Source organism: Streptomyces sp. NBC_01255 (assembly GCF_036226445.1).
Lineage (GTDB): Bacteria > Actinomycetota > Actinomycetes > Streptomycetales > Streptomycetaceae > Streptomyces.
Map to the genome: position 1 here is coordinate 5,751,420 of NZ_CP108474.1, position 57,671 is coordinate 5,809,090.

A 57,671-nucleotide genomic window follows, 5' to 3' on the forward strand; every position below is an offset into this window, starting at 1 on the left:
GCATGGTAGCCGGTCAGAGGACCTTCGTGCACACCCCTTAAAACAGGGGGCGCCGCAGTGTCCCCGTCCATGTACCCTACGTGTCGCACCGACGGGGTGTGGCGCAGCTTGGTAGCGCGTCCGCTTTGGGAGCGGAAGGCCGTGGGTTCAAATCCCGCCACCCCGACCATGACGATCACAGGTCCGATGGACCTCGTTCTTGATCGCGTTGTGGCTGCCTCCCCGCTTGCGGTTACTATGCAAGCTGCGTGCCCGTGTGTCTTTCTGACCGGGCCGACCCGCCGGAACCGCTTTCACGCGGAGACGGTGGATTCCAGGAATCAGCCACAAGGAGACCTAACCGTGAAGAGCGCCGTGGAGACCCTGAACCCGACCCGGGTTCGGCTCACTGTCGAGGTGCCCTTCGAGGAGCTCAAGGACAGCCTCGACGCGGCGTACAAGAAGATCAACCAGCAGGTCACGGTCAAGGGCTTCCGTAAGGGCAAGATCCCGGCTCGCGTGATCGACCAGCGGTTCGGCCGCGGCGCCGTGCTGGAAGAGGCCGTCAACGACGCGCTCCCGAAGTTCTACACCGAGGCCGTCAACGAGGCCGAGGTCAACCCGCTGGGCCAGCCCGAGGTCGACATCACGGAGCTGAAGGACGGCGAACTGCTGGCCTTCACCGCCGAGGTCGACATCCGCCCGGCGATCGAGATCCCGGACTACTCCGGCATCGAGGTCACCGTCGACGCGGTCGAGGTCACCGACGAGGACATCGAGAAGTCGGTGGAGCAGCTCCGCGAGCGCTTCGCCTCGACCTCCACGGTCGAGCGGGCCGCCCAGGACGGCGACGTCGTCACCATCGACCTCGAGGCCAAGGTCGACGGCGAGGTCCTTCCCGACGGTGTCGCCGACGGTGTCTCGTACACCATCGGTTCGGGCGAGCTGCTCGAGGGCATCGACGAGGCCGTCAAGGGCCTGGAGGCCGGTGGCGAGGCCACCTTCACCTCGCAGCTGAAGGGCGGCTCCGCCGAGGGCAAGGACGCGGAGGTCACCGTCAAGGTCACCACCGTCGCCGCCCGTGAGCTCCCCGAGCTGGACGACGAGTTCGCGCAGATGGCGTCGGAGTTCGACACCCTCGACGAGCTCAAGGCCGACAGCCGCAAGCGCCTCGAGAACATGAAGCAGTTCGACCAGGCCACCCAGGCCCAGGAGCGCGTCCTCGACGAGCTCCTCAAGCTGGTCGAGGTCCCGATGCCCGAGAAGCTTCTCGAGGACGAGATCAACACCCGCAAGCACAACCTGGAGCACCACCAGCTCGGCCAGATGGGCATCGACCTCGCGAAGTACCTGGAGCTCCAGGGCAAGACCGAGGAAGAGTTCCTGGCGGAGACCCAGGAGCAGGCCGAGAAGGGCATCAAGACGCAGTTCATCCTCGATGAGCTCGTCAACAAGGAGAAGCTCGACGTCTCCCGCGAGGAGCTCACCGAGCACCTCTTCCGTCGCGCCGCCTCCTCCGGCATGAGCCCCGACCAGTTCGCCCAGGCCGTGGCCCAGGGCGGCCAGGTGCCGATGCTCGTCGGCGAGGTCGCCCGCGGCAAGGCCCTCGCGGTCGTCGTCGAGGCCGCCAAGGTCGTCGACACCAAGGGTGAGGTCGTCGACCTCTCCGACGACGAGGACGAGGTCGAGACCGCCGCCGAGGCCGTCGAGGCCGTCACCGGCGAGGCCGAGGTCTCCGAGGACAAGTAAGCGGCTCCGCGCCCCGGCGCGGAACCCCGCTCCACGGGCCCGTACGCACTGCTGTGCGTGCGGGCCCGTGGGCATCCCGGACCCCCTCATGCGCCGCCCCGTACCTTGCGCTCCCAGCGAACAGTTCGGGAACCGGGATGGCGTTGTCCTACCTGCGCGTTAGGGTCCATGAATACGAGGGCACTGCCCTCAGAACGAGACGCTGAGACGGCCTTGGCCGTCGGAGACGAGCAGGTGGATACGTGACGAATCTGAAGCCTTACGCCGCGGGTGAGCCGTCCATCGGTGGCGGCCTCGGCGACCATGTCTACAACCGGCTGCTCGGCGAGCGGATCATCTTCCTCGGCCAGCAGGTCGACGACGAGATCGCCAACAAGATCACCGCTCAGATGCTTCTCCTGGCCGCCGACCCGGAGAAGGACATCTTCCTGTACATCAACAGCCCCGGTGGCTCGGTGACGGCCGGCATGGCCGTCTACGACACCATGCAGTACATCCCCAACGACATCGTGACCATCGGAATGGGCATGGCGGCCTCCATGGGCCAGTTCCTGCTCACCGGCGGCACCCCCGGCAAGCGCTTCGCCCTGCCGAACACCGACATCCTGATGCACCAGGGCTCCGCCGGCATCGGCGGCACGGCCTCCGACATCAAGATCCAGGCCGAGTACCTCCTCCGCACGAAGAGGCGCATGGCCGAGATCACCGCGCACCACTCCGGCCAGACCGTCGAGGCGATCATCCGCGACGGCGACCGCGACCGCTGGTTCACCGCGGACGAGGCCAAGAGCTACGGCCTCATCGACGACATCATCACGCACGCCGCGGGTGTTCCCGGCGGCGGCGGCACGGGCGCCTGAGCCCCGGCAGTCCGCTCAAGAGCCCCAGCCCACCGAACGCCACCAGGACGGTGAACACCCAGATGCAGAACAACCTCTCCGCGAGCGGCCTTTACACCGGCGCGCCGATGGACAATCGCTACGTCGTTCCGCGCTTCGTCGAGCGCACCTCGCAGGGCGTCCGCGAGTACGACCCGTACGCGAAGCTCTTCGAGGAGCGCGTGATCTTCCTCGGCGTGCAGATCGACGACGCCTCCGCCAACGACGTCATGGCGCAGCTCCTGTGCCTGGAGTCGATGGACCCGGACCGCGACATCTCGATCTACATCAACAGCCCCGGTGGCTCCTTCACCGCGCTGACGGCGATCTACGACACGATGCAGTTCGTGAAGCCGGACATCCAGACGGTCTGCATGGGCCAGGCGGCCTCCGCCGCGGCCGTGCTGCTCGCCGCCGGCACCCCCGGCAAGCGGATGGCCCTGCCGAACGCCCGCGTGCTGATCCACCAGCCCTCCGGCGGCACCGGCCGTGAGCAGCTCTCCGACCTGGAGATCGCGGCCCGCGAGATCCTGCGGATGCGCAGCCAGCTGGAAGAGATGCTGGCCAAGCACTCCTCGACGCCGATCGAGAAGATCCGCGAGGACATCGAGCGTGACAAGATCCTGACCGCCGAGGACGCCCTCGCGTACGGCCTGGTCGACCAGATCGTCTCGACCCGCAAGAGCACGGCCTCCGCGGAGCGCTGACGCCCGACCTTCCCTCGGCACGGGGCACAGGACGCATTCCCGTCCATGTGAACCGTGCCAAGGGGGGCCCGAACGGGGGGCCCGGCAAGGTACCGTCGAATATGAGGCACCAGGAGTCGCTGAACCAAGCACTCCCAGGCGAAGGGGAAGCACCTCGTGGCACGCATCGGTGATGGCGGCGACCTGCTCAAGTGCTCGTTCTGCGGAAAGAGCCAGAAGCAGGTGAAGAAGCTCATCGCAGGACCCGGTGTGTACATCTGCGACGAGTGCATCGACCTCTGTAACGAGATCATCGAGGAAGAGCTCGCGGAGACGAGCGAGGTGCGCTGGGAGGAACTCCCCAAGCCCCGCGAGATCTACGAGTTCCTCGAGGGATACGTCGTCGGGCAGGAGCCCGCGAAGAAGGCCCTCTCGGTCGCGGTGTACAACCACTACAAGCGCGTCCAGGCCGGCGAGAACGGCGGCGGGGCGGGGCGGGACGACGCCATCGAACTGGCGAAGTCCAACATTCTGCTGCTGGGCCCCACGGGCTCCGGCAAGACGCTCCTGGCCCAGACGCTGGCGCGCATGCTCAACGTCCCGTTCGCCATCGCCGACGCGACGGCGCTGACGGAGGCCGGCTATGTCGGCGAGGACGTCGAGAACATCCTGCTCAAGCTGATCCAGGCGGCCGACTACGACGTCAAGAAGGCCGAGACCGGGATCATCTACATCGACGAGATCGACAAGGTCGCCCGTAAGAGCGAAAACCCGTCGATCACGCGTGACGTGAGCGGTGAGGGCGTCCAGCAGGCCCTCCTCAAGATCCTGGAAGGCACGACGGCCTCGGTCCCGCCCCAGGGCGGCCGGAAGCACCCGCACCAGGAGTTCATCCAGATCGACACGACGAACGTGCTCTTCATCGTGGGCGGCGCCTTCGCCGGCCTGGAGAAGATCATCGAGTCGAGGGCGGGCGCCAAGGGCATCGGCTTCGGGGCGACCATCCGCTCGAAGCGCGAGATCGAGGCGAGCGACCAGTTCCAGGAGGTCATGCCGGAGGACCTGGTGAAGTTCGGGATGATCCCGGAGTTCATCGGCCGTCTCCCCGTCCTCACCTCGGTCCACAACCTGGACCGCGAGGCGCTCCTCCAGATCCTCGTCGAGCCGCGCAACGCGCTGGTGAAGCAGTACCAGCGCCTCTTCGAACTCGACGGCGTGGAGCTGGACTTCGACCGCCCGGCCCTGGAGGCCATCGCCGACCAGGCGATCCTGCGCGGAACCGGCGCGCGCGGCCTGCGCGCCATCATGGAGGAGGTCCTCCAGTCGGTGATGTACGAGGTCCCGTCCCGCAAGGACGTGGCCCGGGTCGTCATCACGGCGGACGTCGTCCGGAACAACGTCAACCCGACGCTGGTCCCCCGGATCGTGAAGAACGACGGCAGGCACGAGAAGTCGGCCTGACGGTAAGCAATGAGTGAGGGGGTCCCGCCTTCGTGGCGGGACCCCCTCACTCATGTCCGGTCGGTGACTCCGAGGTTCAGAGCTTGACGCGGACTTCCTTGCGCAGCTTGGCGGCGATGGAGGCGGCGTCCTCCATCGAGCCTTCCTTGCCCGCGAGCATGTCGGCCATGTTCATCGGAACGACGAAGCCGACCGTGCTGTGGTCCGCCCACACGCAGACGGTCATGGCGAACGCCGGGGTGGACTTGGCCGGGTCGGCCTCGGACTTGGCCTGCTGGCACTTGAGGATGGCGCCGTCCAGCTCCGCGGGCGTGAACTCCTGCGGGCTGCCGACCAGATTCATCTCCGGCTCCCCGGGCTTGCTCTGGCCCTTCTCCTTCTCGGACTTCGCCTTGATGCCCGTGAACACGTCGTCGACGACCTTCTCGGGGTCGTCGATCTCGCCGTAGAGGCCACTGAAGGAGAGCATCTTGCCGCCGAGCGGGTTGGCGGCGTCCTTCACCTCATAGCTGGCGCCGACGTTCGTGGCGTTCTTGACGCCGTTCTGCTGGGCCTCCTTGAGGGAGTCCTTGTCGCCGCCCTCGCTGCCGGGCTTCTTCTTGTACTCGGTGAGCACCGTGTCCGGGGTGGTCAGCTTGTGCGGGCCGTCGTCCGCGACCGAGGCGCCTGCGCCGCCCCCGAACACGAAGTACGCGCCCACGCCGAGCGCCGCCACGACCGCGACCGCGCCGATGATCCAGCCGGCCTTGGACTTCTTCGGGGCCGGCGGGTGCGGGACGTAGCCGCCGGGGCCCTGGGGGGCGCCGTACTGCGGCTGCTGGCCGTAGGGGCCCGGCTGCTGAGGCTGCGGGTAGCCGTAAGGGGGCTGCTGCGGAGGGACGCCCTGCGGGGCCTGCTGCGGGTATCCGTAACCCGGCTGCGGCGCCTGCGGCTGGCCGTACGGGCCCGGCTGCTGAGGCTGCTGGCCGTACGGGCCCGGCTGGCCGTAGGGGCCGGGCTGCTGGGGCGGCTGGCCGCCGTACGGGCCGGGCTGGTTGTAGCTCATCGACAGGTTCCCCTCACAGGATGTTTATGGCTACCGAACATCCTGGCGGAACCGCCGAGGCGGAAGTGCGGCGGGGGCCACACCGTTACCGAACCAAAGCGTTTCAGGACGGGGCGGGGACACCCCTAAACTGGCCCCGTGACCGAGAACACTCAGCAGCAGACAGCGCCCACCACCGAACTGCCGACCCAGTACGCGCCGGCCGAGGTAGAGGGGCCGCTGTACGAGCGCTGGGTAGACCGGGGGTACTTCGAGGCGGACGCGAAGAGCGAGAAGCCCGCGTACACGATCGTCATCCCGCCGCCGAACGTCACCGGGTCGCTGCACCTGGGCCACGCCTTCGAGCACACGCTGATCGACGCCCTCACCCGCCGTAAGCGGATGCAGGGCTTCGAGACGCTGTGGCAGCCGGGCATGGACCACGCGGGCATCGCCACCCAGAACGTCGTCGAGCGCGAGCTCGCCAAGGAGGGCAAGTCCCGCCACGACCTGGGCCGCGAGGCCTTCGTCGAGCGCGTCTGGGAGTGGAAGGCCGAGTCCGGCGGTCAGATCGCCGGTCAGATGCGCCGCCTCGGTGAGGGCCTGGCGTGGAGCCGGGACCGCTTCACCATGGACGAGGGGCTGTCCCGCGCCGTCCAGACGGTCTTCAAGAAGATGTTCGACGACGGCCTGATCTACCGCGCCGAGCGCATCATCAACTGGTGCCCGCGCTGTCTGACGGCCATCTCCGACATCGAGGTCGACTACCAGGACGACGACGGCGAGCTCGTCTCCATGAAGTACGGCGAGGGTGACGACACCATCGTCGTCGCGACCACCCGCGCGGAGACGATGCTCGGTGACACCGCCGTCGCCGTCCACCCCGACGACGAGCGCTACGCCCACCTGATCGGCAAGCGGATCAGGCTGCCGCTGACCGACCGTACGATCCCGGTCGTCGCGGACACCCACGTCGACCCGGAGTTCGGCACGGGCGCGGTCAAGGTGACCCCGGCGCACGACCCGAACGACTTCGCGATCGGCCAGCGCCACGGCCTCGAGTCCATCGAGGTCCTCGACGAGCGCGGCGTCATCACCGTCCACGGCCCCTTCCAGGGCCTGGACCGCTTCGAGGCGCGCTCCGCGATCGTCGCCGCCCTGCGCGCCGACGGCCGGATCGTCGCCGAGAAGCGTCCGTACGTCCACTCCGTCGGGCACTGCTCGCGCTGCAAGACCACGCTGGAGCCGCGCCTGTCGCTCCAGTGGTGGGTCAAGGTCGAGACGCTGGCCAAGGCCGCCGGCGACGCGGTCCGCGACGGTCAGGTGAACATCCACCCGGCCGACATGTCGCAGCGCTACTTCGACTGGGTCGACAACCTCAACGACTGGTGCATCTCGCGCCAGCTGTGGTGGGGCCACCGCATCCCGGTCTGGCACGGCCCGAACGGCGAACTGGTCTGCGTCGGCCCCGACGAGCAGCCGCCGACGGGCGAGGGCTGGACGCAGGACACCGACGTCCTCGACACGTGGTTCTCGTCCGGCCTGTGGCCGTTCTCGACGATGGGCTGGCCGGAGCAGACGCCCGACCTGGAGAAGTTCTACCCGAACTCCGTCCTGGTCACCGGCTACGACCTCATGTTCTTCTGGGTCGCCCGCATGATGATGTTCGGCCTGTACGCGATGGACGGTCAGCCGCCGTTCCGCACGATCGCGTTCCACGGCATGGTCCGTGACGAGTTCGGCAAGAAGATGTCGAAGTCGTTCGGGAACACGGTCAACCCGCTGGACTGGATGGACAAGTACGGCTCCGACGCCCTGCGCTTCACCCTGGCCAAGGGTGCCAACCCGGGTGTGGACGTCCCGATCGGCGAGGACTGGGTCCAGGCGTCCCGGAACTTCGCCAACAAGATCTGGAACGCGACCCGCTTCGCCATGATGAACGGCGCCACGGTCGAGGGCCCGCTGCCGGACGTCGCGGACATGTCGGCGACCGACCGCTGGATCCTCTCGCGACTGAACAAGGTCGTCTCCGAGGCGGACGCCTTCTACGACGACTACCAGTTCGCGAAGCTCGCCGACGCCCTCTACCACTTCGCGTGGGACGAGGTCTTCGACTGGTACGTCGAGCTGTCGAAGACGACCTTCTTCGACGGTGGCGAGCAGGCCAAGGTCTCGGCCCGGGTCCTCGGTGAGGTCCTCGACGTCACCCTGCGTCTGCTGCACCCGATCGTCCCCTTCGTCACCGACACCCTGTGGACCACCCTCACCGGCGGCGAGTCCCTCGTCATCGCGGACTGGCCCAAGGACAGCGGCTTCCGCGACGAGGCCGCCGAGAAGGAGATCGAGCTGGTCCAGCAGGTCGTCACGGAGGTCCGCCGCTTCCGTTCCGACCAGGGACTCCAGCCCGGTCAGAAGGTTCCGGCACGGCTCGACGTGACCGGTACCGCGCTGGCCCCGCACGAGGCGGCCATCCGTCAGCTGCTGCGTCTCCAGCCGGAGGGCGAGGGCTTCTCCGCCACCGCCTCCCTGCCGGTCGCCGGGGCGACGGTCGCGCTCGACCTGTCGGGCACGATCGACGTGGCCGCGGAGCGCAAGCGCCTCGCGAAGGACCTCGCGGCCGCCGAGAAGGAGAAGGCCCAGGCGAACGGGAAGCTCGGCAACGAGGCCTTCCTCGCCAAGGCCCCGGACAACGTGGTCGACAAGATCCGCACCCGCCTCGCCAAGGCGGACGAGGACATCGCCCGTATCCAGACCCAGCTGGCGAACCTGCCGCAGGCCTAGTACGGCACAGGGAGGGGCCCGGAACCGGTTACTCGGTTCCGGGCCCCTTTCGCGTTGTCCGTCAGGACTCCGTGGCCACCGGGCCGACGCCCGCCGTCTCGGAGTTGCGGCGGGTCTTGGCCCAGCCGGTGCGGCCGCGGACTAGGCGGACGAAGCCGCGCGCCGAGACGATGAACAGGTGGTACGCGTACAGCCAGAGCGCGAAGCCCCACAGCAGGCCCTTGATCCGGGAGCGGTCAGGGGCGAACTCGCGGCGGTAGACCGGGCCCCAGAGGAGGAACGGGACGATCGAGACGACCGCCAGGGCGAGGGCGAGGGGCCAGGCGGCCAGCAGGACTCCGCCCCCGAGTATCAGCACGGCGAGCATGACGGCGGTCAGGAGCAGCGTCGCGAGGTGGGCTATGGGCTGGAAGAAGGTGTAGAGCGATTCCAGGACGCCGCGCGCCTTGTAGTGGCGGGAGCCGATGATCCGGCTGCTGTAGCGGACGCAGGTGATGTTGCCCTGGGCCCAGCGGGTGCGCTGCGTGAGGAAGCGGCGGGTGTACGGGAGTGCTTCCTGCGTGACCCAGGTGTCGTGGACGTGGGTGACCTGGTAGCCGGCGAGGCGCATGTGGAGGCCGAGCTCGTAGTCCTCCAGGAGGGCGTCCCGCTGCCACGGGCGGCGCTCGGCGGCGGCGATCCGGTCGAGGGCGGTGAGGCGGGTGAACTGGCCGTTGCCGCCGAGGCCGACGGAGCCGGTACGGCGGCGCAGGAGCTGCATGCCGGTGTTGGAGACGGCGAACTCGACGTCCTGCATGCGGATGAGGAGGCGGGCGTAGGCGTTGGCGAGCCTGCCCCGGTGTTCCAGGGGGCGTTCGTCGTCGATGTTGCGCATCCGTACGCCGATCTGGACGCCGCCCGTCTCGGGGTCGCCGAAGGCGTCCGGGCCGCTGACGTGCGCGAGGGCGTCGGGAGAGACCTGGCCGTCGGCGTCGACGACGCAGACGATCACACGGTCGCGGTCGACGGCGTCGCCGAGGTGGGTGTTCAGAGCCGTGTAGGCCGAGTTGAGCGCTGCGCCCTTGCCGACGCGCGCGTCGGGGCGGGTCCGGGAGACCAGGTGGATGTGGCGGTCCCGGCCCGCGAGGGAGGTGACGATCGGGGCGGTCAGGTCGTCGCTCGCGTCGTCGATGACCCAGACGTGGGCGGCGGGGAAGTCCGTACGCAGCCGGGTGACCGTCGTCGCGATTACGGCCTCCTCGTCGCGGCAGGGGACGAAGAAGTGCCAGTCGTACGCGGTGGGGTCGCCGAGCTCGGAGGGGCGGCGGCGGGCGTAGGCGTGGCGGGCGCCCGCCCAGTAGACGAGGAAGCCGCCGAGGAGGAGGAACGGGAAGACGTACAGCAGGAGGTGGAGGCTCATGGGGGTCTCCAATGGGGGGAGGGGAGCGGTGGGCTCAGGCGGCGGCGGTGGCGGCGGCATGGGCCGGGGCCGGGCGCGCGGCCGGGACGGCCGGGGCCGTGCCGCGTTCGGTGATCAGGGCCCTGAGCAGTCCGGCGATCCGGTCGGACGCGGTGCCGTCGCCGTACGGGCTGGGGAGCGTGGCCAGGCGTCGCAGGCCGAGTCCGCCCTCCGCGAGCCGGCGGCGGGCCGCCTCGCCGATTCCGGGGCCCGGCTCGACGAGGTCGGCGAAGTCGGCGAGGGACTCGGGGCGTTCGGTGGAGCGGCGGACGACCACGAGCGGGCGGCCGAGGACCGTCGTCTCCTCCTGGATGCCGCCGGAGTCGGAGACGATCAGCGCCGCGTGCCGGGCGAGCGCGAGGAACGTGCCGTACCCGGCCGGGGGCAGCACCGTCAGCCCTTCGAGGAGCGACAGCAGGCCCGCCGCCTCGACGCGGGCGTGGGTGCGGGGGTGGAGGGGGAGGACGACCGGCAGCTCGCGGGCGAGGGCGGCGAGCTCCTCCAGGACGGCGGCGAGCGCGGCGGGGTCGTCGGTGTTCTCCGGCCGGTGGACGGTGGCGAGGACGTAGCCGTCGGGCGCGAGACCGCTGACGGCGAGCAGGCGCGCCCGCTCCTCCGCCGGGGGGAGGTGGTCCTGGACGGCTTCGACGACGGTATTGCCGGTGACGGCGATCCGTTCCTCGGGCACGCCCTCGGCGAGGAGCAACTCGCGGTTGTCGGGGGTGGCCGCGCACAGGACGTCGGCGAGCCGGTCGATGAGGACCCGGTTGTGCTCCTCGGGCATGGCCCGGTCGTGGCTGCGGAGGCCCGCCTCGACATGGACGAGGGGGAGGCCGCGGGCGTTGGCGGCGAGGGCGCCGGAGAGTGCGGCGTTGGTGTCGCCCTGGACGACGACGGCGAGTGGGGGATCGGCCGCGAAACGCTCGTCGAGGCCGGTGAGCGCGGCGGCGACCTGCACGGCCCGGGGCTGCCCGCCGACACCGGTGAGGTACTCGGGCTCGGGCAGCCCCAGCTCGTCGAGGAAGCTGCCGGAGAGCGCGTCGTCGTAGTGCTGGCCGGTGTGGACGACCCGGGCGGCGGGGCCGAGGGACCGGATGAGCTCGGCGAGCTTCACGAGCTCGGGGCGGGTGCCGAGGACGACGGCGACGCTGCGGGCGGGGAGAGTCTTCATGCTGTCGAAGGTGACCGGCCTCGGTCGCGCGCTCCGGTGGCCGACGGTTGCGGAACGGTTGCCATGTGGCCGGGCGGGGGAGGTCGGGACGTCCGCCCGGGCCTTACGTCCCTGATCGGGGGTGGTACGCGTCACCCCGGGTCGGGCGGGGCGGCGGGGTCCCGTACCCCGGCTAGCCGCCCGCGCTTCCACCGATCCGTGCCGGGCGGTCCGCGCTCTCGTAGCGGTAGCCCAGGCCTCGTACCGCCTCCAGCGGGTCGCGGGAGTGGGGGCCGCCGGCGGTGCGGAGTTTGCGGCGGAGGCGGAGCACGGCGAACTTCACCCGGTCACGGCCGATGGCCAGCGCGTCGTCCCAGACCTGGTCGAGGAGCTGCTCGGTGGTCACGACCCGGCCCCGGTTGCGGACGAGGACCTGGAGCAGCCGGTACTCGATGTCACTGAGCCGGATCTCGCTGCCCTGCCAGAGCGCGGCGCGCCGCTCCGGTACGAGCCTCAGGTCCTCCTCGACGGGTTCGCCCGCCCATTTCCGGGGCCCCGACCTGCGGAGCAGGGCCTCGATACGGGCCAGCAGCTCCGTGTGGGCGAAGGGTTTGACCAGGTAGTCGTCGGCTCCCGAGCGCAGCCCGCGGACCCGGTCGTCGACATCGCCGAGGCCGGAGAGGACGAGGACCGGCAGATCGCTCATGTCCCGGGTGCGGTCGAGGACCTCCCAGCCGTCGAGTTCGGGCAGGAGGAGGTCCAGGACCATCAGGGACGGGCGTTCCGCGAAGAGGAGCCGGAGGCCCTCGCGGCCGTCGCCGGCCACCGAGACCTCGTATCCGCGTCGGGTCAGGAGGACCCGCAGGGCCAGGGCGAGGTCCGGGTCGTCCTCCACGATCAGCAGCCGGGTCACCGCCGGGCCGCCGCCCCTGCGGTGCGGCGGCCGGTGAGCGGCAGCCGTACGGTGAAGACGGCGCCCGGCCGGCCCTCGCGGTCGCGGACCGTGATGGTCCCGCCGTGCAGCCGCACGGCGTCCAGCGCGCCCGCCAGGCCGAGCCCGGTGCCGGGGAAGCCGTCGCGGCGGGCGTTGGGCGCGCGGACGAACGGCGTGAAGATCTCCTCGTGGTACTCCAGGGGGACCCCGATGCCGGTGTCCTTCACCTGGATCGTCCAGTGGCCGTCGGCGGCGCGGCCGACGACCTCGACCCGGCCGTCCTCCGGGGTGAAGCGCAGCGCGTTGCCGAGGAGCTCCTCCAGGGCGCCCGTCAGCATCCCGGCGTCGGCGACGAGCGGCGGGCCGCCGGGCGGGCAGTCGGCCGCGATGTACGGGCCGTCGCCCTCGGCCCGCTGGAGCGCTTCGAGGACCACGCGCTCGATCAGCTCGTCGACGAGGACCTCGCCGAGCCTCGGCTCCGCGCGGGGCGCGCCGACGGCCGCCCTCGGCAGGTCCTCGGCCACCGACCGCATCCGCTGCGCGTTGCGCCGGATGGCGTCCACGAACGAGGTCTGCTCCGGGTTCAGCGGTCCGGAGGCCGGGTCGAGGAGCAGTTCGGCGAAGCTCAGGACGGTGGCGAGCGGGGTCCGCAGCTCGTGGAGGGCCCGGCCGGCGAAGGCGGCCCGATCGTCGGCGAGCGTCACCAGATTCCGTACCTGCTCGTACAGGCCGTCCTCCGCCTCGCGCTGCCGCGTCACGTCCTCGACGAGCCACAGGTGCCCGAGCGGCCGGTCGCCGTCCCCGACCGGGGCCCGGCGGCGGCGCAGCACCCGGCCGTCCCGCAGGTGGTAGTCGGTGGTGCGGGTGACGGGCCCGTACGTCTCGCTCTCCTCCAGGAGCCGGTCCCGCTCCTCCGGCCGGTCCAGCATGCCCGCCAGATGGCCGACGATCCGCTCCCGCGGCGTACCGGGGGAGAGGTCCAGTCCCACGGGCAGCCGCAGGAGGGTGCTGAGGCGGCGGTTCACGCGGACGACCTGCAGGTCGTGGTCGAGGAAGAGGGCCGCCTGGGGGAGGGCGTCGAGGAGAGCGGCGGCGAAGGAGAGCTGCTCCTGGGATGCTTCGTGCACATTTCTGAGTCAAACAGCAATGTGGGCGAAGTGCCCGATCTCACACCAGAAGGGACTTCGGGTCCACGGCTTCGGGACGAAAGACCTTGGATGATGGACGGCATGTCCCGCCTCCCCACCGTCCCCGCGCTGCGCCGTTGCGTGGACCGGTGGGCCGTCTCGCCCCGCGCCCTCGACGTCGTCGCCGCGCTGAGCGCCTTCGGCCTGATGGTCCTCGACGTGCCCGGGCTCGCCCGCGCCGACAACTCGCTCACCGGGGTCACCGCGACCCTGGTCCTGGCGGCCGGTGCGGCCACGCTGGTGCTCAGGCGCCGGCTTCCGTGGGTCCCGTACCTCGTGGCGCTCGGGCTGATGGGGTGGCTCCACGAGCTCACCATGATCCAGTTCGCGCTGTACTCGATCGGCCGGTTCCGGGGGCGGCGGGCCGCCGTCGCCGCCACCGTGTTCTACATCGGCCTGTCGTGCCTCTTCTTCCAGCTGCCGGGCTGGCCCGCCCGGCACGGCGCCACCCTGAGCGACTTCCTGAGCATCGTCGTCCCGATCGGGGTCCTCGCGGCGGGCGTCGGCATCGCCGCGTACCGGCAGGACCTCGTGCGCGCCCTGGAGGTCCAGCGCCGCGAGGCCGCCGCCCGGCAGGCCGTGCAGGAGGAGCGGATCTCCGTCGGCCGGGACGTCCACGACCTGGTCGGCCGGGAGCTCACCGTCCTCGCGGTGCGGGCCGAGGTCCTCTCCGTACGGGCCCGGGACGGGGCGCACCAGAAGGACTTCGAGGAGCTCGCGGACACCGCCCGCCGCGCCCACCTCATGCTCAACGAGACGATCGTGCGCCGAGCCGACCGGGACGCGGCCACCCCCGGCCTCGAAGGGCTCGCCGCGCTCGCCGAGGAGAGCGAGCGGATGGGCAGCCCCGTCGACCTGACGGTCGCGGACGCGGCCAAGGCGCTGTCGCCGCTGCGTCAGGCGGCCGTCCACCGGGTCGTCCAGGAGTGCCTGACGAACACCGCCAAGCACGCGCCGGGCCTGCCGGTGACGGTCGCGATCACCGTGGCGGGACCCGATCTGCGGATCGAGGTGCGCAACCCGCTGCCGAAGACGCCGCCGGACCCGGCACCCGTCTCCACGGGCACCGGGCTGTTCTCGATGGAGGAACGGGTCGTCAGCATGGGCGGGACGCTCACGGCACGTGCGGAGGACGGGGCGTACGTGGTGACGGCGCTGCTCCCGACGGGCCTGGGGCGCTGATCGGCTAGCGGACCCGCTCGGCCTTCCCCATCACCCGCTGGAGGCTGTCGAAGTCCTCCACGCACCGCCCCGAGCCCAGTGCCACGCAGTCCAGCGGCCGGTCGGCGACGAAGACCGGGATCTCCGTCGCCGAGGCCAGCCGCAGGTCGAGCCCCGGCAGCAGTGCCCCGCCGCCGGTCAGGACGATGCCGTGCTCCATCACGTCGCCGGACAGCTCCGGCGGGCACTCCTCCAGGGTCGCCCGCACCGCAGCGATGATCGCCTCCACCGGCTCGTCGAGCGCCTCCCGCACCTCCGGCACCGTCAGCTCCACCGTCCGGGGCAGCCCGCTGACCTTCTCCCGCCCCCGGACGGTGAAGGTCGCCCGCTCCCGCTCCTCCTCGCCCGGCACCGGCCACGCCGAACCGATCGCGACCTTCACGTCCTCGGCCGTGCGCTCGCCGATGAGGAGCGAGTGCTCCTTGCGGACGAAGTCGGTGATGGCCGCGTCGAGGCGGTCGCCGCCCACCCGCAGAGACTGGGCGGTGACGATCCCGCCGAGCGAGATGACCGCCACCTCGGTCGTGCCGCCGCCGATGTCGACGACCATCGAGCCGCGCGGGTCGGAGACCGGCAGCCCGGCGCCGATCGCCGCCGCCATGGGCTCCTCGATGAGGTGCACCGCCCGCGCGCCCGCCGACAGCGAAGCGTGCACGATCGCCCGCCGCTCGACGGGAGTCACCCCGCTCGGCACGCAGACCACCATCCGGGTGCGGGGCCGGCGGCGGCCCGGGACGGCCTTGCGGACGAAGTGCCGGATCATCTCCTCGGCCGCCTCGTAATCGCTGATCACGCCGTCCTTCAGGGGGCGGATCGCGCTGATCGAGCCGGGCGTCCGGCCGATCGTCTCCTTCGCCTCGGTGCCGACCGCGAGCGCCTGCCGCGAGCCCTCCTGGACCGCCACCACGGACGGCTCGTTGAGCACGATGCCCTGGCCCCGGGCGTAGAGGAGCGTGTTGGCCGTGCCGAGGTCGATCCCTATGTCCATGATCGCCAAGTTTGCCCGGCGACTCCGGCGGACGGGGGACCGAAAGTCCCGAAAGGGGTGGGTCCATGGTCCTGTCGGTGCCCCTCCGTAGACTGGGCCCGTGAGCGAGCCGAGCGACCCGAGTGACCAGAGCGACCAGTTCGACGACATCGTCGACAACGAGACAACGCGCGACCCCGACCTGGCGGTGATCGAGGCCGGCAGCCGCACCCTGCGCGCGCAGGCCGGCCCGGTCCAGGGCGACCCCGTGCCCGGCCGTCCCGAGGACCCGGAGCTCGACAAGGCGCTGCGCGAGGTCGAGACCGAGCTGTCCAGCCGCTGGGGCGAGACCAAGCTGGAGCCCTCGGTCACGCGGATCGCGGCCCTGATGGACGTACTCGGCGAGCCGCAGCGCGCGTACCCCTCGATCCACATCACCGGCACCAACGGCAAGACGTCGACGGCCCGCATGATCGAGGCGCTGCTCGGCGCCTTCGAGCTGCGCACCGGGCGGTACACCTCGCCGCACGTGCAGACGATCACCGAGCGGATCAGCCTGGACGGCGCCCCGATCTCCGCCGAGCGGTTCGTCGAGACGTACGCGGACATCAAGCCGTACGTGGAGCTGGTCGACGCCCGCGAGGAGTACCGCCTCTCCTTCTTCGAGGTCCTCACCGGAATGGCGTACGCGGCCTTCGCCGACGCCCCGGTCGACGTGGCCGTCGTCGAGGTCGGCATGGGCGGCACCTGGGACGCGACGAACGTCATCGACGCCTCCGTCGCCGTCGTCACCCCGATCGACCTCGACCACACCGACCGGCTCGGCGGGACCACCGGCGAGATCGCCGGCGAGAAGTCCGGGATCATCAAGCAGGGCGCGACCGTCATCCTGGCCCAGCAGCCGGTGGACGCGGCCCAGGTCCTGTTGAAGAAGGCCGTCGAGGCGGACGCCACCGTCGCCCGCGAGGGCATGGAGTTCGGCATCGTCTCCCGCGAGGTCGCGGTCGGCGGCCAGCTCCTCACCCTGCGGGGTCTCGGCGGCGAGTACGACGGTGTCTTCCTGCCGCTGCACGGCGCGTACCAGGCGCGTAACGCGGCCGTGGCGCTCGCGGCGGTCGAGGCGTTCTTCGGGGTCGGCGCGGACCACGCGAGGACCCTGGACGCGGACACGGTCCGCCGGGCCTTCGCCCAGGTCGCCTCGCCCGGCCGTCTGGAGATCGTCCGCTCGTCCCCGACGGTGATCCTGGACGCCGCGCACAACCCGCACGGCGCACGCGCCACGGCGGAGGGCGTCACTGAGTCCTTCGGTTTCTCGCGGCTCGTCGGCGTGGTCTCCACGAGCGCCGACAAGGACGCCCGGGGTCTCCTGGAGGCCTTCGAGCCGATCTTCGCGGAGGTCGTCGTCACGGCGAACTCCAACCCGCGGGCCACGGACGTCGACGCGCTCGCCGCGATCGCGGTCGAGGTCTTCGGCGAGGACCGGGTGGTCGTCGAGCCGCGGCTGCCCGACGCGCTCGAAGCGGCCATCACCCTCGCGGAGGAAGAGGCCGAGTACGGCGGCGCGGGAGTCCTCGTGACCGGTTCGATCTTCACGGTCGGCGACGCCCGGCTGCTGCTGCGAAGGGGCTGACACCGATGCGCATGCTCTGTTCCTCGACGCTCATCGGCGAGTTCTTCGTCATCGGCTTCGCCGGTCTCGTCGCCATGAAGGACGACAGCCTGGCGATGTCGACCGTCTGGTGGGTCTGCGGCGTCGCGATGGTCCTCTCGGTGCTGCTGTGCGGGATGGTCACCCGTCCCGGCGGCGTGCAGCTGGGCTGGGCCCTCCAGATCGGCCTGATCGCCAGCGGTTTCTTCGTGCCGGTCATGTTCGTCCTCGGCGCGGCCTTCGCCGTCCTGTGGTGGGCCTCGGTGCACTACGGACGCAAGGTCGACGACATCAAGGCCCGTTGGGCCGAGTCGCAGGCGGGACAGGCCGGGCAGGCCACGGCAGGGCCTGACGCTGCGTAATCGAGGGGCGTGCGGGCCCTGTAGCCTCGGAGGCCCGCACACCGCTTTTCCGAAGGAGTTCCCCCGTGAGCCAGCGCACGCTCGTCCTGCTCAAGCCCGACGCCGTCCGCCGTGGCCTGATCGGCGAGATCATCGGTCGTATCGAGCGCAAGGCCGGCTGGACCCTCGCGGCCCTGGAGCTGCGCGAGCTGGACCAGGACACGCTGGAGCAGCACTACGGCGAGCACAAGGGCAAGCCCTTCTACGAGCCGCTGATGGGCTTCATGTCCTCCGGTCCGGTCGTCGCGCTCGTCGTCGAGGGTGAGCGGGTCATCGAGGGTGTCCGCCAGCTCGCGGGCCCCACCGACCCGATCGCCGCCGCGCCCGGTTCCATCCGCGGTGACTTCGGCACCATCGTCCGCGAGAACCTGATCCACGCCTCGGACTCCGAGGAGTCGGCGCTCCGCGAGCTCAAGATCTTCTTCCCGGGTCTCGTCTGATCCGATGTCGATTCGGTGCCGATCCGGTGCCGATCGAGTGCTGACCCGGCGTCAGCCGATCAGCACAACCCTGTGGGGCGACCGAAGGAATTTCGGTCGCCCCCAGGCATATGAACGGCAATCCCGGGAACGGATCGCCGCGTCCTGCCGTCACCAGTGTTGAGGTGGACCAACGCGCGGCATCCGCGCGGGCGGCACTACGATGGAAAAACTCCACGCCGCACCACTCTCAGCCATGGGAAATCAAGGGGAACTCAATGTCGTTCATCGGCCGTGACATGGCTGTCGACCTCGGGACCGCCAACACGCTGGTGTACGTCAGGGGCCGAGGCATCGTTCTGAACGAGCCGTCCGTCGTCGCGATCAACACCAACACCGGCGGCATCCTGGCGGTCGGTGCGGAGGCGAAGAAGATGATCGGCCGGACGCCCGGCAACATCGTCGCCGTCCGCCCGCTCAAGGACGGCGTGATCGCCGACTTCGAGATCACGGAGCGGATGCTCCGCTACTTCATCCTCAAGATCCACAAGCGCCGCTACCTGGCCCGCCCCCGGGTCGTCGTCTGCGTGCCCTCCGGCATCACCGGTGTGGAGCGACGCGCCGTCATCGAGGCCTCGACGCAGGCCGGTGCGCGCCAGGTGCACATCATCGAGGAGCCCATGGCGGCGGCCATCGGCTCGGGCCTCCCCGTCCACGAGGCCACCGGGAACATGGTCGTCGACATCGGTGGCGGCACCACCGAGGTCGCCGTCATCTCCCTCGGCGGAATCGTCACGGCACAGTCGATCCGCGTCGCCGGCGACGAGCTGGACAACGCGATCATCCAGCACATCAAGAAGGAGTACTCGCTCCTCCTCGGTGAGCGGACCGCCGAGCAGATCAAGATCACCATCGGCTCGGCCTACGACCTCGACAAGGACGAACACACCGAGATCCGGGGCCGCGACCTCGTCTCCGGCCTTCCCAAGACGGTGGTCATCTCCGCCGCCGAGGTCCGCAAGGCGATCGAGGAGCCGGTCAACGCGATCGTCGACGCCGTGAAGACGACCCTCGACAAGTGCCCGCCGGAGCTCTCCGGTGACGTCATGGACCGCGGCATCGTTCTCACCGGTGGAGGCGCCCTGCTGCGGGGCCTCGACGAGCGGCTCCGCCGCGAGACCGGCATGCCGATCCACATCGCCGAGGACCCGCTGGACTCGGTCGCGCTCGGCGCCGGCAAGTGCGTGGAGGAGTTCGAGGCCCTCCAGCAGGTCCTGGACGCCCAGCCGCGCCGCTAGAGCCGTACGAGCACCACACGGGCAACACCCCACAAGAGAACACGCACAGCCGAAGAACGAACCACGAGGAAAGGCACGGCCGCCGCACGTGAGGGACACACGAGAGAGCCGGCTGCTCCTGGTGCTGCTGATCGCCATCGCGTTCGCACTGATCACGGTGGACATCCGCGGTGGCCAGGAGTCACCCGTCGACGGTGCCCGGCAGGCCGCCGCCGCGGTCTTCGGACCCGTCGAGAACGGTGTGGCGGCGGCCGTCGACCCCATCGGGAACGCCATAGGCGCGGTCCGCGACTCCGGTGAGCGGCACACCCGGATCGCCGCCCTGGAGAAGGAGAACGCCGAGCTGAAGGCCGAGCTCGGCAGCGACGACCGCAACCGCAACCGGCTGCGCGAGCTCGACGCCATGCTCAAGACCGCAGGCGCCGGGCAGTACGGCATCAAGGGCGCCCAGGTCATCGCCATAGGAGCGGCCCAGGGCTTCTCCTGGACGGTCACCGTCGACGTCGGTGCCCGCGACGGCATCAAGCGGGACATGACCGTGCTCAACGGCTCCGGACTCGTCGGCCGCGTCACCACCGTCGGCCCGTCCACCTCCACGGTCCTCCTCGCCAACGACCCCGACTTCACCGTCGGCACGCGCATGGAGAAGAGCGACGAACTCGGCTTCGCCACCGGCCAGGGCGACGGCCCCCTGCTCGTCCAGCTCCTCAACGGCAAGGCCAAGGTGAAGACGGGAGACCGGCTCGTCACCTTCGGCTCCAGCGGCGACAAGCCCTTCGTGCCCGGCGTCCCGGTCGGCGAGATCGTCCGCATCGACCCCGCGGGCGGCGGCCTGACCCGCAACGTCTACGTCCGTCCGTACGTCGGCTTCACCAAGCTCGACATCGTCGGCGTCGTCGTCCAGGCACCCCAGTCCAACCCCCGCGACATGGTCCTGCCGCCGAAGCCCAAGCCCGCGCCGACCGTCACGGTCACCATCACACCGCCGCCACCGGACGGACAGCAGGCGAACGAGAACCAGCAGGGCGGGAACCAGCAAGGCCAGAACCAGCAAGGCCAGGACCGGCAGGGCCAGGACCAGGGGGACGCGACACCGTGAAGTTCAACCGCATCCTTCTCTCCGCGACCCTGATCGTGGTCGCCCTGGTCGTCCAGGTCTCCGTCCTCGCCCGCCTCCAACTCCCCGGCGCCGTCCCCGACCTGGTGCTCCTCACCGTGGTCGCCCTCGCCCTGGCCTACGGACCCGTCAGCGGCTCCCTGATCGGCTTCACCGCCGGTCTCCTCGCCGACCTCGCCCCGCCCGCCGACCACGCCGCCGGCCGCTACGCCCTCGTGCTCTGCGTCATCGGCTACCTGGTCGGCCTCGCCAAGCCCGAGAACGGCCGGCTGACCTCCGCGACCGGCCCCATGGCCGTCGTCGTCGTCGCGGCCGTCGGCTCCACACTCCTCTACGCGGGCGTGGGCGCCCTCGTCGGGGACACCGCCGCCCGCCATGTGGGCCTCGGCTTCCTGCTGTTCACCGCGGCGGTCTACGACCTGCTCCTCGCGCCCTTCACCGTGCCGCTCATCATGGCGCTGGCCCGGCGCGCCGAGAACGATCCGCTCGCCGACTCCGGCGGGGCGAACGGCACCGACGTGGCCTCCGGCTGGCTCTCCTCCGGCACGGGCCTGCGGATCGGCAACCAGCGCGGCGGCCTGCGCGTGAAGTCCGCCCGGAGCCGCGCCGCACGGGCCGGCCGCATCAAGGGCGTCAAGCGACTGTGACCGAGGGGGTCCCGGCAGTATGAGCAACATCCCCGAGACCGGGCGGACCCCGCGGGTCCAGATCCGGCTCGTCGTCATCCAGATCCTGGTCTTCTCGCTGCTCCTGACCCTGGGGGGCCGCCTCTGGTACCTCCAGATCCGCAACGGCAAGGAGTACACGGACGAGGCGAAGAACAACCACGTCCAGCAGGTCGTCCAGCCCGCCGTCCGCGGCTCCATCCTGGACGCCCGCGGCGTCCCGCTCGCCGACAACGAGACCCGCCTGGTCGTCTCCGCGTCCCGTACCGAGCTGATGAAGATAAAGGACAAGGGCAAGGCCGTCCTGACCCGGCTCGCGGACGTTCTCGAGATGAAGCCCGAGGACGTCATCAACAAGATCAGGCTCTGCGACTCCCAGACACCCAAGCCCTGCTGGAACGGTTCCCCGTACCAGCCGATCCCGGTCACCGACGAGGCCACCACCCAGCAGGCGCTGACGATCCGCGAGAGCACCGAGGACTTCCCCGGCATCACCGCCGAGCCCGCCGCCGTACGCCGCTACCCCGCGCCCGGCAAGGCCCGCACCTCGCAGGTGCTCGGCTACCTCTCGCCCGTCACCGACTCCGAGATCGAGAAGGCGAAGGACGGCGACTCGCCGTTCCTCCGCTCCGACCAGGTCGGCCGCTCCGGCATCGAGCGCACCTACGACAAGGAGCTGCGCGGCAAGGCGGGCGTGACCCGCTACGAGGTCGACAACCTCGGCCGGGTCATGGGCCAGACCGAGTCCGACCCCGGCGTCGCGGGCTCCACGCTCGTCACCAGCATCGACGCCCGCGTCCAGGCCGTCGCCGAGTACGAGCTCAACGCGGCCATGAAGCTCGTCCGCGGCGAGACCGACAAGATCACCAACCGCAAGTACGAGGCCGACGCGGGCGCCGTCGTCGTCATGGAGTCGAGGACCGGCCGCGTCGTCGCGATGGCCTCCCAGCCGGACTACGACCCCAACGCCTGGGTCGGCGGCATCTCGGCCAAGGACTACGCCGCTCTCACCAGCAAGAAGTCCAACTACCCGCTGCTCAACCGGGCCATCCAGGGCCAGGCCGCCGCAGGCTCCATCTTCAAGGTGGTGTCGGCGAGCGCCGCCGTACGGGCCGGCCACGACTTCAACGACAAGTACAACTGCAGCAGCTCCTACAGCCTCGGCAGCCGCAGCTTCGCCAACTTCGAGTCCCAGGGACACGGCCCCATCACCCTGGGCGAGGCCCTCAAGTTCTCCTGCAACACCGTCTTCTACGCCCTGGGCCACCAGGAGTGGCAGCGTGACGGCGGGATAAAGCCCAAGCAGGGCGCCAACGACTGGTTCTACAAGACCGCCCGGGACTTCGGACTCGGCTCCGAGACCGGCATCGACCTGCCCAACGAGGTCAAGGGCCGCATCCCCGACCGCCAGTGGAAGCAGAGCTTCTGGGAGGCGAACAAGGACGCGTGGTGCAAGCAGGGCAAGAAGGGCGGCACCTACGTCCAGCAGATCGCCTACGAGAGCTGCCTCGAAGGCAACCAGCTCAAGGCCTACGACAGCATCAACTTCGCCATCGGCCAGGGTGACGTCCTCGTCACCCCCATCCAGATGGCCACCGCCTACGCGGCCATCAGCAACGGCGGCACCCTCTACGACCCCACCGTCGGCAAGGCCGTGATCAGCCCCGACGGCAAGCAGGTCCGCGAGATCAAGCCGACGGCCCACGGCAAGCTGCCGGTCGGCGCCGAGACGATCCGCGACCTCGACAAGGGACTGCGGTCCGTCGTCGAGCCCGGCGGAACCGCGGCCTGGCGCTTCGGCGGCTGGCCCCAGGACAAGATCCCGCTGCGGGCCAAGACCGGCACCGCCCAGGTCTACGGCAAGCAGACCACCTCGTGGCTCGCGACCTACACCGACGACTTCACCATCATCATGACGATCTCTCAGGGCGGCACCGGCTCCGGCGCGTCCGGCCCCGCCGTGCGCAACATCTACGACGCCCTCTACGGCCTGGACGACGCGGGCAACCAGGACCTCAAGCGGGCCCTGCTCCCCGGGCCGCAGAGGGCCCTGCCGAAGGTCAACGCCGACGGCACCATCGACGCCCCCGACATCAAGGCGTACGACCCGAAGTCGCAGCTGGTCGCTCCCGTCGAGAACGCCGGTGCGCCGCCGCTCGCGGGCCCGCCCCCCGGAAGGCGGGACTGACCCGATGACGACACGTACCAGCTTCTCCGTCTCCCGGTACGCACCCGAGCGCGGGCCGGTCGCGAGGCTCACCGCCCGCGACTCGATGCTCCGCCGCCTCGACTGGCCGATGCTGCTCTCGGCGCTGGCGCTCTCCTTCATCGGGGCGCTGCTCGTCTGGTCCGCCACGCGGAACCGCACCGAGCTGAACCAGGGCGACCCGTACTACTTCCTCTTCCGGCACGCGCTCAACACCGGCATCGGGGTCGCCCTGATGATCGGCACGATCTGGCTCGGCCACCGCACCCTGCGCGGCGCGGTCCCGATCCTCTACACCCTCTCGATCGTGCTGATCCTCGCCGTCCTCACCCCGCTCGGCGCCACGATCAACGGCGCCCACGCGTGGATCGTCGTCGGCGGCGGCTTCTCCCTCCAGCCCAGCGAGTTCGTGAAGATCACGATCATCCTGGTCATGGCGATGCTGCTGGCGGCCAAGGTCGACGCGGGCGACCAGCTCCACCCCGACCACCGCACCGTCGCCAAGGCCCTCACCCTTGCCGCCCTCCCCATGGGCATCGTCATGCTGATGCCCGACCTCGGCTCGGTCATGGTCATGGCCGTCATCGTGCTCGGCGTGCTGCTCGCCTCCGGCGCCTCCAACCGCTGGGTCCTCGGCCTGATCGGCGCGGGCATCGGGGGCGCGGTCCTCGTCACGACGCTCGGCATGCTGGACGAGTACCAGATCAACCGCTTCGCGGCCTTCGCCAACCCCGACCTCGACCCCGCGGGCGTCGGCTACAACACCAACCAGGCCCGCATCGCGATCGGCTCCGGCGGCCTCCTCGGCGCGGGCCTCTTCAAGGGCTCGCAGACGACGGGCCAGTTCGTCCCGGAGCAGCAGACCGACTTCGTCTTCACGGTGGCGGGGGAGGAGCTGGGTTTCGTCGGCGCCGGTCTGATCCTCGTCCTCCTCGGGATCGTGCTCTGGCGGGCCTGCCGGATCGCCCGCGAGACCACCGAGCTCTACGGCACGGTCGTCGCGGCCGGGATCATCGCCTGGTTCGCCTTCCAGTCCTTCGAGAACATCGGCATGACGCTCGGCATCATGCCGGTCGCGGGCCTGCCGCTGCCGTTCGTGTCGTACGGCGGTTCGTCGATGTTCGCGGTGTGGGTGGCGATCGGGCTGCTGCAGTCCATCAGGGTGCAGCGCCCGATGACCGCATAGGTCTAGATTCGTCTCATGGCGGAGACGAAGCGCGAGATCGAGCGGAAGTACGAGGCCACGAGCGGGACCCGGGTTCCGGACCTCACCCGGGTCCCCGGGGTCGCGGCCGTCGTGGACCGGGGCGTCATGGAACTCGACGCGGTCTACTACGACACCCCCGACCTGCGGCTCGCCGCCGACGCCATCACCCTGCGGCGGCGCACGGGCGGGGACGACGAGGGCTGGCACCTCAAGTTCCCGGTCGCCTCCGGTATCCGCGACGAGATCAGGGCCCCGCTGGCCGACACCCTCCCGGGTGAGCTGGCGGGGCTTCTGCGTTCCCGGGTCCGCGGCGGCGAGGTCGTCCCCGTCGTCCGCCTCCGCTCCGCGCGGGACGTCCGCCACCTGACCGACGCGTCGGGCACGCTCCTCGCCGAGCTGTCCGTCGACACGGTCCGCGCCGAGCGGCTGCCCGGGGGAGCGGAGGCCACCTGGAAGGAGATCGAGGTCGAACTCGCCGACGACGACGCCGACGAGGCGATCCTCGACGCGGTCGAGAAACGCCTCGCGAAGGCCGGCATCCGCGCCTCGGAGTCCGCCTCCAAACTGGCGAGGGCCCTGACGGAGACAGAGACGGAGACGGAGACGGCACCGAGCGCCGAGGCCCCGGCCGCGGACAAGGCCCCCGCCCCCGGCACCGCCGGGCACGCCGTCCTCGGCTACGCGCGCGAGCAGGTCGACGCGATCGTCGCGCTCGACCCCGCCGTCCGGCGCGACCTGCCCGACGCCGTGCACCAGCTGCGGGTCGCCTGCCGCCGCCTGCGCAGCGCCTTCACGTCGTACCGGAAGGTCCTCGACCGGGACGTCACCGACCCCCTCGGCGCCGAGCTGAAGTGGCTCGCGGCCGAGCTCGGGATCGCCCGGGACCAGGAGGTGCTGGCCGAGCGGCTGCGCGGCCGGATCGGCGACCTGCCCCGGAGCCTGCGGCTCGGACCGGTCCGCGGCCGGCTGCGGACCTGGGCCGCGGCCCGCGCCCGGGGCGGCCGGCGCCGTACCCTCGCCGCGCTGGACTCGGCCCGCTACCTCGCCCTCCTCGACGCCCTCGATGCGCTGCTCGCCGACCCGCCCCTGCGGAAGGCCGCGGCCCGCGACGCCCGAAGGGTGCTCGCCCGGGCCGTCCTCAGGGACCACGACCGCCTGGCCGCCCGCGTCGACCGGGCCCTCGCCCTCGACCCCGGAGAGGACCGCGACCTCGCGCTCCACGCGGCCCGCAAGGCCGCCAAGCGCACCCGGTACGCCGCCGAAGCCGCCGCGCCGACCCTGGGGAAGCCCGCACGCAAGGTCGCCAAGCGTGTGAAGTCCGTCCAGTCCCTCCTGGGCGAACACCAGGACGGCGTCGTCGCCCGCGAGGCCCTGCGCGAGCTCGCGACCCAGGCCCACGCGGCCGGGGAATCCGCTTTCACCTGGGGACTTCTCCACGGCCGCGAGGAAGCGGCGGCGGAGGCCGCGGAGCGGGAGCTCCCCGGGGTCTGGGCCAGGGCCGCGGCCCCGGAAATCCGCGCGGCGCTGACCCGCTGAGCACCGGGGTACGCTTGAGAGTCGCCCCCCTGCCAGCTCACGAAGGTTCGAGATGTCTGCTGCCGAGTCTGTCTTCCCGCAGCTCGAAGCTCTGCTCCCGCACGTGCAGAAGCCGATTCAGTACGTCGGTGGAGAGCTGAACTCCACGGTGAAGCCGTGGGAGTCCGCCGATGTCCGCTGGGCGCTGATGTACCCGGACGCGTACGAGGTCGGTCTGCCCAACCAGGGCGTCATGATCCTGTACGAGGTGCTCAACGAGCGCGAGGGCGTCCTCGCCGAGCGCACGTACAGCGTGTGGCCGGACCTCGAAGAGCTCATGCGCGAGCACAAGGTCCCGCAGTTCACGGTCGACTCGCACCGTCCCGTCGGCGCCTTCGACGTCTTCGGCCTGAGCTTCTCGACGGAGCTCGGCTACACGAACATGCTCACCGCCCTCGACCTCGCCGGCATCCCGCTGGAGTCGAAGGACCGGACCGTCGACCACCCGATCGTGCTCGCCGGAGGCCACGCCGCCTTCAACCCCGAGCCGATCGCGGACTTCATCGACGCGGCGATCATCGGCGACGGCGAGCAGGCCGTCCTCGACATGACCGAGATCATCCGCGGCTGGAAGGCCGAGGGCAGGCCGGGCGGCCGCGAGGAGGTCCTCCTCCGTCTCGCGAAGACCGGCGCGGTCTACATCCCGGCGTTCTACGACGTCGAGTACCTGCCGGACGGCCGCATCGGCCGTGTCGTGCCCAACAGGTCCGGCGTGCCGTGGCGGGTCTCCAAGCACACCGTCATGGACCTCGACGAGTGGCCGTACCCGAAGCAGCCGCTCGTCCCGCTCGCGGAGACCGTCCACGAGCGCATGTCCGTCGAGATCTTCCGCGGCTGCACCCGCGGCTGCCGTTTCTGCCAGGCCGGCATGATCACGCGCCCCGTGCGGGAGCGAAGCATCACCGGCATCGGCGAGATGGTCGAGAAGGGCCTCAAGGCGACCGGCTTCGAGGAGGTCGGCCTCCTCTCGCTGTCCTCCGCCGACCACACCGAGATCGGTGACATCGCGAAGGGCCTCGCCGACCGGTACGAGGAGGACAAGGTCGGCCTGTCGCTCCCCTCGACCCGTGTCGACGCGTTCAACGTCGACCTGGCCAACGAGCTCACGAGGAACGGCCGCCGTTCCGGCCTCACCTTCGCCCCCGAGGGCGGCTCCGAGCGCATGCGCAAGGTCATCAACAAGATGGTCTCGGAGGAGGACCTCATCCGGACCGTCTCCACCGCGTACGGCAACGGCTGGCGCCAGGTGAAGCTGTACTTCATGTGCGGCCTGCCGACGGAGACCGACGAGGACGTCCTCCAGATCGGCGACATGGCGGTCAAGGTCATCGCCGAGGGCCGCAAGGTCTCCGGTCAGAACGACATCCGCTGCACCGTCTCCATCGGCGGTTTCGTCCCCAAGCCGCACACCCCGTTCCAGTGGGCGCCGCAGCTGTCGGCCGAGGAGACGGACGCGCGGCTCACGAAGCTCCGCGACAAGATCCGCGGCGACAAGAAGTACGGCCGCTCGATCGGCTTCCGCTACCACGACGGCAAGCCCGGCATCGTCGAGGGCCTCCTCTCGCGCGGCGACCGCCGTATCGGCTCGGTCATCCGCGCGGTGTACGAGGACGGCGGCCGCTTCGACGGCTGGCGCGAGCACTTCTCGTACGACCGCTGGATGGCGTGCGCCGAGAAGACGCTGCCCGGCTTCGGCGTGGACGTCGCCTGGTACACGACCCGCGAGCGCACCTACGAGGAGGTCCTGCCCTGGGACCACCTGGACTCCGGTCTCGACAAGGACTGGCTCTGGGAGGACTGGCAGGACGCGCTCGACGAGACCGAGGTCGAGGACTGCCGCTGGACGCCGTGCTTCGACTGCGGTGTCTGCCCCGCGATGCAGACCGAGATCCAGGTCGGCCCGACGGGCAAGAAGCTGCTGCCGCTGTCGGTCGTGAAGTAGCACGCCGCAGGCACAGGACCGGACGAAGGCCCGGCCACGGACATCCGTGGCCGGGCCTTCGTCCGTCCGAAGCGGTGGCTTCACCGGATACGAAGAGGCGCCCGGAGCCATCGGCTCAGGGCGCCTCTTGTGCGTGTCGCTAGTGGTCGGACCCGGCCGCGGTGAGCTCGTCCTGGTCCGCCGGCCGGGGGCGGAGCACCCCGGGACCCTCGGCCGATCGCGGCGCCGGGGCCGGGTGGCGCTCGGCGACGGGGACGACGGCCGGCCGCAGCGACTCCTCGCCGAGGAAGACCCGCCGGACGACCCGCTCGGCCGCGAAGCCGTCGTCCCAGGCGCAGAACCGCTCCCGGAAGGCCTGCCGCAGGGTGGCCGCCGGCTCGCCTTCCCAGGCGCCGCTGCGGAACGCCTCGATCAGCTCGTCCTCGGTCGTCGTGAGCACACCGGGGGTGTCGCCGGGCTCGCCGGAGAGCAGGTCGAAGGTGACGCCTCGGCAGGTCCGGTACGCCTCCCAGTCGTCGGCGTACGTGACGATCGGCCGGTCGAGGTTGGCGTAGTCGAACATGATCGACGAGTAGTCCGTGATCAGGGCGTCCGCCGCCAGGCAGAGCTCCTCGACGGACGGGTGCCGCGACACGTCGACGAGCGCGCCCCGCTCGGCGAGGGAGCTCAACTCCCGGTCGGCGCCGTAGAAGTAGTGGGCGCGGACCAACAGGACGAAGTCCGGGCCGAGTTCGCGGGCGAAGCGGGCGAGGTCCAGCCGGGAGACGAAGGCGTCCTTCTGGTGGTCGCGCACGGTGGGGGCGTACAGGATCGCCGTCTTGCCGTGCGCGATGCCGAGCTCGTCGCGGATCCGGCGGACGTCCGCCGCGGTGGAGCGGTAGTAGACGTCGTTGCGCGGGTAACCGGAGTTCACGGTCCGGAAGGCGGCCGGGTAGACCCGCTCCCAGTTCTCGGTGGAGTGCTGGTTCGACGAGACGCTGAAGTCCCAGCGGTCGACGCGCTCCAGCAGCTTCCCGAAGTCCATGCTGCGGGAGACGGCCGGGTAGTGCTGCTGGTCCAGGCCCATCCGCTTGAGCGGGGTGCCGTGGTGGGTCTGCAGGTGGATCTGGCCGGGGCGCTTGATCACGGCGTCGGGGAAGTTGACGTTGTTGACCAGGTACTTGGCCCGGGCGAGCGCCTTCCAGTAGCCGAAGGTGGCCGGGGCGATCCGCTTCAGTCCGGGCTGCACACTGCCGGCGTACTCCTGGTTGACGATCCACACCCCGCGGATGCCGGGCGCGAGCCGCTTGGCCGCCTCGTGCACGGCGAGCGGGTTGCAGCCGGGGGTGCGGCCCCAGTACGCCGAGTACACGGCGAGGTTCTCGTCGACGGGGAGGCGGCGCTGCACGGCGTAGTAGGCGCGCAGGGCCTTGCGGCCGCCCCAGCGCTTGGACCGGCCGACGGAGCGGATGCCCGCCTCACGGGTGCCGTTGACCACCTTGAGGCCTTCGAAACCGGTGTACGAACCGCTCCGCAGCACCTTGAACTTCAGGCCGAGGATGCCGGGCGGCGGGGTGAAGCCCGCGGGTTCGAGGTCGCGGTAGACCTTGGAGGCCTGCTTCAGGTACGCGCGACGGTGGCCCTTCGGTATGCGGAAGTCCCGGGCGAAGGTGAACAGGAAGTGGGAGATCATCCGCGTGAAGACGGCCGTGCGGTACTCGTCGAGGCCGGGGCGGCCGTCGAGGTACTCGAAGACCCTCCGGTACTGGTCGAAGATCACGAAGTGCTTGCGCGGGGTGCTGCTGCGCATCGAGCTGCCGACCCGGCGCTGCCGGTACTCGACGACCACGTACTCCAGACCCGCGACGCGCTGGGCGACGGCCATGGACGTGTAGACCATGAGCGCGTCCTCGTACAGGCCGTCGGTGAAGGCGTAGCCCTCGCCGGTGAAGAAGTCGCGGCGGTAGAGGCGGTTCCAGACGACGGCGAACATCCGCAGCAGTTCGAGGCGGTCGGCGGGGCGGATCACCTGGTCGCGGATGCCGGCCAGGTACGGGCCGGAGTTGCTGGGCTCGACGGCGCCGTCCACATGGGTGCGGACGTGGTCGAAGAGCAGGACCTCGGGGTCCTCGGCCTCGGCGAGCCGGTCCGCCATGGCCTCCAGGGAGCCGGGGCGGATCGAGTCGTCGCCGTCGATGAAGAGCAGGTAGTCGCCGCGGGCGTGCTCGACGCCGGTGTTCCGGGCGGCGCCGATGCCGCCGTTCTGGGCGCGGTGGACGGCGCGCACCCGCGGGTCGCGCGCGGCGAACTCGTCGATGATGGCGCCGCTGCCGTCGAGGGAGCAGTCGTCGACCGCGATGATCTCGAAATTCCGGTAACTCTGCGTAGTCACCGATTCGAGGCACTCGCGGATGTAGCCCTCGACCCCGTACACCGGGATGATCACGCTGAATCGGGGGGTATCTGCAGCCGGCATGCGTCGTGTCTCCTCAGTCGAACCGCTCAAGCGCAGTATGCAGGAGGCCTTCCGCACCCCGGAAACCGCAGCCACTCGTGTGCGGGGTGAACATCCTCTTCCTTGCGGGTGAGGGACGGCCCAACGACGGGAGAACGCCGGAATTGCGGATCGTCTACCCTGGACAGCTGCGGCGGCCGGGGGCCGCCGCACAGTCATGCAGGCAGATGGACCGGTGAGGAATGTCCCGACCGACCCTGGTGGTCCCCATACGCAACGCGTGCTCCCGCATACCGGGGCGCGCGGAAACGGTCCTGCGTTCTTCTGTGTCTCTGGTCACGGCTCCCCGCGTCACGGTGCGGCAGGTCCGCTTCCTTTCGGGGCGGTCCGGAGGGCGGCAGCTAAGCTGCGGACCGGGTACCGGGACAAGTACTGCAGTTCGACGGCGGGCGTGCGGCCCAGCACGTCGCCCGGCGGATCCTCCCCGGAGGGTGGAGACACCCCCCGCCGATCCGCCGGAAATCCCCAAGCACGCCACCCCGTCACCCCCTCAGGCGCTCGAGCTCGTCGAGCGGGTCTGAACCAGAAAGGAACGCAGAACTCCATGGCACCCCGGCTCAGCGTCATCGTCCCGATCTACAACGTGGCGGAGTACCTTCCCGCCTGCCTCAACTCGTTGGCCGTGCAGACCTTCCAGGAGCTGGAAGTTCTCATGATCGACGACGGGTCCACCGACGACTCCAACGCCATAGCGGCGGAGTTCGCGGACAAGGACGCCCGGTTCCGGCTGATCCGCAAGGAGAACGCCGGCCTGGGTGCGGCCCGTAACACGGGACTGGACAGCCTGGCGCCGGAGAGCGAGTTCGTGACGTTCGTCGACAGCGACGACATGATCCCGCCGGACGCCTTCCGGCTGATGATCAGCAGTCTGGACGAGACCGGCTCCTCCTTCGCCACGGGCAACGTGGAGCACATCAACTCCACCCGCGTGTGGCAGTCGCCGATGCACCGGTTCCTTTCCCGGGGCGCCGTGAAGCGCACGCACGTCCGGAAGAACCGGAACCTCCTGACGGACCGCCTCGCCTGCAACAAGCTCTTCCGGCGTGACTTCTGGGAGCAGCACGGCCTGCGCTTCCCCGAGGGCGTGCTGTACGAGGACACCCCGGTCATCGTGCCGGCCCAGTTCCTCGCCGAGTCCGTCGACATCATCAGCGACGCCACGTACTACTGGCGTCTGCGCGACGGCGAGGCGAACCCCTCGATCACCCAGCGCCGTAACGAGCCCAAGGCCGCCCGGGACCGGGCCACCGGCTGCGAGCACGTCAGCCGGTTCTTCGCCGAGCAGAACGACCCCGCCGCCGACGCGCTGAAGCTCGCGTACGACAAGACCGTCCTCACCGGCGACCTGCGCATCTTCCTCAACGTGATGCCCGACGGCGACGAGGAGTACCGCGCAGAGTTCATGCGCGTGGCGAACAAGTTCCTCGACCAGATCGACGTCAAGCTGATCAACACGCTGCCCACGGCGCTGCGCGTCAAGTGGCTGCTGGTCCGCAAGCACGCCGCGAACGAGCTGGTCGACTTCATCGAGGCGGAGCGGCTCGGCGAGCCGGTCGGGCTCGACGGCGTTGTCCGCAAGTACGCCCGGTACTCCGCGCTGGAAGCCCGCGGCGACCTGGTGCCCAAGAAGCTCCTGCGCGTCGACAAGGACCTCCAGCTGCGCTCCCCGCTGGACGACCTGACGTGGGAGAACGGCAAGCTGAAGCTGTCCGGCCACGCCTGGATCGACCGCGTCGACCAGACGGGCAAGCGCAGCGTCGTCAAGCTCCTCCAGCTGAAGAAGGACGGCACCCAGCGCCGCGTCCTCGTCCCGCTGGGCAACATCTTCGCCCCCGAGGCCACCACCGCCTCCGGGCACAAGGGCCGCGGCCACAGCTTCGACTGGGCCGGCTGGGAGACGACCATCGACCCGGCCCGGTTCCGCAAGGGCGGCAAGTGGCAGGAGGGCCTCTGGCACGTGGGCATGCGCGTCATGTCCGGCGGCCTCGTGCGCTCCCGCTCCGTGCACTCGTACGGCACGGACCGCCTGACCTACCCGCCCTACCAGTGGCTCGACGACGACTTCCGGATCGTCCCGGAGATCCGGCGCGCGGCGCTCAAGCTGCGCATCGAGAAGGTGCCGGTCGTCGTCACCGGCTTCAAGCCCGAGGGCGACGAGATCGTCGTCGACGGCGTGTTCCGTGAGACCTTCGCCATGGGCACCGAGATCATCCTCCGCGTCGCCAACCAGAACAGCGGCGAGGTGCTCACCTACCCGGCGGAGGTCCTCGACGTCACCGGCGGGCACACGCGGCTGCGCCTCCGCGTGCCCCTGGGCGACATAGCCCTGCTGCCGGAGCACCAGGACAGCGCCGAGGCCGCCTCCGGCGGTGGCGCCGACGCCGCGAAGACGATGCGCCGCAACTGGAGCACCCAGATACGCGTCACGGAGCCCGGCCAGAAGCAGCGCTCCGTCAAGGTCGTCGTCAAGGACGGCGTCCCGGACCTCCAGGTCCGCCTGCCCGCCGAGTTCGGCGGCGAGGAAGCCATGCAGAACGAGGTGGCGGTTCTCTCCGGAGCCAACGGCTACCTGAAGTTCTCCGGCCGCCCGCTGCGCGCCAGGATCACCGGCATCGCCTTCGCCGACGGGACGTTCCTCGTCCGCGGCGCCGCACCCGTGGAGCTGTCGGACCACCGCCTCGTCATCAGCGCCAAGGGCCGCTTCGACGAGCGCACGGTCCCGCTGAACGTCCTGCCGGACGGCACCTTCGAGGCCTCCTTCCGCCCCTCCACGATGACGGGCACCAACAGCCGGCTGCCGCTCAAGGCCGGCCGCTGGGTGCTCCGCCTGGAGACCCCCGACGAGGAGCAGTCCCTGCCGCTCGTCGTGGACCGGCTCGCCGTGTCGCAGTTCCCGCTGGAGGGCTCGCACAACGGCCGCGACTACCGGATGGAGGTGCACTGGCAGGACCACCCCCAGCTCAACTGCCTGCCCGACCTCACGGACATGGAGCGGGGCGCCAACCGCCAGTACCAGCTGCGTCACGAGGTCTACGAGCGCGGCCGCGAGCTGCCGCTGCGCGACGAGGTCCTGTACATCAGCTACAACGGCAAGCAGTTCTCGGACAGCCCCCGCGCGGTCCACGAGGAACTGCTCCGCCGCGGCTCGGACCTGAAGCACCGGTGGCTGGTCCGCGACGGCCAGGTCGAGCTCCCCGACACGCTCGAGCCGGTCCGCTTCCAGGGCACCGACTGGTACGACGCCCTGGCGCGCTCGCGCTACATCATCACCAACGCCCACCTCCCGCACTGGATCAAGCGGCGGCCGGGACAGGTGATCGTGCAGGCCTGGCACGGCACCATGCTGAAGAAGATCGGCCTGGACATCGAGGCGCCCAAGTTCGACCCGAACTACCACGAGCGCCTGGTCCAGGAAGCGGCGAGCTGGAACATCCTCGTCTCGTCCAACCGCTTCAGCACGCCCATCCTGAAGAGGGCCATGGGCTACAACGGCCTGATCGCCGAGACGGGCTACCCGCGCAACGACTACCTGTACGCCGAGGACCGCGACGAGCGGGCCAAGGAGGTCAAGGCGCGCCTCGGGCTCCCCGAGGGCAAGACGGTCGTGCTGTACGCGCCGACCTGGCGCGACGACCTGTCCCACGCCCGCGGCCAGTTCAAGTTCGACCTCCGCGTCGACCTCGAAGACGCCCGCCGCCGCCTCGGGGACGACCACGTCTTCCTCATCCGGCGCCACTCCAACATCGTGGACAGCATCCCGGGCGCCGGTAACGGCTTCGTCTTCGACGTCTCCGAGTACCCGGACATCGCGGACCTCTACCTGGCCGCCGACATCATGATCACGGACTACTCCTCGGTCATGTTCGACTACGCGCACCTGCGTCGTCCGATGCTGTTCTTCACGTACGACCTGGAGCACTACCGCGACCGGCTCCGCGGCTTCTACTTCGACTTCGAGGAGGACGCACCGGGCCCGCTGGTCGAGACCTCGGACGACCTGCTCACGGCCATCCGGGAGATCGACGAGGTGAAGGTCGCGTACCAGGAGAAGTACGACGAGTTCCACCACCAGTTCTGCGACCTCGACGACGGTCACGCGGCCGAGCGTCTCGCCGACCTGATGTTCAAGACGGCCGAGGACGGCGCGCCGCTGTAGGCGGTGCCCCCGGGCGTACGGAAGAGCCCCGGCCCGCAGGTCTCCCTGCGGGCCGGGGCTCCGTCGTGCGCGGGCCGGGACCGGCAGGGCCCGTCAGGCCCCACCGCTCGCCGGTCACTTCTTGTCGATGATCTTCAGTGAGAGCTGGCCGTTGCTGGAGAAGTACGGGCGCAGCTCGTGGTTGACCGGGGCGCCGGGGACGGAGGCCAGACGGTTGCGCCAGACGCTCTTCGACTTGGTGTCCGCGGCGGCCGCGACCGGGGCGCCGGAGCTCTTCACCACCGGGTACGGGTAGGTGAAGACGTCCATCGGGGTGAGCACGTCGGTGGCCAGCTTGCAGACGCGGATCCGGGCGGAGTTCTTGTCCGGCAGCAGCCAGAGGTCCCAGACGTCCTCGGCGCCGGCCTGGTGGAGGCGGGCCGCGGCGGCGTTGTCCAGGGTGGCCGTGAAGCGTCCGTCGGCGCCGGCCTTCACCGGGAAGGTGAAGTTCTTGTCGGCCTCCTTGCGGTGGACGGCCTCGATCACGCTGCTCTTGCCGGGCTCGACGCCCCAGGCCGCGGCGTCGATGACGATCGAGGTGGCGCCGGCGTGCAGGGCCGCGACCTCGACGTGCTGGGCGCGCACCCGGCTCTGCACCCGCAGGGTGCCGTCCGTGTGGGCGTACGGCAGCAGCACGGACAGGGCGGGGCCCTCGGTGCGGGGCAGCTTCAGCGACAGCATGTGGAGGGTGTCGCAGCCGGCCGACCGCAGCGGCAGGTCGAAGCCGGCGGCGCGGACCGCCAGCTCCCAGTCGCCCTCGACGAGCTTGCCGACCGCGGGGACCAGTGCCTCGTCGCCGACGAAGGGGACGACGACCTCGTCGGCCTTCTTGCGGATGTCCTTGCAGACCAACTCGGCGCCGCTGTCGGCGGACAGCCCGTCGACCAGCACCCGGACGTCGCCCTGCGGGTTGACCACGGCGGCGGCCGTGCGGGGGATGCCCCGGCGGGCCCGCATGGTCTCCACGAGCCGCTCGAAGCGGGCGACGGTCTCGGCCTCCTGGAAGCGGACCACGTTCGTCACCGCGGCGGCCGCCATCTTCCGGCGCAGGTCCTCGTCGGAGATCAGCTTCTCGATGTGCTCGGCGAGCGCCACCTTGTCGCCGAGCGGCACGACGTAGCCGTCCTCGCCCTGCGTGATGATGTTGCGCGGGCCGTGCGGGGCGTCGTAGCAGACCGCCGGCAGGCCGGCCGCCATCGCCTCGACGGTGACGTTGCCGAAGGCCTCCAGGTGGGAGGGGAGGACGAACACGGACGCCTTGGCGAACTCCGGGGTGACCGGGGTGGCCGGGCCCATCAGGAAGATCTGGTTGTTGCTGTCCGTGTCGTTGATCTTCTTGCGCAGGTTGGCGCGCTCGGGGCCGGAGCCGTAGATCCGCAGGCTCCAGTCCGGGTGGCGCGGCGCCACGGTGGAGAAGGCCTCGATGAGGTCGCCGAAGCCCTTGTGGGTCTTGAGCAGACCGGCGGTGACCACGATCTTGTTGTCACCGGTGGACATCTGGCCCTCGTGGGCCGGGATGCAGTTGGGCATCGGGGAGAGCAGGTGGCTCACCGCGGGCACGACCCCGGCGATGGTCCGGCACTCGTCCGGCGTCGGCGCGGTGATCGCGTCCATCTTCGGGTACGCGTCCTTGAAGAGGGCGTCCCGGATGTGCGGGCCGTACCGCGCGGGCCGCGAGTGCTCCATCGCGACCTTCAGGAAGTCGCCGTCCGCATAGGCCAGCATGATCGTGATCTTGGGGTTGTTGCTGACCACGATGTCGGCGTCGGTCGTGGCCAGGTACTCCATCAGCCGCTTCTCGGCGAGACGGCTGACCCACGGCTTCTTGTCCGTCGGCTCGTTCGGGTAGATGTGCGGGAAGACCTCGATCATCGGGTCGTCACCGTCATACGTGTGCGAGTGCTTCCGCATGTCGGTGAGGGCGAGGGTCTTCACCCGCGGGTCGAGCGGGAAGTACGCCTGGTCGAGGTTGCGACGGAGGGAGACCAGCTCGACCTCGTGGTGGTCCGCCAGCGCCTTGGCCAGGTTGTGGATGGCACTGACCACGCCGCCGATATGACAGCGGTCGACCAGAAGGAAGGATATTTTCATACCGAGCCTCAACGTGTCCTGGGGTAGGTGGGGGGATGCGCAAGGTGTGTGTGGGGGGACGGGCGTAGGGACCTAGGCTAATGGGCCACTCCTGGAGGCGGTGCCGAACAGTCCGGATCCGGCGGCCGGGGATGAACCGTGAACGGACCTTTCGCGTCTCCCGTCACATGTACCCGGAGAAAGCGGCCCCCCGGCCGGAACCCGAAGGCTGTCTGACGGCGGCCATCAGGATTCCCGTACGGATCGTCGTGCTTGTCGTCGTCGTCCCCGTCCGCCTCGTATGGGACGCGCTCGTCCTGTGCGGCGGTTTCCTGGGCCGGGTACTGCTGCGCCCGCTGGGCCGCGCGTACGACTGGTTCCACACGCACGTGCTCGCCCCCGTGGGCCGTGCCGTCGCCCGGATGGCCGAGGCCGTCGCCACGGCGACGTGGTGGCTGTGCAAAGCGGTCTTCTACTGGCCCTGGCTGGGCCTGTGGCGCTACGTCGTCGTGCCGCTCGCCGTCCACCTGATCGCCCGTCCGCTGGCCTGGCTGTACCGGGCCGTCCTCACGCCGCTCGGGCACGGCCTGGCCCGCGCGTCGGCCTGGGTGTACGCACGGCTGCTCGCGCCCCTCGGGCGCGGTACCGGGCTGGTGCTGTGGGCGGTGCTCGTCTGGCCGTGGACGGCCCTGTGGCGGTACGTGGCCGTGCCGCTCGCCTCGGGGACGTACCGCTACGTCCTCACCCCGCTCGGCCATGCCCTCACCTGGCTCGGCCGCGGTCTCGCCTGGGTCGGCAGGGGCCTCGCCGCCGGCCTGATGTGGCTCGGGAAGATCCTCGTCGTCCTCCCCGCCGTCTTCCTCTACCGCTGGGTGCTCACCCCCGTCGGACGTGTCCTCGCGCTGATCGGCCGCGAGATCGCCGACGCCCTCGTGGTCGCCTGGCGCGTGGCCGGGTACATCTCGCTCGCGGTCGGCCGCGCCCTGAAGTGGCTCGCGTGGAACCTGGTCGGCCTGCCCGTGAGCTGGTTCTACCGGAACGTGTGCACCCCGGTCGGCCACGTCGTGCGCGACGCCGTGTGGCGCCCCGCCAGGAAGGCCGCCGTGGAGACCGGCCGGGCCGTCCGCGGGGCTCTCGCCTCGGCGCGCGAGACCGTGCGCCGGGCGCGCCGCGACGCGTGGCACGCGCTGGTCGGCGGGGAGCGGCAGCCGGAGCCTGTGAACGCCATACGGGGTCAGGCGCGTAACCTGGGAGGTGCTGCACCACAACAGACCGTTCCCGGCGTGGTGGCCGAGCCCGAGATCTCCCTGCACAAGCGGGGGTGAGCCGGCCGGCCCCGAGGGAACCCCCGTACACCCGAGGGCGGCGCGTCACCCGCGCCCGCCCCGCACCGAGGAGAAGAACCACTGGGCAAGCGACAGCCCGAAGGCCCGCCGCCCGCACCGGCGGTGCAGCGCATCCGACTGCGCTACACCAAGCGCGGCCGCCTCCGGTTCACCAGCCATCGTGACTTCCAGCGCGCCTTCGAGCGTGCGCTGCGCCGCGCCGAGGTGCCCATGGCGTACTCGGCGGGGTTCACCCCGCACCCCAAGGTGTCGTACGCCAACGCCGCCCCGACCGGTACGGGCTCCGAGGCCGAGTACCTGGAGATCGCGCTCACCCAGACGCGCGACCCCGAGATGCTGCGGGCCCTGCTCGACGAGTCCCTTCCCACGGGCCTCGACATCACCGACGCCGTCGAGGCCCGGACCTCGGGTCTCGCCGACCGCCTCACCGCCTCCGTGTGGGAGCTGCGGCTCGAAGGCGTCACCGTCGAGGACGCACAGAAGGCCGCCGACGCGTTTCTCGCGGCCGAGACCGTGGAAGTACAGCGCAAGACCAAGAACGGCATCCGCACCTTCGACGCCCGCTCCGCGGTCACCGAGCTGACGGTTTCCTCCGCCCAGGGCGATCCCCAGGGTGAGAGGACGCCGGACAGCGCCTGTGCGATACTGCGGCTGGTTGTTCGGCACGTGACACCTGCCGTACGACCCGACGACGTCCTGTCCGGTCTCCGAGCTGTGGCCGACCTGGCGCCGCCGGTCCCCGCTGCGGTGACCAGGCTGGCGCAGGGGCTCTTCGACGAGGAGTCCGGCACGGTGACCGACCCGCTCGCGCCCGACCGCGAGGCAGTCACGGCCGCTTCATCCACGGCCGCCGCGACCGCCTCAGCGACGGCGCCGGGTGCGGGTACCGCGTAGGGAGCGGTCGTTGTAGCGCCGCCCTGGTACTCGGGAGCCACCTGGGTCGGGCAGCGCACAGACCAGGAGACTTTCGCCAGGCCGTACGCACAGGGCGTACGGAACCGGCGAGCCAGACATCAGCTCCCGTGCGGCGCCCGCGCCCCGGACGGCGGCACCGCGCCACAGGCGTGATCGTGCCGCCGGACCGGAACCAGGCGCGGCGCCCGGGAGCGTGACGGGAGAACCGCCCGCATGCTCGAGTCCAACGAAGACACCAATGCCCCCGGTGACAAGCTGCCGCCGCGCCGTCGGCGCCGCGCCGCTTCCCGCCCCGCCGGTCCGCCGGTGACGGCGGGCACCGAGGCCGCCGAGACCACGGCTACCGCCGAGACCCCGGCCGTGGAGGCCGCGCCGGTCGAGGCCGAGGCCGCCCCCGCGCCGCGCACCCGCCGCCGCGCCACCCGCAAGGCCACCGCACCGGCCGTGGAGACGGTCGAGGTCGGCGCCCCCCTCGCGGAGACCGCCGCGGTCGAGACCGCGCCGGTCGCCGAGACCGCCGCCGCTCCGGCCGACGAGGCCGCTCCGGCGCGTCCGGCGCGCCGTCGTGCCACCCGCAAGGCCACCGCGCCCGTGACGTCCACGGCCGCTGTCGAGGAGCCCGCGGTCGAGGCCGCGCCGGTCGCCGAGGCCGCCGCCGCCCCGGTCGTCGAGGCCGCCGAGGCCGCGCCGCGTACCCGCCGTCGTGCCACCCGCAAGGCCACCGCGCCCGTGACGTCCACGGCCGCTGTCGAGGAGCCCGCGGTCGAGGCCGCGCCGGTCGCCGAGGCCGCCGCCGCCCCGGCCGACGAGGCCGCCGCGCCCGCCCCGCGTACCCGCCGTCGCGCCACCCGCCGGGTCACCTCGCCCGAGGCGACCCCCGAGGCGGCTCCCGAGCCCGCCGCCACCGGCGAGTCGCTGCCGCAGGCCGCCGTCGCGCAGATCGCCGCCGACGAGGCCGAGGTCGCCGCCGCCGAGACCGCCGCCACCCGGGGTCGCGGCCGCCGCCGCGCCACCTCGCCGCAGTTCACCTCCGAGCCCGTCACGAAGCCGGAGACGTCCCGCGCCCGCCGCGCCGAGCGTCCCGCCGTCGCCGTCTTCCAGGCCCCGGTCTTCTCCGAGCCGATGTTCCAGACCCCGGAGACGGCCGCCATGGCAGCCGCCGAGGTCGTGGAGCCGGAGGAGCTGGAGGAGGACGAGCTCGACGAGACTGTCGAGGCCGTCGAGGCCGAGGCCGTCGAGACGGCCGGCCCCATCGAGATCCCGGAGGCCACGGAGCGGGCCGAGGCCGGCTCCCGCCGTCGCCGTCGCCGCCGCGGCGAGCCCGTCGCCGTCGAGCCCGTCCCCGCCACCGTCGCCGACGAGCCCGAGGTCGAGGCCGCCGCCGACGAGCTCGACGAGACCGAGGAGTCCGAGGAGACGGACGAGTACGGGGACCGCCCGTCCCGCCGCCGCCGCCGTGGCGGCCGTCGCCGTCGCCGCGGTGAGCTCACCGAGGTCGAGGAGTCCGAGGAGTCCGACGAGCTCCGCGCCGAGGACGACACCGAGGCCGAGGAGGGCGAGGAGGAGCAGGACGACGCCGAGGCGTACGCCGGCGGCTCCAGCAGCTCCCGCCGCCGTCGCCGCCGTCGCCGTCGCAGCGGGGACGCCTCCGCCGACGCCGAGGGCACCGACGAGGAAGGCGTCCGTACGGTCGTCAAGGTCCGCGAGCCCCGCCCGGCCCGCGAGAAGGCCGAGGCCGGCACGAGCGTCGACGAGGTCCAGTCCATCAAGGGCTCGACCCGCCTGGAGGCCAAGAAGCAGCGGCGCCGCGAGGGCCGCGAGCAGGGCCGCCGCCGCGTCCCGATCATCACCGAGGCCGAGTTCCTGGCCCGCCGTGAGGCCGTCGAGCGCGTCATGGTCGTCCGCCAGAGCGGCGAGCGCACCCAGATCGGCGTCCTGGAAGACAACGTGCTCGTGGAGCACTACGTCAACAAGGAGCAGGCCACCTCGTACGTCGGCAACGTCTACCTGGGCAAGGTCCAGAACGTCCTGCCGTCGATGGAGGCCGCGTTCGTCGACATCGGCAAGGGCCGCAACGCCGTCCTGTACGCCGGTGAGGTCAACTTCGAGGCGCTCGGCATGGGCCACGGCCCGCGCCGCATCGAGACCGCCCTCAAGTCCGGCCAGTCGGTCCTCGTGCAGGTCACGAAGGACCCGATCGGCCACAAGGGCGCCCGTCTGACCAGCCAGGTCTCCCTGCCCGGCCGCTACCTCGTGTACGTGCCCGAGGGCTCGATGACCGGCATCAGCCGCAAGCTCCCGGACACCGAGCGCGCCCGCCTGAAGACCATCCTCAAGAAGATCGTCCCCGAGGACGCGGGCGTCATCGTGCGCACCGCCGCCGAGGGCGCGAGCGAGGACGAGCTGCGCCGCGACGTCGAGCGACTGCAGGCGCAGTGGGAGGACATCCAGAAGAAGGCGCAGCAGATCTCGACGAGCGCGCCGAGCCTGCTGTACGGCGAGCCGGACATGACCGTCCGGGTCGTCCGCGACATCTTCAACGAGGACTTCTCCAAGGTCATCGTCAGCGGCGACGAGGCGTGGGACACCATCCACGGCTACGTCTCGCACGTCGCCCCGGACCTGGCCGACCGCCTGTCCAAGTGGACGAGCGAGGTCGACGTCTTCGCGACGTACCGGATCGACGAGCAGCTCATGAAGGCGCTGGACCGCAAGGTCTGGCTGCCGTCCGGCGGCTCGCTGGTGATCGACAAGACCGAGGCGATGATCGTCGTCGACGTCAACACCGGCAAGTTCACCGGCCAGGGCGGCAACCTCGAAGAGACCGTGACGAGGAACAACCTCGAAGCGGCCGAGGAGATCGTGCGCCAGCTGCGCCTGCGCGACCTCGGCGGCATCGTCGTCATCGACTTCATCGACATGGTCCTGGAGTCCAACCGCGACCTGGTGCTGCGCCGTCTCCTGGAGTGCCTGGGCCGTGACCGGACCAAGCACCAGGTGGCGGAGGTCACCTCGCTCGGCCTGGTCCAGATGACCCGCAAGCGGGTCGGCCAGGGCCTCCTGGAGTCCTTCTCCGAGACCTGCGTCCACTGCAACGGCCGCGGTGTCATCGTCCACATGGAGCAGCCGGCGGTTTCCGGCGGCGGTGGCGGCAAGCGGGCGAAGAAGCGCCGCGGTGGCGCCGAGCACGTCCACGAGCACGAGCACGAGCACGAGGCCGTCGAGTCCGGTGCCGAGGCCGAGCTGGAGGCCGAGTCCGAGGCCGAGGTCGCGGCGGAGCTGGCCGCGCCGGTGGCGCTGCCCGAGCCCATCGCCCCGGACGAGGAGCTGTACGGCAGCATCGCCGAGGCCGAGGCCGCCGCCACGCGCGGTCGTGGCCGCCGCCGCGCCACCCGCAGGGTGTCCGCGCCGGTCGCCCCGGCCCCGGTCGTGGAGACCGAGAGCTACGTGGTGGAGCCGGAGCCGGTCGTCGCGCCGGCCCCCGTCGCCGAGCCCGTTGTCGAGCCGGTCGTCGAGCCGGTGGCCGAGGAGACCGCGGCCCCGGCCCCGCGCGGCCGCCGTCGTGCCACGCGCCGGGCGACGTCCCCGGTCGTGTCGACCACGGAGGCCGCCGAGGCCGCCGTCGTCGAGCCGGTGGCCGTGTCGGTCGCCGAGGAGGCCCCCGTGGCCGCCCCGGAGCCGGAGCCCGTCGTGGAGACCGCGCCCGAGCCCGCCGTCGAGGAGGCCCCCGTGGCCGCCCCGCCGCGTGCCCGTCGCCGGGTCGTCCGCAAGGCCACCGCTCCCGCCGGTTCGCCCGCGGGCGCCGAGGAGGCCGCCGTCCTGGTGGTCGCCACGGCCCCGGCCGAGTCCGAGGCCGCCACGGCGGACGGGGAGGCCGAGCCCGAGGCCGCGCCGGTCAAGAAGACGGCCGCGCGCAAGACCGCGAAGAAGGCCACCACCACGGCCAAGAAGGCCGCCACCAAGAAGACGGCGGCGACCAAGAAGACCGCGGCGAAGAAGACCACCGCCAAGAAGGCCCCGGCCAAGAAGGCGGCGGAGAAGACCACGACTCCGGCCCAGGACTGATCCACCGGGTGCGGGCCGTCCCCTGAGGGCGGCCCGCGCGCGGTCGGGCGAATTTGACCCCTTGTGGCAGCCGCCCGTAACCTAGACCGTCGGCGTGTCTGACTGGATACGTCGCGCCTCTGAGCACCTCCCTCCCGCTCGCCGGGAGAGGCCGCTCGTCCGATTCCGGAACGCCGCGGGCCCTCGGGCCCGTGTGAGTGGCTGGCTTCAGAGGTTTCATCCCGAGTGAGAGAGAGATCCGCGTGTACGCCATCGTGCGCAGCGGTGGTCGCCAGCACAAGGTTGCTGTCGGCGACATCGTTGAGGTTGACAAGATTCCCACTGCCAAGGTTGGCGACACGGTCGAGCTCTCGACCCTGCTCGTTGTCGACGGCGACGCCGTGACCAGCGACCCGTGGGTCCTGGCCGGGATCAAGGTTCAGGCCGAGATCGTGGACCACCACAAGGGCGCCAAGATCGACATCCTGCGGTACAAGAACAAGACCGGCTACCGCCGTCGCCAGGGTCACCGCCAGCAGTACACGGCGATCAAGGTCACCGGTATCCCCGCGGCTGCGAAGTAAGAGGGACTGAGACATGGCACACAAGAAGGGCGCATCGTCCACCCGGAACGGGCGCGATTCCAACGCTCAGCGGCTCGGCGTGAAGCGCTTCGGCGGTCAGGTCGTTTCCGCTGGTGAGATCCTCGTCCGCCAGCGCGGCACCCACTTCCACCCCGGCGCGGGCGTCGGCCGTGGCGGCGACGACACGCTGTTCGCCCTGCTGCCCGGCTCGGTGCAGTTCGGCACCCACCGTGGCCGCAAGGTCGTGAACATCGTTCCGGTCGCCTGATCGGATCTTTGCGGAGGCGGACCTCACTTCCCGTACGGGAAGCGGGTCCGCCTTTCGCGTGTTACTAGATAGACATTCCGTACTCCCCCACCCTTCGGCCGGGGGTACCCCCAAACTGGAGGCACAACCATGACCACCTTCGTGGACCGCGTCGAGCTGCATGTCGCCGCGGGTAACGGAGGCCACGGCTGCGCCTCCGTTCACCGGGAGAAGTTCAAGCCGCTCGGCGGACCCGACGGCGGCAACGGTGGCCGCGGCGGCGACGTGACCCTGGTCGTCGACCAGTCGGTCACCACGCTGCTCGAGTACCACCACTCGCCGCACCGCAAGGCCACCAACGGCCAGCCCGGCGCCGGTGACAACCGCTCCGGCAAGGAGGGCCAGGACCTCGTCCTGACCGTGCCCGACGGCACCGTCGTCCTCGACAAGCAGGGCAACGTCCTCGCCGACCTCGTCGGCGAAGGCACCACCTTCGTCGCGGGCCAGGGCGGCCGCGGCGGCCTCGGCAACGCCGCGCTGGCCTCCGCCCGCCGCAAGGCCCCCGGCTTCGCCCTCCTCGGCGAGCCCGGCGAGTCGCGGGACATCGTCCTGGAGCTCAAGACCGTCGCCGACGTGGCCCTCGTCGGCTACCCGAGCGCGGGCAAGTCCTCGCTCATCTCCGTTCTCTCGGCCGCCAAGCCGAAGATCGCCGACTACCCCTTCACGACGCTCGTCCCGAACCTGGGTGTGGTCACCGCCGGCTCGACCGTCTACACGATCGCCGACGTGCCGGGTCTGATCCCGGGCGCCAGCCAGGGCCGCGGCCTGGGCCTGGAGTTCCTGCGTCACGTGGAGCGCTGCTCGGTCCTCGTGCACGTCCTGGACACGGCGACGCTGGAGTCCGACCGCGACCCGGTCTCCGACCTCGACATCATCGAGGAGGAGCTCCGGCAGTACGGCGGTCTTGAGGACCGGCCCCGCATCGTCGTCCTCAACAAGATCGACATCCCGGACGGCCAGGACCTCGCGGACATGATCCGCCCGGACCTGGAGGCCCGCGGCTACCAGGTGTACGAGGCCTCCGCCGTGGCCCGTACGGGTCTCAAGGAGCTCTCCTTCGCCCTCGCCGGCATCGTCGCGGAAGCGCGCGCTGCCAAGCCGAAGGAAGAGGCGACCCGGATCGTCATCACCCCGAAGGCCGTCGACGACGCGGGCTTCACCGTCACGTACGACGAGGCCGAGGACGTGTACCGGGTACGCGGCGACAAGCCCGAGCGCTGGGTCCGCCAGACCGACTTCAACAACGACGAGGCCGTCGGCTACCTGGCCGACCGCCTCAACCGCCTCGGCGTCGAGGACAAGCTGATGAAGGCGGGCGCCCGCGCCGGCGACGGCGTCGCGATCGGCACCGAGGACAACGCGGTCGTCTTCGACTGGGAGCCGACGATGATGGCGGGCGCCGAGATGCTCGGCCGCCGTGGCGAGGACCACCGTCTGGAGGCCCCGCGTCCGGCGGCGCAGCGCCGCCGCGACCGGGACGCGCAGCGGGACGACGCGCAGCGCGAGTACGACGAGTTCGACCCCTTCTAGGACGAACTCGACCCCTTCCCAGGGGCCGTCGCGAGAAGAGGGCCGCCGATGCGTTCGGCGGCCCTCTCTTTTGCCTTCCGTGCTTACGGTCCGTGTGCGCACCGCTACGATGCCCGGATGATCGAGCCCCCCAGGCCACTCGTCACGGCACGGGTCAGTGTCGTCGTCATCGCGTACAACGACGCCGAGCACGTAGGCGAGGCGATCCGTTCCGCCCTGGCCCAGGGCGATGCCGTCGGCGAGGTCGTCGTCGTCGACGACGCCTCCCGGGACGCGACGCCTGACGTGATCGCCGGGTTCGCCGGCGAACCCCGGGTGCGGCCCCTGCTCCGCGAGGTCAACAGCGGCGGCTGCGGCACCCCCCGTAACGACGGCATCGCCGCCGCCGCCCACCCGTACGTCCTGTTCCTCGACAGCGACGACGTGCTGATCGCCGGTGCCGTCGACGCACTCCTCGCCGTCGCGGAGCAGGAGCGCGCGGACGTCGTCACGGGCCTCTGCGTGCGGCGCGAGCTCCCCGAGGGCCGCGAGACCGTCTGGGCGGCCTCGCTGTACGACGTCTCCCGGGGCGCCACCCTCCCCGGCACCGTCCTCGACGGCGTCGAAGGACACCCCGAACTGGTCCTCGACACCCTCTCCGTCAACAAGCTCTACCGCCGTGACTTCCTGAACGACCATGCGATCCGCTTCCCCGAAGGCGCCTTCCACTACGAGGACTTCGTCTTCGGCGCCCGCGTCCAGGCCGCCGCCCCCCGGCTCGCCGTCACCGACGTGCCCCTGTACGTCTGGCACGTGCGGCGCCGGGCCTCGAACCTGTCGATCTCGCTGCGCCAGGCCTCCCTGGCGAACTGGGAGCACCGGGTCGCCGCGCACCGCGCCGTCGTCGAGGTGTTCCGCAAGGCCGGGCATCCCGCGCTCGCCGTCGCCGCGCAGACGAAGTTCCTCGACTACGACCTCCCCATGTACCTCCGCGAACTGCCGCGGCGGACCGCCGCCTACCGCGCCGACTGGTGGACGCTCACCCGTGACCACCTCGCCGGCTTCGACGACGCCGCGGTCGCCGCCGCCCCGGCGCCGAACCGCTGGCTCTACGCCGGGATCACGGCCCTCGCCGCCGTACCCGAAGGGCGCGAACTCACCCGGTTCGCCGAGCTCGCCGCCGGCCGCCCGCGGCTCGTCCCGCCGTACCGCCGCGCCGAGGACGGCGGCCCGGTGCTGGCCGCCGCCCCGGCCGACGTACCGCTGGACGGTCTCGCCGAGCTGCCCCCGGCCCGGCTGCCGGTCGCCGTGGACGGTGCCTTCTCCGTCGGCGGGGCCACCCGCGTGACCCTCACCGTGCACGAGCTGTACGGGCGGGTCGGCACCCTGCGCCCCGTCTCCGTCCGGGTCGGGTTCACCGAACGCGTATCGGCCGCGACGCTCTCCGCCGAGGCCCCGCTGCTCCCCGCCGACGAGGGCTGGACCGCCACCCTCCGCGTCCCCACCGCGAAGCTGCTCCGCGCCGGCCGGCTCGCCTCCTGGTCGCTCCGCGCCGAGCTGCGGTACGCGGACGGCTCGACCGGCTGCGCCGAGGTCCGGGCCCCGGAGGGGTTCGCCGGCCGGCGCGGCGTGGTCCTCGGCCGGTTCGGCCGCGTCCTCCTCGTCCAGGTCGTGGCCTCGGCGAGGCGCGGCCTGACCCTCCGGCTCACGGGCGGCGCGGCGGGGGCCCGCCAGGTGGTATCCGGACGGATCAGGAGACTCCTGGCGAAGCGGTGAACACCACCCGATGAGAGGGAGACTGGTTTCGGAACAATTTCCCGCCGGTTCGTGACTTGACGGTCGGCGGGGGCGTTCATCAATCAACTGTGAGCGCGCTCTGTACTACCGCATGCCTGTGTGAGAGGACTTGGATGCCGACTAGCGACGTCCCCGATGTGAGCGTCGTCGTCATCGTCTACAACGATGAGGAACGGCTCCCGCGAGCGGTTCGGTCCGTACTCGACCAGACCCTGAACAATCTCGAAGTGATCATCGCCGACGACTGCTCGACCGATGGCACCGAGCGTGTCGCGCGCGCCCTGGAGGCCGCCGACCCCCGCGTGCGGTACGCGCGCCTGGAGGAGAACAGCGGCGGCTGCAGCGCCCCCCGCAATCGCGGCATCGCGATCGCCCGCGCCCCGTACGTCATGTTCCTCGACAGCGACGACGAACTGCCGCGGCACGCCTGCAAGAGCATGCTGCTCGTCGCCGAGGAGGCCGGCGTCGACTTCGTGACCGGTGAGGTGACCCGGCTCTACGAGGCCTCCGACACCACGGGCCTGTGGTACCCGCACCTCTTCGCCGAGCAGCGGGTCGTGGCGGGCATCGCCGAGCGGCCCGAGTACTTCTTCGACCACCTGTCGACGAACAAGCTCTACCGAACCGGCTTCATCCGGGACAACGGGCTCGCCTTCCCCGAGGGCATCCACTACGAGGACCAGCTGTTCTCCGCGCAGGCGTACACGCTCGCGGAGACCTTCGCCGTCGTGCCGTGGTCCGTCTACACCTGGCGCCTCGCACCGGAGAGCGTCTCCATCTCGTCGAGCCGGCACAAGATCCAGAACGTCCGCGACCGCATCGGCGTGGCCCGGCTGATCGACGCCTGGCTGGAGGAGCGCGGCGAGACCGGGCTCCGTGCCGAGAAGGACCACAAGTTCCTCCGTCACGACTTCCGCCTGTACCTCGGCGACCTGCCGTTCCGAGACGGCGACTGGATCGCGGAGTTCGCAGCCGAGGTCACCCCGTACCTCGACGAGATCTCCGACGAGACCTACGAGCGGCTCTCGCGCGAGGAGCGCGTCTGCCTCCATCTGCTGCGCACCGGCAGGCTGGAGGAGGCCGCCGTGGCCGCCCGCCAGTTCGGCCGGCCGCAGCTCGCGCCCCGTGCCGTGACCGAGGTGGACGGCGTCCCCTACTGGGGCGACGTCGCACCCGCCGACGCCGCGAGCCGCAGCGAGCTGGACCTCGGCGAGTGGCACCTGCGCGAGCAGGCCCTCGGCACCGGGCGCCTGCGGCACGAGCTGACCTCCGTGTCGATGCTCGGCCCGGTCCTGCGCCTGGAGATCCGTACGTACGACCCGGTCGGCCTGATCACCGAGGACACCCGGGCCTCGGTCAAACTCGCCGCCCACAAGACGCCGCTGACGGTGCCGCTCACGCTCGTCCCGGACGGCGACGGCCTGTACGTGTCCAAGGCCGAGCTGGACCTGCGGAAGGTCCCGGTCGGCAAGGTCGGCGTGGCGACCCGCCGCCACCCGGTGATCGCCCTGGAGCAGGACGGCGCGCGGCGTACGGACATCCTGCTCGCCCGGCACGACCAGCCCGACTTCCGCGCCACCCTCCGGTACCACAAGTTCGGCATCCACCACCTGCGGGTCCAGGCCGAACAGAAGGGCGCGGGCCGCCTCGAGGTGACCTGGCAGCGCTCCGGCGTCCTGAAGTCCCTCGAACCGCTCGGCCCCTACGCCCGCAAGACCAAGGCCAAGGTCGGCAAGGTCAAGAAGATCCTCGTCGGCAACGAGGGCAAGGCGACGGCCTACGACGCCGTCGCCAGGCTTCCGCGCAAGCGCGGCCTGGCCGTCTTCGAGGCGGTGGAGGGCCGCGGCTACGCGGACAACCCCCGCTACGTCTACGAGGAGCTCAAGCGCCGTGCCCTCCCGATCGACGTGGTCTGGGCGTACTCGGGAAGCCGGGACTCCTTCCCCGACGACGTCACGCTCGTGAAGCGCGGCAGCTTCGCCTACGGCCGCGCGCTGGCCCGGGCCACGTACTGGGTGGACTCGCACAACCTGCCGTACCTGTACGCGAAGCCCAAGGGCACCCGGTACCTCCAGACCTGGCACGGCCAGACCTTCAAGGCGATGGGCTTCGACGTCCCGTCGCTGCGCGGTGCCTCGGAGATCGAGAAGGGGCGGTTCCGCGCCGCCGTCGGCCGCTGGGACGCGCTCGTCTGCCCGAGCGCCGAGTTCGAGCGGACCTTCGTCCCGGCCTTCGAGGTCCAGGCCGACCTGATCCGCTCCGGCTACCCGCGCAACGACGTGCTCGTGCGCTGGGCGGAGCCGGAGCAGCGGGCCAGGGCGGCCGCCGCCCGCGAGGCCCTGGACATCCCGGCCGGCCGCAAGGTGCTGCTCTACGCCCCGACCTTCCGCGACGCGGCCCGCCGCACCGGACAGTCGATCCGGGTGGACTTCGAGGCGCTGGCCTCGTACCTGTCCGACGAGTGGACCGTCGTCGTGCGCGCCCACCCGTACGACCGGTTCACGGTCGCCCCGGAACTCGGCCACTTCCTCCGGGACGGCTCGGCGTTCGCCGACGTCAACGACCTGATGCTGGCCTCGGACGCGGTCCTCACGGACTACTCGTCGCTGATGTTCGACTACGCGAACACCGGTCGCCCGATACTGCTGTACACGGACGACTACGAGGACTACAAGGGCGGCGAGCGGGGCACGTACTACGACCTCGAGGAGATCGCGCCGGGGCCGATGCTGACGACCACCGAAGACCTCGCCGCCGCCGTGCTGGACCTGGAGGGCGTGCGGGAGCGGCACGCCCAGCGCTACGCGCGCTTCCAGGAGATGTTCTGCTCGTACGAGACCGGCCACGCGAGCAAACTGGTGGTCGACGCTTTTTTCGAAGGCGGCACCCATGACTGAGGCCTCCCCTGCCCGCAACGTGTTCTTCGTCGGTGTCGACGTCGACTCGATGGGCGGATCCCAGCGGGTGCTGCACACCCTCGCCCAGGGCATGGGCGAGCGGGGCCACCGCGTCGAGCTGATCGGCATCCGGCCGAGCCCCGAGCCCTTCCCGTACAACGCCACGCGCGCGTACCGCCATGCGACGCTCTATCCGCTGGCCGCGGCCCCCAGGCCGCCGGTGCGGACGGTCGGCGACCGGCTCAGCCTGGCGCGGCGTGCCGACGCCCGCCGGGCGCGGGCCGCCCGCGAGCACGCGCGGGCGGAGATGCAGCGCCGGCTGTCGGCGGTCGAGGACGGCTACGTCGTCTTCGGTTCGCCGTGGGCGGTGGACTGGGTCATGCCGCTGGAGTGGCGTCATCTGAAGGGCATCGGGCAGTACCACGAGTCCTTCGCGCAGGCCCGGCGCAGCGCCAACCTGAAGCTGATCCGGCGCCACTACCCGGCCCTGGAGCAGACCCTGGTCCTCTCCCAGGGGGACGCGGTCGAGTTCGTCAACCAGCGCGTGCCGAACGTGCGGGTCATGCCGAACCCGCTGCCGTTCTACCCGGACGAGCGGGCCCCGCTCGACACCCGCAGGATCGGCGCGGTCGGCCGGCTCGACCCGATCAAGCGGTACGACCGGATGATCGAGGCCTTCGCCCAGGCCCGCGCGAGCGGCCGGGGCGCGGGCGGCCGGGGCGCGGGTCGTGAGGGCTGGGAGCTGCACCTCTTCGGCGACGGTCCGCTGGAGAACGAGCTGCGGATGAAGGCCGAGGACCTCGGCGTCGCCGACCAGGTCGTCCTGCGGGGCACGGTCAAGGACATGGCGGCCGCCTACCGCGAGCTGTCCGTCGTCGCGATCAGCAGTGAGCGCGAGGGACGCCCGATGGCGCTGGCGGAGGCCGCCGCGTGCGGGGTGCCGTGCGTGAGCTTCGACGTGTCGGGCGGTGTCCGGGAGCTCGTCGACGACGGTGTCACGGGCACCCTGGTGCCGCCGGGCGACGTGCCGGGGCTCGCCGCCGCGTTCGGCGAGCTCATGGACGACGCCGGGCTGCGGCGGCGGTACGGCGAGGCGGGACGCGAGCACGTCGCACGCCTGTCGCTGCCGAGCGTCCTCGACCGGTGGGACGCGGTGTTCGCGGAGATCGAACGCTAGGGGAGCGGTGGTGAGCGGCCCCCGGTGGACCCTTCCGCGGTCCGCCGGGCGGCCTCCGGCTTGTGGCTAAACTGTCGGAATGACCTGGCTCATCACCGGCGGCGCCGGATACATCGGTTCCCACGTCGTCAAAGCAATGACCGAGGCCGGCGAGCGTGTCGTCGTGGTCGACGACCTCAGCACGGGCAACCCGGCGCGCGTCCCCCAGGGCGTCGCGCTCGAGAAGGGCTCGGTCCTGGACCGCGAGTTCCTCGACCGGGTGCTGCGCGAGCACGCGGTCAAGGGCATCGTCCACCTGGCGGCCAAGAAGCAGGTCGGCGAGTCGGTCGAGCTGCCGCTGTTCTACTACCGCGAGAACGTGACGGGTCTGCAGACCATCCTGGAGGCCGCCGCCGGCGCCGGGGTGAAGAGCTTCCTCTTCTCCTCCTCCGCCTCCGTCTACGGCATGCCCGACGTGGACCTCGTCACCGAGGACACCGAGTGCCTGCCGCTCAGCCCGTACGGCGAGACCAAGCTCGTCGGCGAGTGGATGGCGCGGGCGGTCGGCCAGGCCCACGGGATCTCCACCGCCTGCCTGCGGTACTTCAACGTGGCGGGCGCCGCGGCCCCCGAGCTCGCCGACACCGGTGTCTTCAACCTGGTGCCGATGGTCTTCGAGCGGCTCGACGCCGGCGAGTCCCCGCGCATCTTCGGTGACGACTACCCGACGCCGGACGGCACCTGCATCCGCGACTACATCCACGTCGCCGACATCGCGGACGCCCACCTCGCGGCGGCCCGCACGCTCGCCGCGGCGGGCGAGGCCGGCGAGACGGCCGCGCTGACCCTGAACATCGGGCGCGGCGAGGGCGTGTCGGTGCGCGAGATGGTCGACCTGATCAACGAGATCACCGGTCACAGCGTCGAGCCCCTCGTCACCCCGCGCCGGCCGGGCGACCCGGCCCGCGTGGTCGCCTCCGCGGAGCGCATCGAGTCGGAGCTCGGCTGGAAGGCGCGTCACGACGTCCGCTCCATGATCAGCTCCGCCTGGGAGGGCTGGAGCGCGAACCGGTCGTCCCGCACGGCGTAGCTCGCAGCCAGTAGTAGGGAGTGGGGCGTCCCGGGTCAGGCCCGGGGCGCCCCACTCCGTCGTGTCGTGGGCAGGTGCCGTCAGGGGCGGTGGATGCGGTCCACGCCGTAGTACGTGGCCGCGCACTGCGCCGCCCAGTCCCGCTCGTACGTGCGGGCGAACAGCGGCTCCGTCAGCCCGCCGACGAGGAGCGGCTCGTAGGCGACCTCGCGGGCGCCCGCCGCGACCTCCGCCCGGATCCGCGCGTTCTGCCGGTCCCAGGCGGTCGCGCGTACCACCGTGCTCGTGGTCAGCTCGTACACCGGCCGCACCAGGGCGGCCGTGCTCCCGACGGCGACCGCGCCCACCGCGACGAGCACCGCGGCGCGGGCGGCGGGCCGGCCGGGCGCCCGGAGCAGGAGCCCCAGCCGGTAGCCGCCCCACGTCCCGTACGCGCAGAGCGTGAGCAGCAGCGGGAGCAGGAAGCTCGTCCAGGTGCGCCCGTACGTCCAGCCCACGTCTCCGTAGCCGGTGCGCAGCCCGTACGTGACGGCCAGGCTCGCGAGGGCGATGAGCGGCAGCGGCAGGAGCACCGCGATCCGGAACAGCCCGCGCGCAGGGAGTCCGACGGCGGTCCCGCCGTGCGCCGGGGCGCGGTCCGGGGCGCGGGTCAGGCCCAGGCCGAGGCCCAGGAGCGCGCCGACGGCGGCTGCGCCCGCGTACGCTCCCTGGCCCCCGATCGTCTCCCACACGTGCCACCAGTCGCGGAACGTTTCTCCCACCGCCGCGGCCGTCAGCGGCTCCTGCGGGTGCTGGGCGCGCCGCCACCGCGCGCCGGGTGACGTGGAGAGCAGGACGAGGCCGGCGGCGAGCCCGAGGCATGCCGACGCGCACCAGGTCGGCACGTACCGGTCCTTCGTCCAGCCGAGCCTGGGCAGGCAGAGGAGCGCGGTGGTGCCCGCGAGCAGCCCGGCCACCATGGCGAAGGGTTCGCTGAGCATGCCGAGCGCCGCTCCGACCGGGAACGCCGCGGCCACCGCCGTGGTCCGGGCCCACCGGTGGCCGCTGCGCGCGGCCCGGACGGCGCAGAGCACCGCCCCGAGGCCGATCACGCTCGGCAGGGTGTGGGAGATCGTCGCCGGGGCCCAGAGCAGCACCTGGTACGAGCGGGTGCCGGCGAAGAACAGCAGCGCGGACAGGAGCGCCGCGGCCGCGGCGAGCAGGACGGGGGGAGGGCCGGGCAGGCGCAGGGCGCGCAGCGCGGCGCGGCCGAGGAGGAAGAGTCCGGCGCCGATCGCGACCACGAGGAGGGCGGGCAGCAGTTTCGGCCCCCGCATGTCGTCGGAGTAGACCAGGCCGGTGAGGAAGGCGTTGGTGACGCGCCCGTTCTGCGTGCGGTAGAAGTCCCAGGTGATGCCCAGGACCCCCATGTCGCGGGCCTTCCACAGGGCGCACCAGTCGTCCGACGTGGGGCGTACGTAGAGCCCGAGGAAGGCGCCGACCGAGAGGAGCGCGCCGGCCCCGGCGGTGACGACGAGGGCGATCCAGGACAGCGCCCGCCGGGGGCCGACCGCGCCCCCGCCCTTGCGCCCGTCCCCGGCTCCGTCCTCGTCCCTGGTGTCGGTCGGGAGCGGCGCATCACTGTGCTCCGGAGGGGTCGTCCTACTCACCGGTCATCGCTCCAGGTGGTCAAGGTTCGCGGCACGGCGTCTCTATGGGTGACAAATGGGTATGGATGCCCGGTATATGAATATCTTCCCCGCATGCTTTGCTGCATGGACGACATGCCGACCGGGAGAGGTCACCCGCGCGATGCCCGGCGGTCACCGCCGCTCAGTACCGTGGCCGCGCTGCTCGAAGGAGAGTTCGGTGGCGGTCCCTCAGGACGTACTCTCGCTCATCCCTCTGGAGTGACCGTTCCATGACCAGGCTTTCCGTCGTCGTCCCCTGCTACAACGAGGAGGACGTCGTCGAACGGTTCGACGCGCGCATGCGCCAGGTGCTCGACGGCCTCCCGGTCGGCTACGAGATCTGTTACGTGGACGACGGCAGCTCCGACGGAACCCTCGGCAAGCTGCGCGCGATCGCCGCCCGGCACCCGCACCGCACCCAGTACGCCTCCTTCAGCCGTAACTTCGGCAAGGAGGCCGCCATGCTCGCCGGCCTGCGCAAGTCCACCGGTGACGCCGTGGTGATCATGGACGCCGATCTCCAGCACCCGCCCGAGCTCCTCGCGCGCATGCTCGACCTCTACCAGCAGGGTCACGACCAGGTCATGGCGCGGCGGACCCGTGAGGGGGACAAGAAGCTCCGCTCGGCGCTCAGCCGCGTGTACTACCGGGCCGTCAATCGCTGGGTCGACGTGGAACTCACCGACGGGGTCGGGGACTTCCGGCTGCTGTCCCGCCCCGCCGTCGACGCCCTGCTCTCGCTGCCCGAGTACAACCGCTTCTCCAAGGGTCTCTTCTCCTGGATCGGCTTCGACACCGTCACCTTCGACTACCAGAACGCCGCGCGCGAGGGCGGCGAGACGAAGTGGAAGTTCAGCTCCCTGCTCAACTACGGCATGGACGGGCTGATCTCCTTCAACAACCGCCCGCTGCGCATCGCGCTCTGGCTGGGCATGATGCTCAGCGGCCTCGCCGTCCTGTACGCGGCCTGGGTGGCCGTCGCGGCGATCACCCAGGGCGTCACCGCACCCGGATACGTCACCCTGGTCGCGATCATCGTGGGGCTCGGGGGAGTACAGATGGTGATGCTGGGGCTGATCGGCGAGTACATCGGCCGGATCTACTACGAGACGAAACGGCGGCCGCACTTCCTCGTGAAGGAGACCCACCGCTCCTTCGGGCGGGGGGCGGCCGAGCGTGCCGCCGCCGAGCGCATCCGCGTCGTGGCCACCGACAGGGAGCACTGATGGCGTCCGGCACGTCCGGCGCGGGGGGCGCGCGGGCCGTGGGGGGCGCGCGGCGGGCGCGGCTGGCCGAGATCTTCCGGTTCGCACTGGTCGGCGGCGTCAACACCTGCACGTTCTTCGGGTGTTACCTGCTGCTCCATCCCTGGATGCCGTACTTCGCCGCGTACTCCCTCGCCTTCCTCCTCAGCATGATCGGCTCCTTCTTCCTCAACACCTACTTCACCTACCGCACCCGGCCGACGTGGAAGAAGTTCGCCCTCTTCCCCCTCACCAACGTCACGAACTACCTCGTGCAGAGCGTCGGCCTGTACGCGCTCGTCACCTGGGCCGGCATGGACGACAGGATCGCGCCCCTCGTCGCGGCCGTCGTCGCGATCCCGTTCACCTATCTGATCTCCCAGCGGATCCTGGTGCCCCGCAAGCCGCCCGAGGGCCCGGACGGGTCCGGTCCAGAGAACGGAATGGACGAGCGGCAGCCCTCCCGGCTCGCGTAGATTGCCTGGCAGTCGCGGCGGGGCACACGCGGCGCGCGGGACAGCCGAGTGAGGACGACGCAGGTGACGACGCAGGTGACGGGACAGACGGACGTGGCAAGGCAGTACGTGACGGAGGCCCGCAGGATCGTCGTCAAGGTCGGCTCCTCCTCGCTCACCACCGCCTCCGGAGGCCTCGACGCCGACCGCGTCGACGCCCTCGTGGACGTCCTCGCCAAGGTCCGGAGCGGTGGCGAGAAGGAGATCGTCCTCGTCTCCTCCGGCGCCATCGCGGCAGGTCTCGCTCCGCTCGGCCTCACCCGCCGCCCCAAGGACCTCGCCCGCCAGCAGGCCGCCGCCAGCGTCGGCCAGGGCCTCCTCGTCGCCCGCTACACCGCCTCCTTCGCCCGCTACGGCGTCCGCGTCGGCCAGGTCCTCCTCACCACGGACGACACCAGCCGCCGCGCCCACTACCGCAACGCCTACCGGACGCTCGACCAGCTCCTCGCCATGGGCGCGCTGCCCGTCGTCAACGAGAACGACACCGTCGCCACGGACGAGATCCGCTTCGGCGACAACGACCGGCTCGCCGCCCTCGTCGCCCACCTCGTCCGGGCGGACCTGCTCGTCCTGCTCTCCGACGTCGACGGGCTGTACGACGGCGACCCGGCCAAGCCCGGCACGGCGCGGATCGCGCAGGTCACCGGCCCCCAGGACATCGCCCACGTCGAGATCGGCGCGGCGGGCAAGGCCGGCGTCGGCACCGGCGGCATGGTCACCAAGGTCGAGGCGGCCCGGATCGCCGCCGCCGCCGGCACCCCCGTGGTCCTCACCTCCGCGAGCCGCGCCGCCGACGCCCTCGCGGGCCGTGACACCGGCACGTACTTCCACCCCACCGGCCGCCGCTCCGCCGACCGGCTCCTCTGGCTCGCCCACGCGTCCACCCCGCAGGGCTCCCTGACCCTCGACGCCGGAGCCGTACGGGCCGTCGTCGAGGGCAAGAAGTCCCTGCTCGCGGCCGGTATCGCGGGCGTCGAGGGCGACTTCGTCGCCGGTGACCCCGTCGAACTCCGCGACACCGAGGGACGGGCCGTCGCCCGCGGACTCGTCAACTTCGACGCCAAGGAGATCCCCCAGCTCCTCGGCCGGTCCACCCCCGAGCTCGCCAGGGAACTCGGCCCTGAGTACGAGCGCGAGGTCGTCCACCGCGACGACCTGGTCGTCATCCGCTGAAACGGCTGAAAGTACGGCCATCCGGAAGGGACGTTTACCAAAACCGCCCCATCTGCCGCCTCGGGCTGGTCAACTTTGTCTCGGGGGTAAGTAGCAAGGCGGGGTACAGCACCACACACAGGAGGCCGCCGGTGAGACGAGCGCGCCCTGGGGCATCGCCCCGCGGGACTGCCGAACGCGCCCTGACCAGTGTCGAGGCCGGAGCCGACTTCGACGAGGCACGGGACAGGTCCACGGACACGAAGACCGAGACCACCACCGAGACACGGGAATCACGCGCCGAGGAGCGGCCCCTGTCCAAACTCTGGCACATCACCCTCAGCGTCTCCGGAGCGGAGTCACCGCTGAAGGAGGTGCGGCGCGGGCTCGAACAGCTGGCACATGACCACCCCTTCCTGCTGACCAGCCGCTACGCCAACGACCACGCCGAGATCCGGTACTGGGAGGAGGCCCGCGACCTGCACGACGCCGCGGCCGTCGCCCTGCGTCTGTGGGGCGAGCACCGCCAGACCGCCAAGCTGCCGCCCTGGGAGATCGTCGGCCTCGAGGTCATCGACCGCGAGACCTACCACCAGCGGATCGCGGAGGGCTACGGCCCGCCACCGGCGGCCCCGGTCGGTGTCCACCCCTACTGAGGGTGTCTCGGAGTGCGGGATACGTGAGGGATGTCCGCAGGGGTGCCAGTACCCTGCGGGCATGACCTCGCTCACGCCCCTCGACAACCTCTCCCCG

Annotated in this window: 41 protein-coding genes and 1 tRNA gene (1 of these 42 only partly in view); 33 read left to right on the forward strand and 9 right to left on the reverse strand. The window is 71.1% G+C overall.

Features of this window, described 5'->3' with window-relative positions:
- The first annotated feature begins 92 nt into the window (after positions 1 to 92).
- The 5 genes from OG357_RS26065 to clpX all read left to right on the forward strand — a co-directional run bounded on the left by OG357_RS26065 (position 93) and on the right by clpX (position 4,753).
- A tRNA-Pro gene (locus tag OG357_RS26065) sits at positions 93 to 169 on the forward strand.
- Positions 170 to 342: 173 nt separating this feature from the next.
- Positions 343 to 1,728, forward strand: a complete 1,386-nt coding sequence (gene tig / locus OG357_RS26070) for a trigger factor (protein WP_329623461.1) — start codon at positions 343 to 345, stop codon at positions 1,726 to 1,728.
- Positions 1,729 to 1,970: 242 nt separating this feature from the next.
- A complete protein-coding gene (locus OG357_RS26075; protein ID WP_329623462.1) occupies positions 1,971 to 2,588 on the forward strand; it encodes an ATP-dependent Clp protease proteolytic subunit in 618 nt (205 codons plus the stop codon).
- A gap of 62 nt (positions 2,589 to 2,650) precedes the next feature.
- Positions 2,651 to 3,313 carry an ATP-dependent Clp protease proteolytic subunit gene (locus OG357_RS26080; RefSeq protein ID WP_037641831.1) on the forward strand — a complete coding sequence of 221 codons (663 nt, stop codon included), beginning with the start codon at positions 2,651 to 2,653 and terminating at the stop codon, positions 3,311 to 3,313.
- A gap of 156 nt (positions 3,314 to 3,469) precedes the next feature.
- Positions 3,470 to 4,753 carry an ATP-dependent Clp protease ATP-binding subunit ClpX gene (gene clpX / locus OG357_RS26085; RefSeq protein ID WP_024755522.1) on the forward strand — a complete coding sequence of 428 codons (1,284 nt, stop codon included), beginning with the start codon at positions 3,470 to 3,472 and terminating at the stop codon, positions 4,751 to 4,753.
- 76 nt (positions 4,754 to 4,829) lie between these two features.
- On the opposite strand, the gene OG357_RS26090 is transcribed toward clpX, so the two are convergent.
- Complete coding sequence (locus OG357_RS26090) at positions 4,830 to 5,798, reverse strand: hypothetical protein (RefSeq protein ID WP_329623463.1); 969 nt, start codon at positions 5,796 to 5,798, stop codon at positions 4,830 to 4,832.
- A 138-nt stretch (positions 5,799 to 5,936) separates the two neighbouring features.
- Here OG357_RS26090 and OG357_RS26095 point away from each other — a divergent pair, with 138 nt between their 5' ends.
- Entirely contained in the window at positions 5,937 to 8,558 is a 2,622-nt protein-coding gene (locus OG357_RS26095) for a valine--tRNA ligase (RefSeq protein ID WP_329623464.1), read from the forward strand.
- Positions 8,559 to 8,619: 61 nt separating this feature from the next.
- Here OG357_RS26095 and OG357_RS26100 read toward each other — a convergent pair whose 3' ends face one another.
- The 4 genes from OG357_RS26100 to OG357_RS26115 form a co-directional block, all read right to left on the reverse strand.
- A complete protein-coding gene (locus OG357_RS26100; protein ID WP_329623465.1) occupies positions 8,620 to 9,957 on the reverse strand; it encodes a glycosyltransferase family 2 protein in 1,338 nt (445 codons plus the stop codon).
- A gap of 34 nt (positions 9,958 to 9,991) precedes the next feature.
- The gene (gene wecB, locus OG357_RS26105; RefSeq protein ID WP_329623466.1) at positions 9,992 to 11,167 is read right to left on the reverse strand and encodes a non-hydrolyzing UDP-N-acetylglucosamine 2-epimerase; all 1,176 of its coding nucleotides are present in this window, start codon (positions 11,165 to 11,167) and stop codon (positions 9,992 to 9,994) included.
- Positions 11,168 to 11,339: 172 nt separating this feature from the next.
- The gene (locus OG357_RS26110; protein WP_329623467.1) at positions 11,340 to 12,059 is read right to left on the reverse strand and encodes a response regulator transcription factor; all 720 of its coding nucleotides are present in this window, start codon (positions 12,057 to 12,059) and stop codon (positions 11,340 to 11,342) included.
- A complete protein-coding gene (locus tag OG357_RS26115) occupies positions 12,056 to 13,207 on the reverse strand; it encodes a PAS domain-containing sensor histidine kinase (RefSeq protein WP_329623468.1) in 1,152 nt (383 codons plus the stop codon). Before OG357_RS26115 ends, OG357_RS26110 begins: the two co-directional genes overlap by 4 nt.
- A 102-nt stretch (positions 13,208 to 13,309) precedes the next feature.
- Between OG357_RS26115 and OG357_RS26120 the strand changes: the two genes are divergently transcribed.
- Positions 13,310 to 14,449 carry an ATP-binding protein gene (locus OG357_RS26120; RefSeq protein ID WP_329623469.1) on the forward strand — a complete coding sequence of 380 codons (1,140 nt, stop codon included), beginning with the start codon at positions 13,310 to 13,312 and terminating at the stop codon, positions 14,447 to 14,449.
- Between the two features lie 4 nt (positions 14,450 to 14,453).
- Here OG357_RS26120 and OG357_RS26125 read toward each other — a convergent pair whose 3' ends face one another.
- Entirely contained in the window at positions 14,454 to 15,476 is a 1,023-nt protein-coding gene (locus OG357_RS26125; protein ID WP_329623470.1) for a rod shape-determining protein, read from the reverse strand.
- A 100-nt stretch (positions 15,477 to 15,576) separates the two neighbouring features.
- Between OG357_RS26125 and folC the strand changes: the two genes are divergently transcribed.
- The 10 genes from folC to OG357_RS26175 all read left to right on the forward strand — a co-directional run bounded on the left by folC (position 15,577) and on the right by OG357_RS26175 (position 27,933).
- A complete protein-coding gene (gene folC / locus OG357_RS26130; RefSeq protein WP_329623471.1) occupies positions 15,577 to 17,085 on the forward strand; it encodes a bifunctional tetrahydrofolate synthase/dihydrofolate synthase in 1,509 nt (502 codons plus the stop codon).
- Positions 17,086 to 17,090: 5 nt separating this feature from the next.
- Positions 17,091 to 17,465 (forward strand): DUF4233 domain-containing protein, encoded by a 375-nt coding sequence (locus OG357_RS26135; RefSeq protein ID WP_317595155.1) that lies wholly within the window; start codon positions 17,091 to 17,093, stop codon positions 17,463 to 17,465.
- Between the two features lie 65 nt (positions 17,466 to 17,530).
- Positions 17,531 to 17,944: a nucleoside-diphosphate kinase gene (gene ndk / locus OG357_RS26140; protein WP_141301954.1), complete on the forward strand. Its 414-nt coding sequence runs from the start codon at positions 17,531 to 17,533 to the stop codon at positions 17,942 to 17,944.
- Between the two features lie 257 nt (positions 17,945 to 18,201).
- A complete protein-coding gene (locus OG357_RS26145) occupies positions 18,202 to 19,221 on the forward strand; it encodes a rod shape-determining protein (protein WP_125753625.1) in 1,020 nt (339 codons plus the stop codon).
- A gap of 88 nt (positions 19,222 to 19,309) precedes the next feature.
- Positions 19,310 to 20,320: a rod shape-determining protein MreC gene (gene mreC, locus OG357_RS26150; protein WP_329623472.1), complete on the forward strand. Its 1,011-nt coding sequence runs from the start codon at positions 19,310 to 19,312 to the stop codon at positions 20,318 to 20,320.
- Entirely contained in the window at positions 20,317 to 20,985 is a 669-nt protein-coding gene (mreD, locus tag OG357_RS26155; RefSeq protein ID WP_329623473.1) for a rod shape-determining protein MreD, read from the forward strand. The genes mreC and mreD overlap by 4 nt, the downstream gene beginning before the upstream one ends.
- A 19-nt stretch (positions 20,986 to 21,004) precedes the next feature.
- The gene (gene mrdA / locus OG357_RS26160; protein ID WP_329623474.1) at positions 21,005 to 23,191 is read left to right on the forward strand and encodes a penicillin-binding protein 2; all 2,187 of its coding nucleotides are present in this window, start codon (positions 21,005 to 21,007) and stop codon (positions 23,189 to 23,191) included.
- 4 nt (positions 23,192 to 23,195) lie between these two features.
- Positions 23,196 to 24,395: a rod shape-determining protein RodA gene (rodA, locus tag OG357_RS26165; protein ID WP_329623475.1), complete on the forward strand. Its 1,200-nt coding sequence runs from the start codon at positions 23,196 to 23,198 to the stop codon at positions 24,393 to 24,395.
- A gap of 15 nt (positions 24,396 to 24,410) precedes the next feature.
- The gene (locus tag OG357_RS26170) at positions 24,411 to 25,952 is read left to right on the forward strand and encodes a CYTH and CHAD domain-containing protein (RefSeq protein ID WP_329623476.1); all 1,542 of its coding nucleotides are present in this window, start codon (positions 24,411 to 24,413) and stop codon (positions 25,950 to 25,952) included.
- A 52-nt stretch (positions 25,953 to 26,004) separates the two neighbouring features.
- Positions 26,005 to 27,933, forward strand: coding sequence for a TIGR03960 family B12-binding radical SAM protein (locus OG357_RS26175; RefSeq protein WP_329623477.1), 1,929 nt, complete (start codon positions 26,005 to 26,007; stop codon positions 27,931 to 27,933).
- Positions 27,934 to 28,072: 139 nt separating this feature from the next.
- Here the strand turns inward: OG357_RS26175 and OG357_RS26180 are convergent, their stop codons facing one another.
- Positions 28,073 to 30,388, reverse strand: a complete 2,316-nt coding sequence (locus OG357_RS26180) for a bifunctional glycosyltransferase/CDP-glycerol:glycerophosphate glycerophosphotransferase (RefSeq protein ID WP_329623478.1) — start codon at positions 30,386 to 30,388, stop codon at positions 28,073 to 28,075.
- A gap of 583 nt (positions 30,389 to 30,971) precedes the next feature.
- Here OG357_RS26180 and OG357_RS26185 point away from each other — a divergent pair.
- Complete coding sequence (locus OG357_RS26185) at positions 30,972 to 34,583, forward strand: bifunctional glycosyltransferase/CDP-glycerol:glycerophosphate glycerophosphotransferase (protein ID WP_329623479.1); 3,612 nt, start codon at positions 30,972 to 30,974, stop codon at positions 34,581 to 34,583.
- 114 nt (positions 34,584 to 34,697) lie between these two features.
- Here the strand turns inward: OG357_RS26185 and OG357_RS26190 are convergent, their stop codons facing one another.
- Entirely contained in the window at positions 34,698 to 36,668 is a 1,971-nt protein-coding gene (locus OG357_RS26190; RefSeq protein WP_329623480.1) for a glycosyltransferase, read from the reverse strand.
- Between the two features lie 212 nt (positions 36,669 to 36,880).
- On the opposite strand from OG357_RS26190, the gene OG357_RS26195 reads away from it, so the two are divergent.
- The 10 genes from OG357_RS26195 (at position 36,881) to galE (ending at position 52,337) form a co-directional block, all read left to right on the forward strand.
- Positions 36,881 to 38,017 carry a hypothetical protein gene (locus OG357_RS26195; protein ID WP_329623481.1) on the forward strand — a complete coding sequence of 379 codons (1,137 nt, stop codon included), beginning with the start codon at positions 36,881 to 36,883 and terminating at the stop codon, positions 38,015 to 38,017.
- A 123-nt stretch (positions 38,018 to 38,140) separates the two neighbouring features.
- Entirely contained in the window at positions 38,141 to 38,932 is a 792-nt protein-coding gene (locus tag OG357_RS26200; protein ID WP_329623482.1) for a TIGR03936 family radical SAM-associated protein, read from the forward strand.
- 234 nt (positions 38,933 to 39,166) lie between these two features.
- A complete protein-coding gene (locus tag OG357_RS26205) occupies positions 39,167 to 43,018 on the forward strand; it encodes an Rne/Rng family ribonuclease (protein WP_329623483.1) in 3,852 nt (1,283 codons plus the stop codon).
- Between the two features lie 242 nt (positions 43,019 to 43,260).
- On the forward strand, positions 43,261 to 43,581 hold the full coding sequence (gene rplU, locus OG357_RS26210) for a 50S ribosomal protein L21 (RefSeq protein ID WP_056558958.1): 321 nt from the start codon (positions 43,261 to 43,263) through the stop codon (positions 43,579 to 43,581).
- 13 nt (positions 43,582 to 43,594) lie between these two features.
- On the forward strand, positions 43,595 to 43,849 hold the full coding sequence (gene rpmA, locus OG357_RS26215; protein WP_024756701.1) for a 50S ribosomal protein L27: 255 nt from the start codon (positions 43,595 to 43,597) through the stop codon (positions 43,847 to 43,849).
- A gap of 129 nt (positions 43,850 to 43,978) precedes the next feature.
- The gene (obgE, locus tag OG357_RS26220) at positions 43,979 to 45,418 is read left to right on the forward strand and encodes a GTPase ObgE (protein ID WP_329623484.1); all 1,440 of its coding nucleotides are present in this window, start codon (positions 43,979 to 43,981) and stop codon (positions 45,416 to 45,418) included.
- 117 nt (positions 45,419 to 45,535) lie between these two features.
- Complete coding sequence (locus tag OG357_RS26225) at positions 45,536 to 47,173, forward strand: glycosyltransferase family 2 protein (protein ID WP_329623485.1); 1,638 nt, start codon at positions 45,536 to 45,538, stop codon at positions 47,171 to 47,173.
- Between the two features lie 134 nt (positions 47,174 to 47,307).
- Positions 47,308 to 50,091 carry a bifunctional glycosyltransferase/CDP-glycerol:glycerophosphate glycerophosphotransferase gene (locus OG357_RS26230; RefSeq protein ID WP_329623486.1) on the forward strand — a complete coding sequence of 928 codons (2,784 nt, stop codon included), beginning with the start codon at positions 47,308 to 47,310 and terminating at the stop codon, positions 50,089 to 50,091.
- Entirely contained in the window at positions 50,084 to 51,268 is a 1,185-nt protein-coding gene (locus OG357_RS26235; protein ID WP_329623487.1) for a glycosyltransferase, read from the forward strand. The genes OG357_RS26230 and OG357_RS26235 overlap by 8 nt, the downstream gene beginning before the upstream one ends.
- A 79-nt stretch (positions 51,269 to 51,347) precedes the next feature.
- Positions 51,348 to 52,337, forward strand: a complete 990-nt coding sequence (gene galE / locus OG357_RS26240; protein ID WP_329623488.1) for a UDP-glucose 4-epimerase GalE — start codon at positions 51,348 to 51,350, stop codon at positions 52,335 to 52,337.
- Positions 52,338 to 52,417: 80 nt separating this feature from the next.
- On the opposite strand, the gene OG357_RS26245 is transcribed toward galE, so the two are convergent.
- A complete protein-coding gene (locus OG357_RS26245; RefSeq protein WP_329623489.1) occupies positions 52,418 to 53,986 on the reverse strand; it encodes a hypothetical protein in 1,569 nt (522 codons plus the stop codon).
- A 251-nt stretch (positions 53,987 to 54,237) separates the two neighbouring features.
- Between OG357_RS26245 and OG357_RS26250 the strand changes: the two genes are divergently transcribed.
- The 5 genes from OG357_RS26250 to OG357_RS26270 all read left to right on the forward strand — a co-directional run.
- Entirely contained in the window at positions 54,238 to 55,233 is a 996-nt protein-coding gene (locus tag OG357_RS26250; RefSeq protein WP_329623490.1) for a glycosyltransferase family 2 protein, read from the forward strand.
- A complete protein-coding gene (locus OG357_RS26255) occupies positions 55,233 to 55,727 on the forward strand; it encodes a GtrA family protein (RefSeq protein WP_329623491.1) in 495 nt (164 codons plus the stop codon). Before OG357_RS26250 ends, OG357_RS26255 begins: the two co-directional genes overlap by 1 nt.
- 108 nt (positions 55,728 to 55,835) lie before the next feature.
- Complete coding sequence (gene proB, locus OG357_RS26260) at positions 55,836 to 56,939, forward strand: glutamate 5-kinase (RefSeq protein WP_329625701.1); 1,104 nt, start codon at positions 55,836 to 55,838, stop codon at positions 56,937 to 56,939.
- A 131-nt stretch (positions 56,940 to 57,070) separates the two neighbouring features.
- Positions 57,071 to 57,574, forward strand: a complete 504-nt coding sequence (locus tag OG357_RS26265; protein WP_329623492.1) for a hypothetical protein — start codon at positions 57,071 to 57,073, stop codon at positions 57,572 to 57,574.
- Positions 57,575 to 57,635: 61 nt separating this feature from the next.
- Positions 57,636 to 57,671, forward strand: partial view of a glutamate-5-semialdehyde dehydrogenase gene (locus OG357_RS26270; RefSeq protein WP_329623493.1) — the 5' end (the start) only. It continues 1,248 nt past the right edge of the window; only the first 36 of its 1,284 coding nucleotides appear in the window; it begins with the start codon at positions 57,636 to 57,638; the stop codon falls past the right edge of the window.

Coding starts and splice junctions, on each gene's coding strand:
- OG357_RS26080 (WP_037641831.1), top strand. CDS start 2,651: ATGCAGAACAACCTCTCCGCGAGCGGCCTTTACACCGGCGCGCCGATG.
- OG357_RS26090 (WP_329623463.1), bottom strand. CDS start 5,798: ATGAGCTACAACCAGCCCGGCCCGTACGGCGGCCAGCCGCCCCAGCAG.
- OG357_RS26100 (WP_329623465.1), bottom strand. CDS start 9,957: ATGAGCCTCCACCTCCTGCTGTACGTCTTCCCGTTCCTCCTCCTCGGC.
- wecB (WP_329623466.1), bottom strand. CDS start 11,167: ATGAAGACTCTCCCCGCCCGCAGCGTCGCCGTCGTCCTCGGCACCCGC.
- OG357_RS26120 (WP_329623469.1), top strand. CDS start 13,310: ATGTCCCGCCTCCCCACCGTCCCCGCGCTGCGCCGTTGCGTGGACCGG.
- OG357_RS26125 (WP_329623470.1), bottom strand. CDS start 15,476: ATGGACATAGGGATCGACCTCGGCACGGCCAACACGCTCCTCTACGCC.
- OG357_RS26135 (WP_317595155.1), top strand. CDS start 17,091: ATGCGCATGCTCTGTTCCTCGACGCTCATCGGCGAGTTCTTCGTCATC.
- OG357_RS26145 (WP_125753625.1), top strand. CDS start 18,202: ATGTCGTTCATCGGCCGTGACATGGCTGTCGACCTCGGGACCGCCAAC.
- mrdA (WP_329623474.1), top strand. CDS start 21,005: ATGAGCAACATCCCCGAGACCGGGCGGACCCCGCGGGTCCAGATCCGG.
- rodA (WP_329623475.1), top strand. CDS start 23,196: ATGACGACACGTACCAGCTTCTCCGTCTCCCGGTACGCACCCGAGCGC.
- OG357_RS26170 (WP_329623476.1), top strand. CDS start 24,411: ATGGCGGAGACGAAGCGCGAGATCGAGCGGAAGTACGAGGCCACGAGC.
- OG357_RS26175 (WP_329623477.1), top strand. CDS start 26,005: ATGTCTGCTGCCGAGTCTGTCTTCCCGCAGCTCGAAGCTCTGCTCCCG.
- OG357_RS26180 (WP_329623478.1), bottom strand. CDS start 30,388: ATGCCGGCTGCAGATACCCCCCGATTCAGCGTGATCATCCCGGTGTAC.
- OG357_RS26185 (WP_329623479.1), top strand. CDS start 30,972: ATGGCACCCCGGCTCAGCGTCATCGTCCCGATCTACAACGTGGCGGAG.
- OG357_RS26195 (WP_329623481.1), top strand. CDS start 36,881: ATGTACCCGGAGAAAGCGGCCCCCCGGCCGGAACCCGAAGGCTGTCTG.
- OG357_RS26205 (WP_329623483.1), top strand. CDS start 39,167: ATGCTCGAGTCCAACGAAGACACCAATGCCCCCGGTGACAAGCTGCCG.
- rpmA (WP_024756701.1), top strand. CDS start 43,595: ATGGCACACAAGAAGGGCGCATCGTCCACCCGGAACGGGCGCGATTCC.
- obgE (WP_329623484.1), top strand. CDS start 43,979: ATGACCACCTTCGTGGACCGCGTCGAGCTGCATGTCGCCGCGGGTAAC.
- OG357_RS26225 (WP_329623485.1), top strand. CDS start 45,536: ATGATCGAGCCCCCCAGGCCACTCGTCACGGCACGGGTCAGTGTCGTC.
- OG357_RS26230 (WP_329623486.1), top strand. CDS start 47,308: ATGCCGACTAGCGACGTCCCCGATGTGAGCGTCGTCGTCATCGTCTAC.
- OG357_RS26235 (WP_329623487.1), top strand. CDS start 50,084: ATGACTGAGGCCTCCCCTGCCCGCAACGTGTTCTTCGTCGGTGTCGAC.
- galE (WP_329623488.1), top strand. CDS start 51,348: ATGACCTGGCTCATCACCGGCGGCGCCGGATACATCGGTTCCCACGTC.
- OG357_RS26250 (WP_329623490.1), top strand. CDS start 54,238: ATGACCAGGCTTTCCGTCGTCGTCCCCTGCTACAACGAGGAGGACGTC.
- OG357_RS26255 (WP_329623491.1), top strand. CDS start 55,233: ATGGCGTCCGGCACGTCCGGCGCGGGGGGCGCGCGGGCCGTGGGGGGC.